Below are 55,519 nucleotides of genomic sequence, written 5' to 3'. Positions count from 1 at the left end.
GGAATCGGCAGCCGTTTCCGGTCTCGCCAGCCTCGGCAACCCGCCACCGGAATACCCGTCGCTGGCACTGCGGCGCAACTGGGAAGGCAGCGTGGTGCTGCGCATTCAGGTGCTGGCCAACGGTCGCGCAGGATCAGTGACGGTGACCAAATCCAGCGGCAAGCCGCAACTGGATGACGCCGCCGTCGCCGCCGTGAAGAACTGGAAGTTTATTCCGGCCAAACGCGGTGACACGCCGATCGACGGCTTCGCCACCCAGACCATCGATTTCAAATTGCCGCAATAACCGAACGCTCAATCAACGCACAACCGAATAACGCAAGCGAGGTGTCACCATGAACGATTTGTCTTCGATGATTGTCCCCGGCGTGCTCTGGGGTCTGGTGCTGTTTTCCGTGGTCAGCTGGGCGATCCTGCTGGTCAAGTCGGCGCAGTACCTGCGGCAGAAAGCGCAGAACAAACAATTCACCAAGGCCTTCTGGGGCGCGCCGGATCTGCTCACTGCCGCCGAGCACGCCAGCCAGTATCCAGGCTCACTGGCGCGTATCGCCAGCAGCGGTTTTGAAGCGCTGCTGGTGGAAGATTCGCCGCGCACCACGCAACAACTGGCGCACACCATCAACCGTTCGGATCGCCTGGAACGCAACCTGCGCCAGCAGATCCAGAAGGAACGTCGCTCGCTGGAAAACGGCCAGGCGATCCTCGCCAGTATCGGCAGCACCGCGCCGTTCATTGGTTTGTTCGGCACCGTGTGGGGAATCATGGAAGCGCTGAAAAGCATCGGCGAAACCGGCTCCGCCAGCCTGGAAGCGGTCGCCGGGCCCATCGGTCACGCGCTGATCGCCACTGGCGTCGGTATCGCCGTCGCGGTGCCGGCGGTGCTGATTTACAACTTCTTCCTGCGCCGCTTGAAACTCGCCTCGGCAGACATGGATGACTTCGCCCACGACTTCGACGCCCTCGCCTCGCGCAGTGCGTTTTCCATCAGCCGTCAGGCCATCGCCAGCAAAACCACTGCCGCCGTGCGGGAGGCCAGCTGATGTCGTTCTCCACTCAAGACAGCGATGAAGTGCTCAGCGAAATGAACGTCACGCCGCTGGTCGACGTGATGCTGGTGCTGCTGGTGGTGTTCATCGTCACCGCGCCGCTGATGACCAACGCGATCAAAGTGAACCTGCCGAAAACCGACGCCGTCGCCCCCGCCGAAAAGAAAGACCCGGTAGTGGTCAGCGTCGATCAGGACGGCAAGTTCTATCTGGCCAAGACCGAGCTGGCCCCGGAATCGCTGGAAGCCAGCCTCAAGGAGGTCAAGGCCAAGGACGCTGAAGTCCGCGTGCAGCTGCAGGCCGACTCCGCCGTCAATTACGGCCAGGTGGCCAAGGCCATGGCGTCGATCGAACGCTCGGGCATTACCAAAATATCGGTGATGACCACCCACTGAGTGCGGTGGCGAGCGCGCCTTGAGAGACGCGCCCGCTACCGCTCGCTGAATCCTGTCGCAATCGGCCGACCGAAAAAACGCCACGCGTCTTCGGAGGGGATCGGCTTGCTTGAAGAAAGTGGTTTTCCGCACGCGGTATCACCGATAGCGGAGCAATGAGGGGCTCACAAGGCCAATTCGATAACGTCTAAAAAGTCGGAAATAACCATGCTGATGAACACTCCACGCTTCACGCTCAAACCTTTGGTGGCCACGATTTCTCGCCACCGTTTTGTTCCGTTGTATCTGGTGGCCATGGGGATGGGCGCCGGGACTGTGCAGGCAGCCGAGGACGACAACGCTAGCGTCCCGGCGGCTGCGGCGGTGGTTGCGCCGACCACGCAACTGCAACGGGTGGAAGTGACCGGTTCGGCGATTCGCCGGGTCGATGCGGAAACGGCGGTGCCGATCACCATTCTCAAGGCCGATGAGCTGCGCAAACAGGGCGTGACCACCACCGCCGAATTGGTGCAGCGCATCACCGGCAGCCAGTCGATCAACAACAGCGCCGGCTCGGTCGGCGCGGCGACTGGCGGCGCCTCGTTCGCCGACATGCGCGGCATCGGCGCAAACAAGACGCTGGTGCTGCTCAACGGTCGACGCCTGGCCAACAACGCCTTGTCGGGGACCAACTCGGCTGGCGGCGCGGTGGATCTGAACATGATCCCGTTTGCCGCCATCGAACGCGTGGAAGTCCTGCGTGACGGCGCCTCGGCCCTGTACGGCACCGACGCCATCGGCGGCGTGATCAACTTCATCACCAAGAAATCCCTGACCGACGGCCAGTTGACCCTCGGCGGCGAAACCCCGACCCACAGCGGCGGCGGCCAGACCAAAGACATGAGCGCCAGTTGGGGCTACGGCGATCTGGACGAAGACCGCTTCAACGTCCTCGGCGTGTTCAACTACAACAAGCAACAGAACCTCGACGCCAACGACCGCTCGTTCGCCACCGACTATGCGCCCGGTCGCGGCCTGGATCAGACCTCCGGCACCGCGTTCCCCGGTAACTACAGCCAGAACGGCAACGCCACCAATCCGTTGGCCAACAGCAATTGCAACGGCCCCAACCTGATCGCCCGCGATGGCTTGTGCCGCTTCAGCACCCGTGAATACATCGATCTGGTGCCACAAACCGAAAAAACCTCGTTCTTCGGCAAGACCACCGGCAAGCTTGGCGACGATCACAACGTCAACCTCGAATACTTCTGGTCGCGCAACAACAACGCCACGGCGATCGGCCCTGCGCCACTGACCGGTCTGAGCCTCGACGGCTCATCGCCCTACTACCCCGGCAATGGCATCACCCCGGCGCCAACCGATTTCGCCCTCGACCCGACGCAACCGGTCGACGTCAACTGGCGTGAAACCGCGGCCGGCCCGCGTGAATCGAAAGACCAGAACACCAGCCAGCGCTTCCTGCCCAGTTTCGATGGTCTGGTCGCCGGCTGGGATTACAACGTCGGCGCCTCGTACAACCAGAACAAAATCGTCTCCAGCGTCACCAATGGTTTTGTCAGCGATCAGGCGATGATCAATGGTCTGGCCAGCGGTCTGCTCAACCCGTTCGGCCCGCAGTCCGCCGCCGGTCAGCAGTACATCGATAACGCGGCGTACCACGGCGCCTATTCCACTGCTGTGGGCCGTGTCGCCGGTTTCGATGGTCGTATCAGTCGTGAAATCGGCGACTGGTTCGGTGCCGGCCCTTCCGGCCTGGCCCTGGGTGGTGAATACCGCAAAGAGAAATTCCACCAGGATTTCGAGTCGTTCGCTGGCGACATTCAGAGCCTCGGTATCGACCCGGCCGGCAGCGTTGAGGGTGATCGCAGCGTGAAAGCCGCCTACGCGGAAATCAACGTGCCGGTGCTCGACAGCCTCGAACTGTCCGCGGCTGTGCGTCACGACAAATACAGCGACTTCGGCAGCACCACCAACCCGAAATACTCGTTCCGTTATCAGCCGTTGAAAGAGCTGGTGGTGCGTGGCGCCTATAGCGAAGGTTTCCGTGCGCCGTCGCTGTATGAGCTGTATTCGCCGCGCAGCATCACTTTCACCCAGGGCTACTACAACGACCCGGTACTGTGTACAGGCGGCGTGGTGCAACCGGGCGGCAATGGCGGCCGTGATTGCGGTCAGCAGTTCCTCAACCAGATTGGCGGCAACGAAGATCTGGCCCCGGAGAAGGCGCGCAACGTGACCCTCGGGTTTGTGTATCAGCCGATCACCAACCTCTCGGTAGGTCTGGATTTCTGGTGGATTCACATCTCCAACCAGATCCAGCCGTTCCCGGAATCCACCGTGTTTGATCAGGCCGGTTCCTACCCGGATCGCTTCGTGCGCAACGCCGACGGCACGCTCAATTACATCGTCACCGGCAACGCCAACCTCGGCATCGTCGAAACCAACGGTGTCGATGTGTCGCTCGACTATCGCTTCCCGAACACGCCGTACGGTCAGTTCGGTCTGGGCCTGCAAGGCACCTATGTGGACGAGTACGACTTCCAGAGCACCATCAAGGGCCCGTTCACCGACAAGGTCGGCGACTTTCAGGGTGACGGCGTGATCGCCCGCTGGAAACACAACCTTACCGGCAGCTGGACCTTCGGCGCGGCGCGGGCGGCACTGACCAACCGCTTCACCACGGGTTACAACGACTACGACCGCGACACCCACGCGCGCGTGGCGTCGTATTCGGTATGGGATCTGTCGGCCGGTTACACCTTCAACAAGGTGCTGGATGTCGATGCCGGGATGAAGAACGTGTTCGACCGCAATCCACCGTTCTCCAACCAGGCCTACAACTTCCAGAGCGGCTATGACCCGCGCTACACCGACCCGCTGGGCCGCACCTTGTTTGCGCGCATGACGTACCACTTCTAACCGGAAACAGAGCACATCTCCCCCTGTGGGAGCGACCCTGCTCGCGAAAGCGGTGGATCAGCAAGAGAGATGTCGGCTGACAAGACGCCTTCGCGAGCAGGCTCGCTCCCACATTGGGTCCGTGGACTTTCAGGGATTTTCAGGAGTGACTTCATGAGTTTTTTGCGCAACATGGCGGGCCTGCTGTTAAGCAGTGCGCTGCTGTGCAACGGCACCTCGGCGCTGGCCGCTGGCAGTTATGCGCTGACGGTGTACGGCGAGGCGCCGAAGTATCCGGCGAACTTCCAGCACTTCGATTTCGTCGATCCCAAGGCACCCAAGGGCGGTTCGCTCAGTCGCGCGTCGATGGAAATCGGCCAGTACAACTACATCAGCCCGTATGCCGATCAGGGCATTTCCGTGGTGCAGGTCAACGACTGGGTGTATTCGCCACTGGCGTTCCGCTCGCTCGACGAGCCATACACCGTTTACGCACTGGTCGCGCAGCAGATCGAGCGCGACCCCGATGGACTCTGGGTGCGTTTCACCCTCAATCCAAAGGCACGCTTCGCCGACGGTACGCCGATCACTGCCGAAGACGTGCGCTACACCTTCAACCTGCTGATGACCAAGGGCAGCCTGAGTTATCGCCAGCAGTACGCCGACGTGCAGGACGTGCTGATCGAAGGCCCGCGGCAGGTGCGCTTTACCTTCAAGAACAATCTCAACCGCACCCTAGCGCTGGATCTGGCGACCATGCGTGTGGTCCCCGAGCATTGGTGGAAAACCCGCGACTTCGCCAATGGCGGCGGTTTCGAGCCACCGCTGGGCAGCGGCCCGTACCGGGTGAGCAAGGTCGACGCCGGGCGCAGCATCAGTTTTCAACGCGATCCGGACTGGTGGGGCAAAGACCTGCCGGTCAGTCGCGGCATGTACAACTTCGACACCCTCACAGTGAATTTCTACGGCGACACCGACGTCGCCCGCCAACTGCTGCAGGCCGGCGCATTCGACTACAACCGCGAGTTCTCCTCGTCCGGTTACGTGGTCGGTTACGACAGCCCGGCGTTGCGCGACGGCCGCTTGCAACAGGCGATCCTCGCCCCGGACAAACCCACCGCCGCTCAGGGCTTCGTGTTCAACCTGCAGAACCCGTTCTTCAAGGATCGCCGCGTGCGTCAGGCGATCAGCCTGCTGTGGGATTTCGAGTGGACCAACAAACAGATGATGCGCGGCTTCTACGTGCGCCAGAACAGCTTCTGGCCGAAGAGCGAAATGGCCGCCACCGCCCTGCCCGACGCCGAAGAATTGAAGATCCTCGAACCGTTGCGCGGGCAGATTCCCGACGAGGTCTTCACCGAGGTTTATCAGGCGCCGAAAACCGATGGCAGTGGCTACATCCGCGACAAACAACTGCAAGCGCTGAAGCTGCTCGCCGAGGCTGGCTGGACACCGCAACACAATCGGCTGGTCAACGCTGCGGGCGAGCCGCTGGAGTTCACCTTTCTCGACGGTCAGGGCGGCTTCGACCGCATGCTGTTGCCGTTCAAACGCACCCTCGCGCAGATCGGCATCACCCTCAATTTGCGCCGGATCGATTCAGCGCAATACGTCAACCGCCTCAACGCCCGCGACTACGACATGATCGTCGTCGCTTTCCCGCGCAGCGGCGATCCGATCGTCTCTCCCGGCCGCGAGTTGTACAGCCTGTACGCCTCGCAAAGTGCCACGCAAGTTGGCAGTTCCAACTCGATGGTGCTGGCCAATCCGGCGGTCGATCAACTGATCGACGGGCTGGTCCAGGCCAACAGCCGCGAAGCCATGGTGCATTACGCCCGCGCCCTCGACCGGGTGCTGCAATGGGGTTACTACATGATTCCCAACTACTACTCCAAAGGCACGCCGACGGTGTATCAGAACCGCTTTGGCATGCCGCCGGTGCAACCGGCCTACGACGAAGGCATCAACACCTGGTGGGAGGTATCGGCCAAGGCGCTGACCACGCAACAGATGCACAGCCAGCTTGCGGGGGGCCAGTGACATGCTGCGTTATCTGAGTCGACGTTTGCTGCTGATCATCCCGACGCTGCTGTGCATTCTGGTGGTGAATTTTCTGATTGTGCAGGCCGCGCCAGGTGGGCCGGTGGAGCAAGCCATTGCCCGCCTGCAAGGCTTCGGCGGGCACAGCATGGGCGGCGGTGGCGAGGTTGCTGCGGTTGGCGGCGCGGGCCGCAGCAGCCGTGGCCTCGATCCGGCGCTGATCGAGGAAATCAAACACCATTACGGCTTCGACAAACCGCTGCACGAACGCCTGTGGCTGATGCTGAAAAACTACGCGCAGCTGGATCTGGGCAGCAGTTTCTTTCGCGGCGCCAAGGTCACCGATCTGATTGTGCAGAAGCTGCCGGTGTCGCTGTCGCTGGGTTTGTGGGCAACGCTGATCACCTACCTGATTTCGATCCCGCTGGGCATTCGCAAAGCGATCAGGAACGGCAGCGCCTTCGATGTCTGGAGCAGCACGGCGATCATCGTCGGTTATGCGATGCCGGCGTTTCTGTTCGCGATTCTGCTGATCGTGGTGTTCGCCGGTGGCAGCTACGTCAACTGGTTCCCGGTGCAGGGGTTGGTGTCGGATAATTTCGACAGCCTGAGCACGCTGGGCAAAGTCGGCGACTACCTCTGGCACTTGGTGTTGCCGGTGACGGCGCTGGTGATTGGCGGTTTCGCCACGCTAACGATCCTGACCAAGAACAGCTTCCTCAACGAGATCAGCCGCCAGTACGTGATCACCGCGCGGGCCAAGGGTCTGACTGAGCGTCGCGTGCTCTATGGCCATGTGTTTCGCAACGCCATGTTGTTGGTGGTGGCCGGTGTGCCGTCGGCACTGATCGAGGTGTTTTTCGCCGGCTCCCTGTTGATCGAAACCATCTTCAACCTCGACGGCCTCGGGCGCATGAGCTACGAGGCGGCGGTGTCGCGCGACTACCCGGTGGTGTTCGGCGCGTTGTTCCTGTTCACCCTGTTCGGCCTGTTGATCAAGCTGATCGGCGACCTTTGCTACACCCTGCTCGACCCGCGCATCGACTTCTCGGCGAGGACTGCCTGATGTTCACTCTTTCTCCCCTTGGTCAACGTCGCATTGCGCAGTTCAAGGCCAATCGGCGCGGACGCTGGTCGTTGTGGCTGTTTATCGGACTGTGTCTGATTTGTCTGGGCGGTGAACTGATCGCCAACGACAAGCCGCTGGTGATCCGTTACCACGACGCCTTTTACTTCCCGATCCTCAGCGATTACCTGGAAACCGATTTCGGTGGCGAACTGCCGTTTCAGCCGGATTACGCCAGCAGTTACGTACACAAACTGATCGAGGATCAGGGCGGCTGGATGTTGTTTCCGCCGATCCCGTTCAGCTACGACACAGTCAATTACGACCTCAGCGAACCGGCGCCGAGTCCGCCGTCCTCGAGCAACTGGCTGGGCACCGATGATCAGGCGCGCGACGTGTTGGCGCGGGTGATTTTCGGCACGCGGATTTCGATTCTGTTTGCGCTGATTCTTACCGGCATCAGTGCGTTGATCGGCATCGTTGCCGGGGCGTTGCAGGGCTATTACGGCGGTTGGGTCGACTTGCTCGGGCAACGGGTGCTGGAGATCTGGTCGGGGTTACCGGTGCTGTACCTGCTGATCATTCTGTCCGGGTTTGTCTCGCCGAGTTTCTGGTGGTTGTTGGGGATCATGGCGCTGTTTTCCTGGCTGGCGCTGGTCGATGTGGTGCGCGCCGAGTTCCTCCGTGGACGCAATCTGGAATACGTCAAAGCCGCGCGGGCGCTGGGCCTGACCGACAACGAGCTGATGTGCCGGCACATCCTGCCCAACGCGATGACCTCCACCCTCACCTACCTGCCGTTCATTCTGACTGGTGCGATTGCGACGCTAACTGCACTGGATTTTCTTGGCTTCGGCATGCCGGCGGGTACTGCATCGCTGGGCGAGTTGATCGGTCAGGCCAAGCGCAATCTGCAAGCGCCGTGGTTGGGGCTGACGGCGTTTTTTGCCCTGGCGCTGATTTTGTCTTTGTTGGTTTTCATCGGTGAAGCCTGCCGTGATGCGTTTGATCCCCGGAGCTGACATGAACGACAACCTGATTGAAATCCGCAACTTGCGCGTTGCCTTCGTCGGACAAGAAGTGGTGCACGGTTTGAACTTGGATATTCGGCGTGGCGAATGTCTGGCACTGGTCGGTGAATCCGGCTCAGGGAAGTCGGTGACCGCACATTCGATTCTGCGTTTGTTGCCGGGCAAAAACGTCAGCAGCAGCGGCGCAATCCGCTACAACGGCGTGGATTTATTGCACGCCAGCGAGCAGCAGATGCGCGGCTTGCGCGGCAACCGCATCGCAATGATTTTTCAGGAACCGATGACTTCGCTGAACCCGCTGCACACGGTGGAAAAGCAGGTCAGCGAAGTGCTGGAAACTCATAAAGGTTTGAAGGGCCGCGCTGCACGTGAGCGGACGTTGGAGTTGCTGGAACTGGTCGGCATTCGCCAGCCGTTGCAGCGTTTGAAAGCCTATCCGCATCAGCTCTCGGGCGGTCAGCGACAACGGGTGATGATCGCCATGGCGTTGGCCAACGAACCGGAGTTGTTGATTGCTGACGAGCCGACTACAGCGCTGGATGTCACGGTGCAGCAGAAGATTCTCGAATTGCTGATCGAGTTGCAGCAACGCCTTGGCATGTCGCTGTTGCTGATCAGCCATGACCTCAATCTGGTGCGGCGCATTGCGCAACGGGTGTGCGTGATGCGTCACGGTGAGATCGTTGAGCAGGCTGATTGCGAAGCATTGTTTCGGGCGCCGCAGCATCCTTACAGTCGCTTGTTGATCGAGGCTGAGCCGAGCGGTGCGCCAGTGCCGAGTGAGTACGATCACAACCTGCTCGAAGTCGATGATTTGAAGGTGTGGTTCCCGTTGCCCAAAGCATTGTTCAGTCGCCAGCAGGATTACATCAAAGCGGTGGATGGGGTCAGTTTCACCCTGCAACGGGGCAAGACTTTGGGGATTGTCGGTGAGTCGGGTTCGGGCAAGTCGACGCTGGGTCAGGCGATCCTGCGGCTGGTCGAATCCGAGGGCAATATCCGCTTCGGCAACAAGCAACTGAGCCTGCTCAATCAGCGCTTGATGCGGCCGTTGCGCCGGCAGATTCAAGTGGTGTTTCAGGATCCGTTCGGCAGCCTCAGCCCTCGGATGTCGGTGCAGCAGATCATTGCCGAAGGCTTGCTGACTCACGGTATCGGCACCGAGTCCGAGCGGGAAGCGGCGGTGATCCGGGTGCTGGAGGAAGTCGGCCTAGATCCGCAGAGCCGTCATCGTTATCCCCATGAATTTTCCGGTGGCCAGCGCCAGCGCATTTCCATCGCCCGCGCACTGGTGCTGGAACCGGCGCTGATTCTGCTCGATGAACCGACCTCGGCGCTGGATCGTACGGTGCAGAAGCAGGTGGTGGAGTTGTTGCGGCAATTGCAGATCAGGCATGGACTGACCTACCTGTTCATCAGCCATGATCTGGCGGTGGTGCATGCGTTAGCGCATGACTTGATGGTGATCAAGGATGGCAAGGTGGTTGAGCAGGGTTCGTCGCGGGAGATTTTTGCCGCGCCGCAACACCCCTACACCCAAGAGCTGCTGAAGGCCTCCGGCCTAAAATCCGACACAAAACCCTGTGGGAGCGAGCTTGCTCGCGAAAGCGGTGGGTCAGTCACCACCTCTATAAGCTGAAAGGCCGCCTTCGCGAGCAAGCTCGCTCCCACAGGGGAAATCGGTGGGGTTGGAAATTTATTTGTCGGGCACTGCATCCAGACACCTCCGTCACGGGTAGTCCTTGTAACAGCCCTCTTCGGCTGTCAGCGGCCTACCCTTTTTTGGAGATAACACTGATGAACATCACCCAGCTGATTGGCCTCACCGGTTTGCTCGCCCTGTCCTCGACAACCTTCGCCCAGACCAGTTATCCCGACGCAATCAAAGTCCCGGATGGCCACAAGATCGCGATGGAAACCACCGGCGTCGGCGAGATCACCTACGAATGCCGTGACAAAGCCAATACCCCCGGACAGACCGAGTGGACCTTCGTCGGCCCGAAAGCGGTGCTCAATGATCGCAGCGGCAAGCAGGTCGGTACCTACTTTGGCCCACCGGCCACCTGGCAGGCCAAGGACGGTTCGAAAGTCACCGGCACGCAATTGGCCGTGGCGCCGTCGACTCCGGGCAACCTGCCCTATCAGCTGGTCAAGGCCAATCCGGCCGAGGGCAAAGGCGCGATGAGCGGCGTGAGTTACATCCAGCGGGTCGCGCTCAAGGGTGGCGTGGCGCCGGGCAGCGAATGCACAGCGGCGAACAAGGGCAAGCAGGAAGTGGTGAAGTATCAGGCCGATTACATTTTCTGGGCGGCGAACTGACTTCTGGCACCACTGATAAACCCTGTGGGAGCGAGCTTGCTCGCGAAGGCTGAGAGTCAGTCAACACAGTCTTCTCTGACCGGCCGCCTTCGCGAGCAAGCTCGCTCCCACAGTGGACAATGGGTTCTGGATGTTTGCGGAATGTAAGCTAGATTGCACGACATGCCTTTAGCCGAATCCACATTCGATTACGAAGCCCGCCTCGCTGCCTGTGCCCGTGGCGAGCGCTCGGCCCTGCGCGATTTGTATGTGCAGGAAGGCCCGCGCCTGCTCGGCGTGGCCAAGCGTCTGGTGCGTGATACGGCGCTGGCGGAGGACATCGTTCATGAGGCTTTTATCAAGATCTGGAACGGCGCGGCGCGGTTTGACCCGGCGCGCGGTTCGGCGCGTGGCTGGATGTTCAGCGTGACCCGGCATCTGGCGCTGAACCTGTTGCGCGATCACGGCCGGGAAACGCCGTTCAGTGAAACCCACGACGTGGCTGCGGACGATGACGGCTTCGACGCCCACGCGCATTCGGCGCGCATCCACCGTTGCCTGGAACAACTGGAGCCACAACGCCGCCACTGCATTCTTCACGCCTACGTCGACGGCTACAGCCACGCGCAGATTGCCGCGCGCCTCGACACGCCGCTGGGCACGGTCAAAGCGTGGATCAAGCGCAGCCTCAACGCCTTGCGGGAGTGCATGGGATGACCAGCGAATCAGCGCAAGACCGCGATGAATTGGCCGGCGAATATGTGCTCGGCACGCTTTCTTTTGAACAGCGGATCGAGGTGCAACGACGTTTGCCGAATGATCCTCAATTGCGTGCAGCAGTAGATGCCTGGGAGCGGCGCCTGCTGGAACTGACCAAGCTGGCCCCCTCGCAACAACCGTCGGCGCTGTTGTGGCCGCGCATCGAACGCAGCCTCGACCGACTCACGACAAAAGCGCCGTCAACTTCATGGTGGAACCTGCTGCCACTCTGGCGCGGGTTGAGTGCTATCGGATTGGCCGCCACGTTGATTTTGGGTTCGATCCTGTTGACCCAGACCACGCCGAAACCAAGCTTTCTGGTGGTGCTGGTCGCGCCGCAGGACAAGGCTCCGGGCTGGGTGATTCAGGCAAGCGATTCGCGGGAGATTCAGTTGATTCCGTTGGGCGTGGTTGAGGTGCCCGCTGACAAGGCACTGGAATTCTGGACCAAGGCTGACGGCTGGCAGGGGCCGGTATCGCTAGGATTGGTCAAGCCTGGGCAGGCGTTGTCGGTGCCGCTGGACAAGCTGCCGCCGCTGCAACCCAATCAGCTGTTCGAGCTGACACTTGAGGGCGCCAATGGCTCGCCGATCGGCAAACCGACCGGGCCGATCCAGGCGATCGGGCGCGCTGTCAAAGTCTTGTAACATTCCCCTGTAGGAGGCTGCCGATGGCTGCGATCTTTTGACATTTTCAAAGATCAAGATCAAAAGATCGCAGCCTGCGGCAGCTCCTACACCAACCATCATTGCTATCGATGTTCACCATCACGGCAATGAAGTTCTCATAAAAAATCTCCGGCGTAACATCGGCTCCATACCAACCAACAACACCCCGGAGCACACCATCATGAAACGCCAAACCCTTCTCGGCATCGCTTTCTCGGTCTTCGCTATCAATGCTTTCGCCGCTACCCCGGCCCACACCATGATCGCCGAAGGCGGCTCGGACAAACTGATCGAAAGCCGTGTGGCTGAAGGTGGTTCGGATCGTCTGATCGAACGCCGCGTTGCCGAAGGTGGCTCGGATCGTCTGATCGAACGTCGCGTTGCCGAAGGCGGCTCGAATCGTCTGATCGAACGTCGCGTTGCCGAAGGTGGTTCGGATCGTCTGATCGAACGTCGTGTTGCCGAAGGTGGTTCGGATCGTCTGATCGAACGTCGCGTTGCCGAAGGTGGTTCGGATCGTCTGATCGAACGCCGCGTTGCCTGAATGCATGGCTTCAAGCGCAACAACCCAGAGAAACCCGGCTGCCCTGGCCGGGTTTTTTATGTCTGTCTGATTTACCCGGCCTTGGCCATGCAGCGCTTGTAGCGCTCGTCCACACGCTTGGCAAACCATGCCGTCGTCAGTTTGCGGGTGATCTTCGGGCTCTGCAGCACGATCCCCGGCAACACCGCACGCGGCAGCTTTTTCCCCTCCGCTTGCTCCGCCAGTTCGAACATCCGCTGATAGAGCTTGGTCTCCTCGAACTCCAGGGTTTTGCCCTTCTCCAGTTGATCGCGAATGGTTGGGTTGCGCATGCCCAATGACTTGCCGAGGGTGCGTACCGCCAGTTCCGTGCCACCGGGCATGATCGAGTCGTAGCGGATCAGGTCGCCATCGAGCGCCAGTGGAATGCCTGAAGCGCGGCTCACCGCATTCTGAAATGCCGCATTGCGGCTGGCGTACCAGCCTGCGTTGAAATCGGCAAACCGGTACAACGGCTCGCGATAACTCACCGGATAACCGAGCAAATGTGCGATGCCGAAATACATGCCACCACGGCGGCTGAACACTTCGCGGCGGATCGTACCGTCTACCGGATATGGATAGTCTTTGGCGTGCTGCTCGGCAAATTCGATGCTGACCTGCATCGGCCCGCCGGTGTGCACCGGGTTGAAGCCGCCGAACAACGTGCGGCCCATCGGCACCCGGCCGATGAAGTCGTCGAAAATGCCACTGAGTTCTTTCTCACTGCGCGCCGCATTCAGGCGTTCGCTGTAGGTCTTGCCGTTGGTTGAACGCACCTGCAGAGCGCCGCTGACCAACAGGCTGGGGATGTGCACTTTAGCGGCACGTCGATCGATTTCGTCGCGGGCGATCTTGCCCAGGCCGGGCACGGTGGGATCGGCCTGAAAGGTGGATTCCTGTTCGGCAACGGCCAGCACCGAGCAGAGGTTTTGCGTGGTCGGGCTGATGTTCTGCGCGGCAAATGCGGCGTAGATATCGGTGGCCCAGCCTTGGCGATCAGCGGTCTTGGCCGGCATCAACCGTACGATCTCGGCCTTCACTTCAGCGGGCGCACGCGGCACCGGTTCCTGACTGCGCTGCCCTGCGCAACCGGCGAGCACCAGCAGTGCGGCGAGGGTGATCGGTAATTGAAAGTTGTGCATGAAGCTTCATCCAGTCCGTTGTGCCGGGTTCACCATACGTTCATGGTGTGGCGCAGGCTAGGACTGCGGTGTTCTGGCCCTGTTCCCCTGTATCGCCAATTGCCCCGAAATAGAGCTTTCCAAGACTGATGACAAACTGATTGCAAAACGTTACTGAGAAAATCTATCATTTGCACCTGGAGTCGCATTTGCGCAAGGAGTTCCCGCGCCGCCCTTATTTTTTCCAAACGGCCGCGCGCCTCCAGGAACTGAAAATGCCCACTCCAACCCGAATCGGCGTCCCGTTTCGCCCGACGCTTCTCGCCCTGCTGTGCTCTCTGACGGTCACCGCTCATGCCGCCGAGGGCGATACCAATGCGCTGGTGCTGGACGACGTCAACGTCAATGCCCAGGCCCCGACGCCGAATGCCCTACCCCCGGTTTACTCGGGTGGCCAGGTCGCCCGCGGCGGTCAACTTGGCGTGCTGGGTAATCAGGACATGATGGACGTGCCGTTCAGCGCCGCCTCCTACACCGAACAATTGATTCAGGATCAGCAGGCCGAAGACGTCGCCGACGTTCTGCTCAACGATTCGTCAGTACGTCAGGCGTCCGGTTTCGGCAACCAAGCGCAGGTCTTCATGATTCGCGGTCTGCCGCTGAACGGTGACGACATTTCCTATAACGGCCTGTACGGCGTGCTGCCCCGGCAGATCATTTCCACCGACGCGCTGGAGCGCGTGGAAGTGTTCAAAGGCCCCAATGCCTTTATCAACGGCGTGACCCCGACCGGTTCCGGCATCGGCGGTGGCGTCAACCTGCAACCGAAACGCGCCGGCGACGTGCCGCTGCGGCGTTACACCACCGACATCAACAGTGAAGGTCGCATCGGTCATCACTTCGACATCGGCCAGCGCTTCGGCGAAGACAACCGCTTCGGCGCACGGATCAACCTGTCCCAGCGCGAAGGCGACACCGGTATCGATCACGAGAACCAGCGCTCGAAACTGTTTGCCATCGGCCTCGATTATCGCGGTGATGCATTGCGCATTTCCGGCGACTTCGCCTATCAGAAAGAGCGCGTCAACGGTGGCCGCAACTCGGTCAACCTCGGCACCGCCACACACATTCCGGATGCGCCATCGGCCGACACCAACTACGCGCCGAAGTGGGGTTTCACAGAGATCGAAGACACCTTCGGCATGCTCCGCGCCGAATATGACCTGAATGACAACTGGACCGCCTACGCGGCCGGCGGCGCCAAGCACACCCGTGAAGTCGGGAATTACAACTCGACTACCCTGGTCGGTAACAACGGCGCCTCGTTCACCACCGGCTCGTTCATTCCCCACGATGAAGACAACACCAGCGTGATGGCCGGCCTCAACGGTAAATTCAACACCGGCCCGGTCAGCCACAAGCTCAACTTCGGTCTGACCGGCATTTGGGCCGAACAGCGCAGTGCCTATGATTTTGACCTGACCAAATACGCCAACAACATCTACCATCCGGTGCAAACGCCGTCGCCGGTGGGCAACTTTGCCGGCGGCAACTTGAATGATCCGGGCATCACCGGCAGGACCTTCAACCGCAGCGTGGCGATTTCCGACACCCTCGGTTTCTTCGATGATCGCCTGCTGGTTACCGCTGGCCTGCGTCGCCAGCAACTGGTGGTGCAAGGCTACAACTACGCCAGTTGGGGCAGCGGCGATCGCAAGTCGAGCTACGACGAATCGATCACCACGCCGGTCTACGGCGTGGTGTTCAAGCCGTGGGAGCACGTGTCGTTCTACGCCAACCACATCGAAGGTCTGGCCCAGGGCCCGACCTCGCCGACCAGTTCCGGCGGATTCCGTGTGACCAACGGCAACGAAGTCTATGCACCGGCACGCTCCAAGCAGACCGAAGTCGGGGTGAAAGTCGACATGGGCACTTACGGCGCGAGCCTGGGTGTTTATCGCATCGAACAGCCGAGCGATGGTTACTGCGAAATAGACAGCGCCACCACCTGCACCTACGTACGTGAAGGCGAGCAGATCAACAAAGGCGTAGAAATGAACGTGTTCGGCGAGCCGATCCAGGGCCTGCGTCTGATCAGCGGTCTGACCCTGATGGACACCGAACTGAAGAACACCCTCAATGGCGCCAACGACGGCAACCGAGCGATTGGCGTGCCGACCTTCCAGTTCAACGCCGGCGCCGACTGGGATGTGCCGGGCCTGCAAGGTGTAGCGCTGAATGCGCGGATGCTGCGCACTGGTGGCCAGTACGCGGATGCGGCGAACAACCTGAGCCTGCCGACCTGGAACCGCTTCGATGCCGGTGCGCGTTATGCGTTCAAGGTCTCGGAGAAAGACGTGACCGTGCGTCTGGGCGTGGAGAATCTGGCGAACAAGAAGTACTGGGAATCGGCTCAGGGAGGTTATCTGACCCAGGGCGAGCCGCGGGTTGCCAAGTTGTCCGGCACCATTGATTTTTAAAGCTGAAAAGCCCCTCACCCTAGCCCTCTCCCAGAGGGAGAGGGGACTGACCGTGGTGTTCTTGCAAGTTACACCGACCTGAAATATCGAGTCGAACTCAGGTCTTAAAAAACACACAAATCGGCTCCCTCTCCCTCGGGAGAGGGCTGGGGTGAGGGGCCCGGATCTACGCAGCACAACAGCCCTCCCGCCGAACACCCTAAAAGGCCCCACAGCCTCACCGCTGCGGGGCCTTTTTCCGTTTGGCCGATCAACTGGCCACCCTCTCCTGCTGATCCATACTTGCTGCACAGCAAAAGGAGGACAGGCCCATGAACCGCAGCGACGTCCTGATTATCGGCGCCGGCCCGACCGGGCTGGTGCTGGCCCTGTGGCTGAGCAAACTCGGCGTGCGCGTGCGCATCATCGATAAAACCTCCGCGCCCGGCACCACTTCGCGAGCGCTGGCGGTGCAGGCGCGCACCCTCGAGTTGTACCGCCAACTGGATCTGGCCGACACCGTAGTGCGCAACGGCCATCGGGTGGCGGCGGCGAATTTCTGGGTCAACGGCAAACCGGTTGCACAGTTACCGCTGAACCGCATCGGCGAAGGCCTGACGCCCTATGCGTTCGTCGAAATCTTCCCGCAGGATGAACATGAACGGCTGCTGATCGAGCGTCTCGAAGACTATGGCATCACGGTCGAACGCGACACGACGCTGGAAAGTTTCGAGGAAACCGGCGACGGCCTCACCGCGCATTTGCGCCTGCCCGATGGCGAGCAGGAAATCTGCCAGGCCTGTTATCTGGCTGGTTGTGACGGCGCCCGCTCAATCGTGCGCAAAGCCCTCGACAGCGGTTTTCCCGGTGGCACCTATCAGCAGATTTTCTACGTGGCCGACGTCAAGGCCAGCGGCCCGGCAATGAACGGCGAGTTGCATCTGGATCTGGATGAAGCGGACTTTCTCGCCGTGTTTCCTCTCGCCGGAGAAGGCCGCGCAAGGCTGATCGGCACCGTGCGTGACGAACGTGCGGATCGCGCCGAAACCCTGGAATTTTCCGATGTCAGCAGTCGCGCCATCGAACATCTCAAGGTGCACATCGAAGACGTGCACTGGTTCTCTACCTACCGCGTGCATCACCGCGTGGCCGAGCATTTTCGCAGTGGCCGCGCGTTTCTGCTTGGCGACGCGGCGCATGTGCACAGCCCCGCCGGCGGTCAGGGCATGAACACCGGCATTGGCGATGCGATCAATCTGGCGTGGAAACTCGCCGCCGTGCTCAGCGGCGCTGCCGAACCACGCCTGCTCGACAGCTACGAAACCGAACGCAAGGCCTTCGCCCGTCGGCTGGTGTCGACCACTGACAAAGTCTTCAGTTTCGTCACCGCCGAGGGGCGTATGGCTGATCTGCTGCGCATGCGTGTGGCACCGTTTCTGATCCCGAAAATGGCTTCGTTCGAGGCCAGTCGCGAGTTCCTTTTTCGCACCGTGTCGCAAGTCACCCTCAACTATCGCGGCATGCCGCTGAGCCAGGGCGCGGCCGGCCACGTGCATGGCGGCGATCGCTTGCCGTGGGCGCATGATGGTGAGGGGGATAATTACGAACCGCTAAGGCAACCGTGCTGGCAGGTGCATGTGTACGGCGACACCAGCGACGAAATGATCGCCTGGTGCAATGAACACCATTTACCGCTGCATGTGTTCGACTGGCGTCCGGCATTTGAAACGGCGGGATTGGGGCGTAACGGCTTTTATCTGCTGCGCCCGGATACCTATGTGGCGATTGCCGAGAACAGCGCGGATCCGAAGGTGATTGAACGCTACTTCCGCGATCACGGAATCCGGCCCTACTTCAACTGCCCCTGACCCACCACAAATCAAATGTGGGAGCGAGCCTGCTCGCGAAAGCGTCGTGTCAGTCAACACTAATGTCAGCTGACAAACCGCTTTCGCGAGCAGGCTCGCTCCCACAGGGGTAACGCGTTGGTCGTCAGATCCCGGCCAATGCCAGATCCATCGCAAAGTAAGTGAAGATCAGATCCGCACCCGCCCGCTTGATTGCGCCCAGGCTCTCACGCACCACACGATCCTCATCAATCGCCCCGGCCTGCGCACCGAACTTGATCATCGCGTACTCGCCGCTGACCTGATACGCCGACAACGGCAAGTTCGAGGCCTCGCGGATGTCGCGGATGATGTCCAGATACGCACCGGCCGGTTTGACCATCAGCGCGTCTGCGCCTTCCTGCTCGTCGAGCAGCGATTCGCGCAGGGCTTCGCGGCGGTTCATCGGGTTCATCTGATAGCTTTTGCGATCGCCTTTCAGCGCACTGCCACCGGCCTCGCGGAACGGGCCGTAGAGTGCCGAAGCAAATTTGGTCGAGTAAGCCATGATCGGAATCTGGGTGAAGCCGGCCGCATCCAGCGCCTGACGAATCGCCCGCACCTGACCGTCCATTGCAGCCGACGGCGCGATCACATCAGCACCGGCACGCGCCGCTGCCACGGCTTGTTTGCCGAGGTTGATCAGGGTCTGGTCATTGTCGACTTCATGGTTGTGCATCACGCCGCAGTGGCCGTGATCGGTGTATTCGCAGAAGCAGGTGTCGGACATCACGATCATCTCCGGCACGGCGTCTTTGGCAATGCGCGACATGCGCGAGACCAGGCCTTCTTCGCGCCAGGTGTCACTGCCGTTGCTGTCCAGATGGTGGGACACGCCGAAGGTCATCACCGACTTGATGCCGGCGCGGGCATAGCGCTCGATTTCGCTGGCCAGTTTGCGCTCGGGAATGCGCATCACCCCGGGCATGCTTTTGATCGGCACGAAGTCGTCGATTTCTTCCTCGACGAAAATCGGCAGCACCAGATCATTCAGACTGAACTCGGTTTCCTGGAACAGGCTGCGCAGGCTCGCATTGCGGCGCAGACGGCGGGGACGTGCTTCGGGGAACTGACTGGACATGGGGCCTTTCCTGAAAACGGCGGATGAGACGAAAGTCGTAGGGGGCGAAGCTTATGCCTTGCAGGGGGCGCGGTACAAACCTGGATCAATCAAGAGTGCATTACCGGGGATGCAATAATCCCAGAGAGTACCCAAATCTCCTGTAGGAGCTGCCGAAGGCTGCGATCTTTTGATCTTGCTTTTAAAAATCAACATCAAAAGATCGCAGCCTTCGGCAGCTCCTACAGGGGGATGTGTGGTGTCAGGAGGGAATGGTCAGGCCGCGAACCACCGCTGGGCGGGCGAGGAATCGCTCAAGCACACGAGTGACATTGGGGAAGTTGCTGATGCCAACCAGATCACCGGCCTCATAAAACCCGATCAAGTTACGCACCCACGGAAACGTGGCGATATCGGCGATGGTGTAACGCTCGCCCATGATCCAGTCGCGGCCTTCAAGACGAGTATTCAACACATTCAACAGACGTTTGCTTTCCTCGACATAACGATCACGCGGACGTTTGTCTTCGTAGTCCTTGCCAGCGAATTTGTTGAAGAAACCGAGCTGGCCGAACATCGGGCCGATGCCGCCCATCTGGAACATCAGCCACTGAATCGTTTCGTAGCGCAGCGCACCTTCCTGCGCCAGCAACTGGCCGCTTTTGTCGGCCAGATAAATCAGGATCGCCCCCGACTCGAACAGCGGCAGTGGCTGGTCCCCGGGGCCGTGCGGGTCGAGGATCGCCGGGATCTTGTTATTCGGGTTCAGCGAGAGAAACTCGGCGGACAACTGATCCTGGGTATCGAAAGCAACCTTGTGCGGCTCGTACGGCAGGCCGATTTCTTCGAGCATGATCGAGACTTTGACGCCGTTGGGCGTCGGCAGGGAATAGAGCTGAATCCAGTCTGGGAACTGAGCCGGCCATTTCTGGGTGATCGGGAACGCGGACAGATCGGTCATTGGAAGCATCCAGTCACAAATTAAAGGCTGATCATAATGTAGAGCGCTCGACGGCTGCGATCTTTCCGCTTGCGCTCAGCTCACATCAATCATTGCCGGTAGTGGGGAGCCGCTCATGCCCTGTTGCACTTCGATATAACGCCTGCAGGCTTTTCGCAGCAAAAACAAGACTGTCAGCATTGTTCACCGCCATCTGCGCGCGCATTTGCGGATGGACATTGAACAGCTCGACTGCCGAATGAAGATCCAGATCGTCGCCAAGCCCAAGATAGTCACTGATATAGAACAGGAAGCTATCGTGATCGTCGCCGAAGGCCTTCAGGTATTCGACCGTCAACCCACCGTGCATGATCATTTCCGACACAACACGCTCCGAAACCTCGTAAGTTTCGGTCGAATCCGCGCCCAGCAAATCGCGCAGATGGTTTTTTACATAAAAAAAATCCCCCGCGTTGGGTCCTATGGACTTGAAGCGGTCGATCCGGTTGGTGTGCAACATTTCATGGCCCAGCGACATACACAAGAGCCCGGGCTGCATGAACTTTCGATTGAGGAACAGGCGGCCGTGAAAATCTCTTTTGTACATCCATGCCGCAGCATTGTCGTTGGAATTGACGCCGAGAAACTTGGCCTCCCCCCAAACACCCTGATACTCCCTCGAAAGCGCCAGGCCTCGCGAGACTGAATCAGCGAATTGCGCGGTGACCGCTCGGTGATCGCTGCCGAAGAAGCTTTCGAAAACCTGATCGGCTTTCTGCAGTTTCAAGTCTATGGCTTGGCCGGCGTCATAAAAAATATCTTCTACCTGGCGCAGTTCCGAGCGAATGAGCTTTGCCTGTTCTGCTGTGAACTCCTTCAAACCGCGCGCGAACAGGGTGCTGCCCAATGCAGTGCCACGCTCGAACGCGTCATCGCTACCGACATGGACTCGTTGCTTGTCGATCCTGTCATTTCTTGCATCACGAATGCGTTCATCGATTTCGATGCCAGTGACATTGTCGTCGTCCGCCGCAGACCGGGCCATTTCAAGCTTCCATATTCTGCTTTGCGCATCAAAGTACAGCGGAGGTCCCGATGGCACCAATTCGGACACGAGGGTTGCTCGATACTCTCCGGTTGTTGCAGTTTGCCGCACCTGCACGATTTCGCCGGGAGCAATATCGACGTAATGACGCCCCTTGATCAGCCTCAAGCCCTGGGTATCGGCCGCCGGCAAGCTGGCCGGCGATTTCAGACGATAGTGCTCAAGTGACTCGACAGCTGAACGAACAGGCATAACCTCGGTAGGCACTATTGAAGAAGCCGTAACAGTGGCAGGCGGCATTTCTGGTTGATGGGAAGCTGACTCCTGAACTTGCTGCTCACCGAGGCGAGTGTTCTTGTTCGCCGGGCTGTCGTCGCTCAGCACACCGCTGCCTCTTTTACGCGGAGAGTTTGCGACTGTCGGCCCAGGGCCGGACGATGAGTGAATGGCGGGTTTGCGCGCAATGCCCATAAAAATCCTTTTTTGAGAGAGTTGCCCAACGAAAAAACCGGGCAAACGTCGCGATGGTCGGCGCCATTGCAACCGATCGCGAACCGCTGGGTGCGGTACATATGTACTGCACATACGTCGGGGTTTTATGTATTGCGAGGAATCAAGATCAAAAGTTCGCTGCCGCTTCGAACCGTAACATCCTGTCGCTAACCTGTGCCCAAGCCGTTGAAGTTTGCCGCTAAAGTGCCGCGCACTCGCATGGATCGAACCAAATCGGCCTCAGGGGACTCTGAGCTATGCCTTTCTCGCAAAGGAAGCTGTTCACGACAGGGAAAACACCCGGTGCTGGGAGCCCGCGGTGTAAAGGTTTGTCAGCCTTAACTGAATTTGCTGAAGAACCTTTTATTTCATGACGAACCTTATGCGTTTCGCCAAACGCTTCAAACATCGCGCGTATGTGGCCCTGCCTTCCCTGCTGGCTGTCAGTGCGCTGTTCCTGTCGCTCGAGTCCAGCGAGAGCCGCGCGCAACCGGTGGACGGCACCCAGACGCTGGTGTTCCTGCGCCACGCAGAGAAACCCGAGGGCGGTCTTGGCCAGCTCAACTGTCAGGGCCTGAACCGCGCCATCGACCTGTCGACCCTGCTGCCGGAGAAGTTCGGCAAGGCCGATTACGTGTTTGCCGCCAATCCGACGCGCAATGTCGAAGAAGGTGAGCTGGACAACTCCTACAGCTACATCCGCCCGTTGATGACCATCAGCCCCGCCGCGATCAAGCTCGGCCTGCCGGTGAACATCGAATTTTCGGCCAACGACACCAGCGATCTGGCCCGCGAACTGCTGGAAGACAAGTATCACAACTCGACGATCTACACCGCCTGGTCGCACGGCTATCTGCCGGAGTTGATCAACAAGGTGGCGGGCAAAGCAGTCGGAGAGAAACAAAACATCACCGAGGACTGGGCGGGCAACGACTTTGACTCGCTGTATGTGCTGACGCTGACCTGGCACAACGGCAAAGCCAGTTTGCAGAGCCACAGCTACAAGCAGGGACTGGATAACGGCAAAGACACCTGCCCGACCTGATTGCTGTGTAGTCTGACCAGGCCCTTTCGCGAGCAGGCTCGCTCCCGCATTCAATCTGTGTTGAATACAAATCCCCTGTGGGAGCGAGCTTGCTCGCGAAAACGCCAGCCGCCACAACCTCAAACCTTCTGGCTGGCCCGCTCACGCAAATACTCGAGCACCGCCCCACGCTCCCCGGCAAACTCGATCCGCCCGCCCTTCTTCTCGCGCTGAAACACATACATCGGGTCGTAGTACTCACGCAGCAACCCTTCGATCCAGCCGCGATGCAAGTCCACCGCGCCGCTGCGACCCTGCTCCGCCAAGGCGTCCTCCATCAAAACCAGCATCCGTCGATGGCGCTCGCCGCCCAGCCGCTTCTGCACGTTGTTCAGACTTTCCAACAGGCGTTCAGAGAACAAAGTGAAGCCCTCTTCACCGTGCACCGCAGCAAATTCTGCCGACAGATCCACCACGTAATCACGCAAAATTCGCTCGACGCGATCGGCAAAACTGTCTTCCAGCCAGACCATCGGGTATTGCTGCATGCCCTGATACAACGGCAGCGGCAAGGCGCAACTGCCGACCACCCGGCTCTCGTCCTCCAGCACAAACTGCGTGATACCCGCGTCGCGTTTCTTGAGGATGTCTATGGCCAGGCGGTTTTCAAAATCGATGTTCGACGGCTGCCCGGTGGCACGCTTGCCAAAGCTGGAGCCGCGATGGTTGGCGTGCCCTTCAAGGTCCAGGCCGTTTTGCAGTTGCACCAGCACTTCGGTCTTGCCAGTGCCGGTCATGCCGCCGAGCAAAACGAAATCACACTGGGCGATGGCCTGTTCAAGGGTATCGATGAGGAAGTTGCGCATCGCCTTGTAACCGCCAGCCACACGCGGATAGTCGATACCCGCCTCGTCACGCAGCCATTGCTGGGTGATCTGCGAGCGCAAGCCGCCACGAAAACAATAGAGATAACCCTCAGGATGGGTGCGGGCAAAATCGGCCCATGCCTGGATGCGCTCGGCTTTCACCGTGCCCGAGACCAATTGATGGCCCAACTCGATGGCCGCCTGCTGACCGTGCTGTTTGTAGCAGGTGCCGATCTTCTGCCGCTCGACATCGTTCATCAGCGGCAGGTTGATCACGCCGGGAAACGCCCCCTTGTAAAACTCGATCGGCGCGCGGGCATCCATCAGCGGCCGGTCGTTGAGAAAAATGTCACGGTAGTCAGTGCAGTCGCGGAGCATCAATTCACCTCGACTGCGTTCGTCTGTCGCTCAACCAGTTCGCCGATTGGCGCAAGGTTCAGGCCCAGCTCGGCGGCGACGGCGAGGAACTCTTCATTGCCTTCAGGCGTGACGGCGATCAGCAGACCACCGCTGGTTTGCGGGTCGCAGAGCACGCGTTTGTGCAGTTCCTGCACGCGGCCAACCTTGCTCGCGTAGCTGTCGAAGTTGCGCAGCGTACCGCCGGGTACACAGCCCTGATCGAGGTAATACTCGACGCTGTCCAGACGCGGTACGCGGTCATAGGCGATGCGCGCGGTCAGCTGGCTGCCGTCCGCCATTTCCACCAGATGCCCGAGCAGGCCGAAACCGGTGACGTCAGTCATCGCTGTAACGCCGCTGAGTTTGCCGAAGCGGCTGCCGGGTTTGTTCAGGGTGCACATCCAGTCGCGGGCCACACCGACGTCGGCGGCGCGCAATTTGCCCTTCTTCTCGGCGGTGGTAAGGATGCCGATACCCAACGGTTTGGTCAGGTACAACAGGCAACCGGCGGTGGCGGTGTCGTTGCGCTTCATGTGGCGCTTTTCCACCAGACCGGTGACCGCGAGGCCGAAAATCGGTTCCGGCGCATCAATCGAATGCCCGCCGGCCAGCGCAATGCCCGCCGCGTCGCACACGGCACGGCCGCCGCGAATTACTTCACGCGCCACTTCCGGCGCCAGCACATTGACTGGCCAGCCGAGAATCGCGATGGCCATCAGCGGATCACCGCCCATTGCATAGATGTCACTGATCGCATTGGTCGCGGCGATGCGGCCGAAGTCGAACGGGTCGTCGACGATCGGCATGAAAAAGTCCGTGGTCGACACCACGCCGCGCTCGGCATCGATCTCGTACACCGCCGCGTCATCGCGTGAGGCATTGCCGACCCACAGTTTCGGATCAAGGTTCTGGGCACCGCTGCCGGCCAGAATCACTTCCAGCACCTGCGGGGAAATCTTGCAGCCGCAACCGGCGCCGTGGCTGTATTGGGTCAGACGAATCGGCTCGCTCATGGGGGAGTCTCAGGCTGTTGATGGGGGCGATTCTAGCAGAGCGCGAGGCAGCAGATTTTTGCACTGACTGAGCGGCCCCTTCGCGAGCAGGCTCGCTCCCACATTTGCCCCGCACTCCCCTGTGGGAGCGAGCCTGCTCGCGAAGGCAATCGAACAGTCAACACAAGCATCGGGTTGCCAAAGAATTTGCAGGCAAAAAAAACCGCCCTTACGGGCGGCTAAAAGTGCTTCGACCCTAAATCAGAAGCCAAGGCTGAAGCTGATGGTCATCGCATGGTCGTTGCTGTCGTTCGACAGTTGTCCGGAATAGCCGACCCCGAGTTTGCCGGTCGGGCTGATCTGGAAGTCGACTCCCGCTTCAACGATGGCGCTGTCCTTGGCGATCGGCACACCTTGGGTGCTGAACGAGGCGCCGCCGTCGATGAAGGTCAGATCAGCGTCAGGCTTGGTATCACCAAAGGCATGGCGCCAGCCGATGGCCGCGCGCGGGGTGAATTGCCCGCCGTTGGCCAGGGTGATGACTTTGCCGGCGCGCACGCCTAGGGTCGAGAAGGTGATGTCCTGATCGGCATCCGCTTCCAGGCGCCCTACTCCGCCTTTTTCCTTGGCTTTGTCGGTGTCGTAGTTGACGTAGGCCAGACCGGCGAACGGCTCAAGGGCAATGCCACCGGCTTCAATGGTGTAACCGACTTCACCGAACACCTGCGCGCTGCGCGCATCGTAATTGGCCTTCAGGCGGTCGTTGTAGCTGCCGACGCTGACATTGCGTTTGGTCTCGATGTCGTGCCAGCTGTAAGCAGCGCCGAGGCGCACCGCCAGTGCATCGAACTGCGAGTTGAGGTACGCCGCCAGGTGGTAGCTTTCGACGGTGGCATCCGAGCGACGGTCATGGGCATCGAGATCGCTGCGGGTGTAACCGGCAGCCATGCCCACGCGCCACTGGTCATCGAGTTGCTTGTCGGTGCCGAGCATGAAGCCGCTGAGGTTACGGTCGAGTTTCGCCGCGTTACTGTCGCCATCCGACTCGCCCCACGCGCCGAGTGCCCGCGCCCAGCCGACCATCTCGCCGTGGCAACCGTTACTGCTCAGTTGATTGCCACTTGGCGCCAAGGCACGGCGTGGATCGTCCGCCGCGCTGCACGACGGTTGGCGCATACGGTCGTTGACCGCGTCGCGTACGTAACGCGAATCCTCAAGGATGGCGCTGGCGGTGCTGGCGTGGATCTCACCGGACAGGCTGTCGAAGGCATTACGCGCACCGGCGACACTGAGGTTGACGATCTCGTTCTGCAACGCCGCACCGGCCGGGCCGTTGTTCGACAGCGCGGTGGCGGTTCTGAACTGGTTGCCGGTGGCGGCGACATCGGCAAAGGAATTGCCGTTGCGACTGACCACCAGGTTCACAGCGTTGGTGTCGTACACCAGTGCGGTATTGAGGAACGCGTATTGCGGCAGGTCTGCGGCGCTGAAGGTGCCGTTGATACCGCCGCCCGCGGTGATCAGCGAGTACGTGGTGTTGCCGGTGAACGGGGCCAGCGAGTTCACTTGCAAGCCGCCGCCCAGCGTTGCCGTGCCGCCGACTGCCAGTGGCGTGGCGGTTGGCGAACTGACCGTCAGCGCCAGCACACCGTCGCTAGCGTTGGTCAGGTTACCGGCCACGCTCAGGGTGCCCGCTTCGGAGCCCGAGGCGACAACGCCATGGTTGACCACCGAACCGACGCTGCCGTTACCGCTCAGGCCGGCTCCGTTAGCCACGGTGACTTGCCCGCCCAGCGAGGCGCGCGCCGCACGGCTGCCGACTTGCAGCACGCCTTGATCGACCGCGACCGTGCCGCTGAACGGATTATCACCGGTCAACAGCAAGGTGCCGGTACCGCGTTTAAGCATCGCGCCAAGCCCGCGCAACGATCCGTTGAACTGACCGTTGAAGTTCTGCAAGAAGAGCAGCGATGCGTTGTTGAGGATATTGCCCTGCAGGCTGGTGGTGTTACCGACCAGCGTACCGCCGCTGACCGTGGTGCCACCGCTGTAGGTGTTGGCGCCGCTCAATACCAGCGTGCCGGAATCAAGCTTCTCGATACCACCTGTGCCCACCAGCGGCGCGGAGATTTCCGCACTCGCGCCGGCGTTGACGCGCACCGGTGCAAGGCTGCCGTCCGCGCCGTTGACCGGGGTCAGCGTACCGCCAGCCCCCGGAACCAGGCTGTAGCCGCCGGAGAGGAATTGCAGGCCGGTGAAGTTCTGGTTGCCCTGCACAGTAACCGTACCCGCCTGACCGCCGAACACCGCGAACTGACCATTTGAAGCCAGGGCCTGAGTACCGCTCGGATCGGTCCAGTTGGTGCCTGGCCCCCATACACCACTGCCGCCACCGATGCTGCCGTCCGGATTGGTGGTGCCACCGTTCCAGAACTGCACCTCACCCGGGGTGCCTTGCACCAGCAGATTGATCTGATTGGCGATGGCGGTTTGCAGAGTCAGATTGGCTGCCGACACCGGCAGGCTGCCATACACCAGACCGTTGTCGGTCAGGCTGCCGCCATAGCTGAACAGTTGATAAACCCCGGTGCCGAAGCCGCCGGCATTGCTGATATTCAACGTACCGTCGAGGGTCAGGTTGCCGGCGACATTGACCACCGTGGTCGAACTGGTTGCCGAGCCGAGGCTGAAGTCCAGATTGGTTCCCGAGGACAACGCCAGTGAACCGACCGACAACGGCGTCGCGGTGCCGCCACCGGCCAGCGTCGCACCGTCGGCCAGTTGCACAGCGCCGCCGAGCTGGCCGCCACCACCGATGCTTGCGCCGCTGGCGACATTGACGTTGCCGCTGTTGAGCACACCGTTGACAATCAGATCACCGGCCTGCACCGAGGTGTTGCCGGTGAAGGTGTTGTTGCCGGTCAGGAGCAACTGGCCGCTGCCGGTTTTGTTCAGCGTACCGGCGCCGGTAAGGTTGCCGGTGTAGCTGCCATCGGCGTTCTGTTCGAAGGTCAGCGTCGCGTTGTTGACGATCGCACCTTGCAGGCTGCTGGTGTCACCGCGCGTAGTGCCGGCATTCAACGTGGTACCGCCGCTGTAGGTGTTAGCGCCGCTGAGCACGAGATCACCGGCACCGTTTTTCACCAGACTGCCGGTGCCGGTCAGAGCACCGATCAGCGTGGTGTTCTGATTGCCGGCCAGGGTCAGTTGCGCGCCAAGGTTGACGGCGTTGGCCAGTTGCAGCGCCGAGGTGCTGTCGAGGGTGCCGCTGCCGGTCACGTTGAGTGCGCCGCTGCTGAGTGCACTGTTGTTGCCGAGAATCAGCGTGCCGCCGGCGAGCTGAGTGCCGCCGCTGTAGGTGTTGCTGCCGTTGAGGGTCAGGCTCGATGCGCCGGCCTTGATCAGGCTGCCGCTGCCGCTGACCACGCCGCCGAGGGTCAAGGCGTTGGAACCGGCAACGGTCAAACCACCGTTGACGACCACGTCGTTGCTCAGACTGATGGCCGCGTTGCTGTCCAGCGCTGTGCCGTCAGCAGCAGTCAACACGCCAGTGCCGAGCGCCGCGTTGTTGCCGACCACAATCTTGCCGCCATTGAGCGCGGTACCGCCGGTGTAGCCGTTGGCCGCGTTGAGCACCAGCGTACCCGTGTCGTATTTGCCCAGCGTGCCGCTGCCGTTCAGCGCGACACCAACGGTTGCCGTGGCGTTCGGGTCAACTCGCACCGTGGCATTGCCCAGCGAACCGTTGACCAGGTTCAGGGAACCCGCCGTGCCATTCACCAGGCTATAGCCGTCAGTGACGAACTGCATGCCGGTGATGGTTTGTGCGCCATTGACAGTGACCGTGCCGGCCGCGCCCTGGAACACCGCAAAGCTGTTGGTCCAGGCCTGGTTGGTGGTGCCGTTGACGTCAGTCCAGTTGGTGGTGCCGGTGCCCCAGGTGCCGCTGCCGCCCTCAACCGAACCGTTGGCCACCAGTTGATTGCCGTCCCAGAACTGCACGGTGACGCCCGGTGCTGTCACCAACAGGTTGATCTGATTGGCCAGTGCGGTTTGCAGTGTCAGATCGCCCGGGCTGACGCTGCCCGGCAGGGTGCCGAAGAGCATGCCGTTGTCGGTCAGGCCGCCGGTGTAGTCGATCAGGCGATACACACCGCTGCCAAAACCACCGATGTCACTGACGTTGAGGGTGCCGTCGAGGGTCAGGTTGCCGCCGACATTAACCAGTGCATTGCCGCCACCGGACACCGGTGTACCGAGGCCGACGTCGAAGTTGGAGTTGCCGTTGAACAGCAGCGAACTGACGCTCAGCGTACTGCCGGTGACGCCCGCCAGATGACCGCCATCGGCCACCGTCACGGCACCGGTCAGGGTGCCGCTGCCGCCGAGGGTGCCGCCGTTGTTGACCAGCACATTGCCGCTGGCCAGCGAACCGTTGACCTGCAACGTGCCGGCGTTGACGCTGGTGTCGCCAGTCAGGTCGCTGATGCCGCTGAGGGTCAGCGTGCCGCTGCCGAGTTTGCTCAGGCTGCCGTCGCCGCTGAGGATGCCGGCGAAGGTGCTGCTGACATTGTTGCCGCCGAGGCTCAACGTATTGCCCGTGCCGATCAGTGCAGTACCGCTGCCAGTTAGGCTGGCAAGGCTGCCCGAAGCACCGAGATTCAACGCCGCACCGCCTGCGAGATTGACCGTGGCGTTATTGCCCAGCGCTGCGCCACTCAGCGCGGTCAGGCTGCCGGACGCCACATCGAACGTGCCGCTGAAGGTGTTGTTGCCGCTCAGTGTCACGTCGGCCAGACCGTTCTTGGTCACCGTGCCGGCGCCGGCGATCACGCCGCCGAGGGTCAGGTTGTTGTTACCGGCCAGGGCCAGATTGGCATTGACGTTCAGGTTGTTGGCCAGCACCAGTGGCGCGGAGTTGTCGAGGGTCGAAGCGCCGGCCACGGTCAGCGCGCCGCTGCCCAGAGCGCCGCCAGTGCCAAGGGTCAGCGTACCGGCATTCAGTGTGGTGCCGCCGGAGTAAGTATTGATGCCATTGAGCGTCAGGTTCGACGCGCCGTCCTTGATCAGCCCACCCGCGCCGCTGACGACGCCCGCGAGGGTCAGGTTGTTGCTACCGGTGTTGCTCAGATTGGCGTTGAGCACGACGTTGTTGCCCAGGCTCAGCGCGCTATTGCTGTCCAGCGCCGAGGCGCCGGCCACGGTCAGGTTGCCCAGGCCCAGCGCCGAGTTGCTGCCGGCGGTCAGGGTGCCGGCGTTGAGGGTGGTGCCGCCGAGGAAGTTGTTGTTGCCGCTGAGGGTCAGGTTGGCTGCGCCGTTTTTGCTCAGGCTGCCAGCGCCGTTGACCGTGCCGGCCAGGGTCAGATCCGCCGTGCCGCCGATGCCGAGATTGCCGGCCAGGTTGACCGCGTTGTTTACCGAAACCGCAGTGCTCGCATCCAGCGTGGTGCCGCCCGCCGCGTTCAACGTGCCGGAGCCCAGCGCCGAGTTCGACGCCAGAATCAGTCCGCCGGCATTCAGTGCCACCGGCCCGAGGAAGGCGTTGTTGCCGCCGAGGGTCAGGTTCGCCGTGCCGGTTTTGATCAGGCCGCCGGTGCCGCCAATCACGCCGTTGAGGGTCAGTGCATTGCTGCCGACCACGGTGAGGTTACCGTTGAGCGTCGCGGCGTTGGCCAGTGTCACCGCTGCGTTGCTGTCCAGTTGCGTACCGGCATTCGCCGTCAACGTGCCGGTGCCGAGCGCGGTGTTGCTGCCGACGATGATCTTGCCGCCATCCAGTTGCGTGCCGCCGGTATAAGTGTTGGCACCACCGAGCACCAAGGTGCCGGCGTCGAGTTTGTTGAGGATGCCGCTGCCATCGATATTGGCATTGATGGTCGCCGTCACACCCGGATCGACGCGCAACGAAGTGGTGCCGCCAGTGCCGTTGACCGCCGTGAGTTGCCCCGCTGCACCGTTGACCACGTTGTAGCCATCGGTGAGGAATTGCATGCCGGTGAATGCTTGCGTACCGTTCACCGTCACGGTGCCGGCGGTGCCTTGGAACACCGCAAAGTCGCCGGCCCACGGCTGGTTGACCAAACCGTTGGCGTCGGTCCAGTTGGTACCGACCGCGTTCCACGTGCCGCTGCCGCCATCGACCACGCCGTTGGCGATGGTCTGGCTGCCGTCCCAGTAACGGATGTTGACGTTCGGCGCCGACACTTGAATGTTGATCTGATTGGCCACGCCGGTCTGCACCAGCAGATCGCCGAGGCCATAACCGACCGGCACGCTGGCGACATCCAGGCCGAGGTTGGTCAGGGCACCGGTGTAGTTGAACAGGCGATACACGCCGACGCCGAAACCGCCGGCATCGCTGACATTAAGATTGCCGTCGAGGGTGAGGTTGCCACCGACATTCATCAGCGACGCGGTCGACGGTGTGCCCAGTGCCACATCAACGTTGCTGCCGGCGCCGAGAGTCAGAGCACTTGCCGACAAGGTGTTGCCCGACGACAACGCCAGATGCCCACCGTTGTTGATGTTGACCGCGCCGAGCGCCGAGCCGGTACCGGTCAGGGTGCCGCCGGTATTGACGTTGAGTTGAGCACTGCCCAGCGAACCACTGAGGTTCACGATACCGCCATCGATCGCGGTGTTGCCGGTAATGCCGTTGATGCCAGTGAGGTTCAAAGTGCCGGTGCCGACTTTGACCAGGCCGCCGCTGCCGCTGAGATCGCCGTCGAAGGTACTGGTGACGTTGCCGCTGCCGACGGTCAGGGTGTTGCTGCCGGTCAGTTGCACACTGCCGCTGCCGGTCAGTGCGCCGAGACTGGCATCGCTGCCCAGATTCAGCCCGGCGCCGGCGCTGATGTTGACGCCGGCGGTATTGCCCAGCGCGTTGCTGTTGAGGGTGGTGACGCTGCCCGAGACGATGTTCAGCGCACCGGTAAAGGTGTTGCTGCCAGCGAGGGTCAGATCCGACAGACCGTTTTTGGTCAGGCTGCCAGCGCCGTCGATGATGCCGTTCAAACTCAAATCGTTGTTGCCGGCAACGGTCAGGCCGGCGTTGAGCGTGATCGCATTACCGATGCCGAACGAGGCGCTGTTATCCAAAGTCGCCGCGCCACCGACGACCAACGCGCCGCTGCCCAGACCGTTGGCATTGCCCAGAGTCAGCGTACCGGCATTGAGCGTGGTGCCGCCGCTGAAAGTGTTGTTGCCGTTGAGAGTCAGGTTGGCAGCGCCGTCCTTGATCAACTGGCCGGTGCCGCTGGTGATGCCGCCGAGGGTGAGATTCTGCGTGCCACCCACGGTCAGCGCGGCATTCAATGCGACCGCGTTGTTGAGGCTGACCAGCGGCGAGTTGCTGTCCAGCGTTGCGGCGCCAGCGACGGTCAATGCCCCGGAACCCAGCGCCGAACTGTTGCCGACGGTCAGGGTGCCGGCGTTCAGCGTGGTGCCGCCGAGGTAGTTGTTGGCGGCGTTGAGAATCAGATTGGCCGCGCCGTCTTTCACCAGACTGCCAGCGCCGCTGACCAGACCGGTCAGGGTCATATTCGCCGTGCCGCCGATGTTCAAGGCACCGGCGAGTGCCACGGCATTGTTCAGGCTGACCGCCGTGTTGGCGTCCAGCGTGGTGTTGGCCGCTGCGTTCAACGTACCGGAGCCCAACGCGGTATTGCTGCCGACGGTCAGTTTGCCGGTGTTCAACGCGGTGTTGCCAAAATAAGTGTTGGCGCCATTGAGGGTCAGGTCGGCAGCGCCGTTCTTGGTCAGTCCACCGATACCGGCGACTACGCCGCCGAGGGTCAGCGCATTGCTGCCGCCCAAGGTCAGGGTGCCGGCGAGGTTGACGTTATTGGCCAGGGTGGCGGCGGTGCTGGCATCGAGGGTGGTGCCGTTCGAGGCGTTGAGTGTTCCGGTGCCGAGGGCGGTGCTGGAACCGACAATCAGCGAACCGGCATTCAGTGCGGTGGTGCCGGTGTAGGTGTTGTTGCCGTTGAGGGTCAGGCTCGATGCGCCGGTCTTGATCAAGCCGTTGCCGCCACTGATTACCCCGCCGAGGGTCAGCGCATTGGCGCCGCCTGCGGTGAGGTTGGCGTTGAGGATCACATTGTTGTTCAGCGTCACCGCCGTACTGCTGTTGAGCGTGCCCGCACCTTCCACCGACAAGGCGCCGGTGCCCAGTGCTGCGCCGTTGCCGACGGTCAGGCTGCCGGCATTCAGCGTGGTGCCGCCGCTGTAGGTGTTGCTGCCGTTGAGCGTGAGGTTGGCGGCGCCGTTTTTCACCAGTTGGCTGGCGCCGCTGATCACTCCGCCGAGGGTCAGCGCGTTGCTGCCGCCAATGCCCAGGCTGTTGTTGAGAATGACCGCGTTGTTGAGTGTCACCGCCGCATTGCTGTCGAGGCTGGCCACGCCGCCAACGGTGATATTGCCGCTGCCGAGCGCCGCGTTGGCACCCGCCGTGATCGTGCCAGCGTTCAACGCGACGGCACCGAGGAAGGTGTTGGCGCCGTTGAGAATCAGGTTGGCCGCGCCGTTTTTGGTCAGCCCGCCGCTGCCGCTGACAATCCCGCCGAGGGTCAGGTTAGCGCTGCCACCGACGGTGAGGTTGCCGCCGAGCGAAACCGCGTTGGTCAGCGCCACCGCCGTGCTGGCATCCAGCGTAGTGCCTGCCGCCGTGGTCAAGGCACCCGTGCCCAGCGCGGTGTTGGAACCGACAATCAGCGTACCGGCGTTAAGCGCAGTACCGCCAGAGAAGGTGTTGTTGCCACTGAGGCTGAGGTTCGCGGTGCCGTTTTTGATCAGATTGCCGGTGCCGCTGATGACGCCGCTCAGGCCCAATGCCTGCGTGCCGCCAAGGGTCAAATCGCCTGCCAACGCGACGGCGTTGGCCAGGGTCACCGCCGTGGTCGCATCCAGCGTGGTGCCCGCCGCCGCATTCAGCGCGCCAGTCCCCAGCGCGGTGTTGCTGCCAACGAACAGGCTGCCGGCATTGAGCAGCGTGTTGCCACTGTTGGTGTTGTTGCCGATCAACGTCAGGCTGGCACTGCCGGATTTGGTGATACCGCCGGTGCCGGACAACACGCCACCGAGGGTCAGGGCATTGCTGCCGAGCACGTTGAGCGCGCCGGTCATCGCGATGTTGTTGGCCAGAGTGACGTTGGCGGTGCTGTCGAGACTGGTGCCGGCGGCGGTGTTCAGTGCACCGCTGCCCAGCGAGTTGTTGTTGGTCACCAGCAGACTGCCGGCGCTGAGGGTGGTGGTGCCGGTGAAACCGCTGTTGGCACCGCTGACGGTCAGGCTGCCGCTGCCGGTTTTGGTCAAACCACTGCTGCCGCTGATCAAGCCGCCTAGGGTCAGCGCGCCGGTGCCGCCGGCGGTCAAGGTGCCGCCGAGGCTGATGGCGTTGGCCAGGCTGATCGTGCCCGGTGAGCTCAGCGTTGTCGCGCCGGTCACATTGAGCGTGCCGGTGCTGAACGCCTGATTGTTGCCCAACTGCACCGTGCCGCCATTGAGCGTGGTGTTGCCCAGATAGGTGTTGGCGGCGCTGAGATTAAGCTGGCCGGTACCGGCCTTGGTGAAACCGCCGCTGCCGGAAATCACCCCGCTCAGGGTGGTGGCGTTGCCGCCTTGTACCGTGACGCCGCCGGCACCGAGGGAAATCAGATTGCTGATGTTCAACCCGGCATTGCTGGCCTGCAGAGTCCCGCCGTTGGAGGTGATTACGCCGCTGCCGAAGGTGGCGTTGTTGTTGAAATTCGCGATACCGCCGTTGAGCGTGGTCGCGCCGCTGACCAATGGCCCCTGCAAGGTCCAGGTGCCGCTGTTGAGGGTCAGGTTGTTGAAGTTGATGTAGGTGGCGCTCGATGCCGTGCCAGTCCCGGTGATACCGCCGCCGACGCCAGCCGGGTTTTGCAGGATCAGGCTGTTGGTGCCGCCAGCACCGCCATCCACCGTACCGGTCGGGGCGAAGGTCAAGTTGATGCCGATCAAACCGCCGAGGCCGACGCTGATCTGTACACCGTCACCGACGTTGACGCTGGAGCCGGTCACCGCAGTGAAGGTGTTGGTGCTCGCCGCGCCCATCGACACACCGCCGGTAATCGCACCGGCGTTGGTGAAGGTGTTGCCCGCCGCCGAGGTTTCGAACGCGATCCGGCCGTTGATGACACCAGTGCTGCTGTTGGTCATGTTGACCTGCGAGCCACCGTAAACGCCGACTACCGGAGTGTCGGCCAAGGTGATGCCGCCGATCGAGAGTCCGGTCGAGGTGATGGTGCCGTTGTTGGTGATGCTGGTGGTGCCGGTTGCCGCGTTGTTAACCGAAAGGGCCAGGCCGTCGATGCTGGTCAGGTTGAGCCCGAGCAGCATGCCCGTACCACGGATGATCCCGCTGGCGTTATTGAGCACACTGACCGTGCTCGTTGCACCAGTGCCGATGAACGCGCCGCCGCTCAACACCGAGACCAGGCCAAGCAGCGCCGGGTCAATCGTGCCGGAGTTGTTCAGCGAGATATTCACCCCGGTCAGGTCCATTACGTGGCCGCCGAGGGTCGCGTTCATCTGCGCGCCGCTGTTGACGTTGACCGTCAAACCACTGGTGGCGCTGGAGAAATTGTTGAGAAACAGCGGCAGGCTCGGCACGCCGGTACAGGTCACCGTCGAACCCGCCGTGGAGCACGTGGCCAACGCAGGTGCGCTGACGCCGCCGAACAACAGCCCGGCGACACTCAGATGCACAGCAAGGGAAAGAGGGGAAAAGCGCGAAACGAGGGCGACACCAAACCTTGCTTCCACGGGCTACTCCTTGTCGTGGCCAATTTCTTCCTTGAAGGCGCGCAGAGCCGTGCTTATTCCACACGCGAATCAAGACTGCGACGGTCATCACAAAACCGCTGATTGGGAACAAAGCTAGTAGACGCCCGGCAATGGGGCACGGATTAAATGGTGTTAATACTTTAATACTAGAGGGGTCTGGAATCAGGGTTTCGGCCCGTATCCATTGACTGTGAAGAGGTTAAGAACTGTGGGAGCGAGCTTGCTCGCGAATGCGTTGTGTCAGCTTGCGGATACTTTTCTGATACCCCGCCTTTGCGAGCAAGCTCGCTCCCACAGGGAACTGTAGGGTCCGCAAACCCGCGCCTGACCGATCCATCAGGAAATACTGAAAAAGGACAGATTTTTCAGCCCATTGAAGGTTTTGGTACGCCTTGTGCAAACGTTTGCGTAACCTCAATCCCAACGTTTTCGTAACAAAACCGTACAAGCCCACGGAACACGGGCCTCGATCCGCAAAAAAAGGACTTTGAATGCCCATCGCATGCCCTTTTCGCGCACCGTTTGCGCGCACGCTCGCTGTTTCCCTGCTACTGACCGGCGTTACCGGAGTTCTCAGCCACAGCGTTCTGGCGCAACCGGCGCCAGCCGAAGAATCCGCCCAGGGCGAAGCCCTCAGCCCCGAAGCCAGTCCGCCGAAAAAAGGTGCCTATCTGTCGGACTGGTACAACCAGGACTTGATGCTGATCGGCAGCAAAGACATCAGCTTCGGCCCGCAACCGGCCGATGACATCTATCTGGAATACGAGTACTTCGGCCGCAAAGGTCCGTTCGAACTGTACGGCTACATCGACATCCCAAAGATCTTCAACATTGGCAACAGCCACGACAAAGGCGTATGGGATCACGGCTCACCGGTGTTCATGGAACACGAACCGCGTATCTCCATTGATTACCTCGCCGGCCGCAGCCTGGCCATCGGTCCGTTCAAGGAATGGTACGTGGCGTTCGACTGGATCTACGACCACGGCAGCCGCAAAGAGAACCGCGCCAACACGCTGTACAGCGGTTTCGGCACCGACATCGACACCCATTCGCGGGTCAATCTGTCGGCCAACCTTTACGGTCGCTATCAGTGGGAAAACTACGGTGCCAGCAACGAATACTCGTGGGACGGCTACCGCGCACAACTGAAGTACATCGTGCCGATCGACAAATTCAGCAACGGCGCGTCGCTGACTTACATCGGCTTCACCAACTTCGATTTCGGCTCGGACATCCATAAGGACAACCCGGCACGCACGGCCAATGCGACGGTGGCGACCAACGTCCTGCTCTACTCGTTCACGCACCTGCGCTTCACCCTGGTCGGCCGTTATTTCCACAACGGCGGCAACTGGGAAGATGGCAGCGAGCTGAATTTTGGCGACGGTAATTTCCGTGCGCGTTCCAATGGCTGGGGTTACTACGCCGGCGTCGGTTATCAGTTCTGAATCAAGGAGTTTTCCATGCAAGCAATGATGCGTTTGACCATGGCCGGTGCGGCCCTGCTCTCCTCCACCGCGTGGGCGGCCGAGGCGCCGATGCAACCCAAAGTCGTGTTGATCACCATGTTCGCCCCTGAGGCGCAGCACTGGATTGATCGTCTTGAACTGAAACAGGAAATCCGCGTGCCGGGCCTGTCCGCCGAGTACCCGAGCATTCGCTGCAACACACAGCAGGTGTGCCTGCTGACCACCGGCATGGGCCAGACCAACGCCGCCGCCTCGACTCTGGCATTGGCCTTGTCGCCGAAATTCGACCTGCGCAAAAGTTACTTCCTGATCGCTGGCATTGCCGGGATCAGCCCGAAACACGGAACCATCGGCACGGCTGCGTGGGCGCATTATCTGGTGGAATTCGGCACGCAATGGGAGATCGATTCACGTGATGCGCCGTCGACCTGGCCGACCGGCTACCTGGGCATCAATACCAAGGGTCCGAACGAAAAACCTCCGCTGGACTACAAGACCGAAGTCTTCGAACTCAACCCGAAACTGCAGGCCAAGGCCTTCGCCCTGAGCCACAAGGTCGAACTGAGCGAAAGCAAGGAGTCCGCCGCGTGGCGCCTGAAATACCCGGCAGCTCCGGCCAACCAGCCGCCGGTGGTGACGCGCTGCGACACACTGGCGGGCAACACCTGGTTTTCCGGCACGCGACTGAGCGAACGGGCCGAGGTCTGGACCAAATTACTGACCGACAACAAGGGCGAATACTGTACGACGCAGCAGGAAGACAACTCGACCTATGAGGCTCTGCTGCGCGCCAGTCGCGAAGGTCTGGTCGATGTGCAACGTCTGGCCGTAGTGCGCGCCGGCTCAGATTTCGACCGTCCTGAGCCGGGCGGCAGTGAAGTGGACAACTTGCTCAAGTACGCCGATCAGGGCGGTTTTGTGCCGGCGCTGGAGAATCTTTATCGCGCGGGTAATCCTCTGGTGCAGGACATCCTGAAAAACTGGTCGGCGTGGGAAAACGGCGTCCCGCAATCCTGAGCCCGACACAGTAAAAAATGTGGGAGCGAGCCTGCTCGCGAAGAGGCTGTGTCAGTCGATGTAGATATTGGCTGACAGACCGCTTTCGCGAGCAGGCTCGCTCCCACAGGTTTTTTGCGGTGGGTCAGGGAATGAGGATGACTTTGTCGCCGCTGCCCAGATTCACATCGCCATAACGCTGTAGGCCCTCAGCCAGCGACGCTTCGACCAACCCTTGCGGCAACGGCAACAAGCCTTCATCGAAGAACCGCCCGAACTGCTCGAGCATCGCCGCGCAAGCTTCAACGCCATACAGCAACGAATTGATCCCGACCACCGAGCCGCCCTTGCGATACAGCGCCAGGGCCGGCAATTGCACATGCCCATCGACCGGCGCCGCGATGATCGCGATCCGTCCGAACGTGGCCAATGCCGCTACCGACGCCGGTAACCAGAAACCGGTGGTGTCGAAGATCACATCGGCGCCGCCGCGATACACCGCGTTGACCTGTGCACCGAGGTCTTCCGGCTTATCCAGCTGAATCGTCTGATAGCCCTGCGCCTGCAACTCCGTAACCTGCTCCGGGCGACGAGCTGCTGCCAGCAACTGCGCGCCACGCACTTTTGCCAGAGCCAGTGCCGCGGTCGCTACCGCCCCGCCGCCGATCACCAGTAAACGCGTTTCGGCCGTCACCAGACTGCGTTCCAGCGCATCCCACGCCGTCGTGTACGGCACGCCGAGGCTGGCGGCCTGAGTGAAACTCAGGTGCGACGGTTTGTGCGCCACGCCATTGGCCGGCAGTTTGACGAATTGCGCGTGAGTGCCGTCGGCGAAAAAGCCCAGCTCACGGCCAGTGCCCCAGACTTCCTGACCGATCAACGCCTGCGGGCCTTCGACGACGACACCGGCGAAATCCCGACCAGGAATTCGCGGCAGCGTGGTGTACGGAAAACGGCCGAGGACGTTTTTCACATCGCTGGGGTTAAGGCCGGCTGCCTTGATCTGCACGAGTACTTCGTTCGCGCCAGGAACGGGGGTCGGCACCTCGACGCAGCGCAAGGAAGACAGGTCGCCGGTTTTATCGAATTGCAAAGCTTTCATGGACACATCCACCGAAGGAGAAAAAGGGAATTCAGGACAACCAGCCCGCGACCAGTTGCCGGCCCATCGGCCACAGCTGCTCACCGGCCAACATGCCGAGTAAACCGACCAACGCGATGGCCGGTGGCGCCGGAGAACGAAAATCCAGCGCGCCGTACAACAGGCCGACGCCCAGACCGATGGCCAGCGAAATCAGGTAGTTCATGGGGAGTAACTCCACCCGTTGAAAGGAATGGGCAAAGTTTAGGGAACCGGCGGGGATGGCATCGGCCAAGGACTTCTGAATTTCGGACAAGTATCGAGTGCACACCACAGCCCCCTGTGGGAGCGAGCTTGCTCGCGAAAGCGGTGTGTCAGTCCACTCCCCATTCACTGGTACACCGCATTCGCGAGCAAGCTCGCTCCCACAGGGGGTTTATGCAGCCTTGATTAATCGTGTTCCACAACAAATTGTGAGGGGGCGACACCCAATTCGCGGCGGAACATGTCGCTGAAGCTACTGGGTGAATAGCCGAGTTCCCGGGCAATCACACTCACCGCCACGCCCTGAATCAACGCCGCCACCGCCGTCGCCAGTTGCACCTGCCGCCGCCACTCGGCGAAGCCCATGCCGAGGCTGTCCTTGAACAACCGCGCCAGCGTGCGCACGCTGGCCCCGGCATTTTCTGCATGCTGCTCGAACGGAATCTCCAGCGACGGCGCCGCCATCACCGCCTGGCACAGGTTGATCAAACGTCGGTCGGAATCATCCGGCATCGGAATCTTCAATTGCGAACGCCTTGCGCGCTTCAGTTCCAGCAAGGCCAACCCGACCAGTGCCTCGTAGTACGCCGGATCACCGCTATCACCCTGCTCCACCAGCCCAACGATCAACTCGCGCAGCAAACCGCCGACCTCGATCACCTGCACCGTCTGATCCAGCGTCGCCGCCAACGCCGGGCGCAAGTAGATATTGCGCATCTGCAGATCCGACACCACCCGAATCCCGTGCGGCACGCCGGGCGGCAACCACACCGCCCGCTGTGGCGGCACCACCAACGCTTCGTTCGGCGTCTCGACCCACATCACCCCGCTCATCGCATACAGCAACTGGCCCCAGACATGCTCATGCGGCTCGATAAACAAGCCACGCGGATACGTCCGCGCCACACGTTGCACGGGCACATCGGTATCACTGAGATCGGGCGGTGCGGCAAGGGCCATGGCGAGCATTCATTGGGGTTGGCGGGAACGCCATGGTAACCAGTGCGCCACGGCGTCGCCAACGATAGAGACCGTCGGACAATCCGAATGAATTTTCCCGGTGCGCCGCGATCCCTCTATTACCACAGGGAGGAATACGGGCTTTATGAACAACGCAAAACTCTACGTCATCGAATACACCCTTCACGGCACGCCCAAGTCGTTCATTATCCGCTCGGACAAGATGGACAACGCCGAGGCGTGGCACTGGGCGAGCTGCGACGCCGGGGTCGGTCGCATCCCGCGTTTTGGCCGTGAAAAAGTACAGAAAACCAGCAAACCGATGGCGGAAAAATTCGGCGTCGAAAACGTGGTCTGGCGAACCACCAGCTAAGCTCTGCCCAGCGATCGGCATCATTCGGGGGGGAATGCAACATGAGCAACATCATCAGCCCGGCGCATCTGGACTACGGCCTCGATACGCTGTTCGGGCGTATTACCAAAAGCGTGGATTGCCGCGTCGGGCTGGAGGCGGTCGAAGGTGACCCGTTTCGCTTTGCCTTGCGAGTGCCGGCGCCGCTGCCTGAAGATCTGGACCAGGCGAAAACCGTCGTGGTCAGGGTTGAAGGGCGACGGCTGCAAGGTACCGTGAGGCATACAGAGCGGCTGGATGATGAAAGTATGAAACTGGAAGTGGAGCCTGATTAGGCTCCACTTTTTTATGCGTCGTTCGTCATCCGTGGGCGCATTTACAGCCCTTGGTTGAACATTCTTCGCCACTCTTGTGGTGGTGAGCACAGGCCTCACAGCAATAGTGTTTGCCGTGAACTGCGTAGGAATGATCGCCTTCCTTGATGGTGCATTTGCAGTTGGGACAATCGCATTTTCTATCGGGCATGGGACAGACTCCTAGGGTGGGGGTTGTCTGGGGCTTGATGGGCAAGCCTTGATAACCAGTGTAGGAGCTGCCGCAGGCTGCGATCTTTTGATTTTGTTTGGGATTGGGATTGGGGTTTTGGGTTTGGGTTTGGGGGCATATCCGTTGCTGCGGTAACGGCCGCTTAGGGTTCCGCCCTTACGGCGGGTCACTTTTTCCAGACGCCGAAAAAGTAACCAAAAAGGCTTGCCCCGGCGTACGGTACTTCGCTGAGGCTCAGTGTTCCCTCGCTACGTTGTCCATCCGGGGGCATCGCCTACGGTTTGCTTCGCTGCACCTCCTCTCGATGAATGCGGCTACGCCGCACGGCGCTGCGCGCCTACCCCCCGGATGAACACCTTCACTCGGCCTTCCGAAGGGGCAAAAAATCAAAAGCCAAAGCAAGATCAAAAGCCAGATCAAGAGCCCCTCACCCTAGCCCTCTCCCAGAGGGAGAGGGAACTGATTGCGGTGTTTGGGAGAGCTACGCCGATCTGAGATAGCGAGTCGAACTCAGATTCTGAATCAGATCAAGAGCCCCTCACCCTAGCCCTCTCCCAGAGGGAGAGGGAACTGATTGCGGTATTTGGGGGAGGTACGCCGACGTGCGATATCGAGTTGAACTCAGGCTTTGTAAAACACACAAACCGGCCCCCTCTCCCTCGGGAGAGGGCTGGGGTGAGGGGCAAATCCACCACAAATCCAAAGCCGAACACCCGCTCTTCACCACTCAATAGGCCGAGTGTCAGCTCGCCTGCTCTTGATCTTGATCCACGGGCGACGTCGGAAGGCTGAGTGGAGGGATTGATCCGGGCGTGGGAGCGCAGCGACCGTTTGGCGCAGCCAAACACAGCGAGAGGAGGTGCAGCGAAGCAAACCGTAGGCGCTGCGCCCGGATCGATCCCGCAGCGAAGGAACCCCGAGCCCCAGCGAGCGGGCCGCACGTAGGAGCAAGCCCTTTTGGTTACTTTTGGCTGGGCCGGCATTCCGGGCGTTTGCCAAAAGTGACCCGCCGTAAGGGCGGAACCCTAATCAGCAACACCCGCAGCAACGGATATGTACTCAACTCAATTCACCCAGCCTGACGCGAACTCCGATACATAAACACCAAAGCCACCCCCAAACACACCATCGCCAAAATCCGCGAACCAGACAGCTCAATCGCCGGATTCCCCAACCAGCCAAAATTATCAATCAACATCCCCATCCCCAACTGCCCGACAATCACCGCCACCGTCGCCACAGCCGTCCCCACCACCGGCACCGCCCCGACCATCACCATCATGTACACCACGCCAAACAACGCCCCGGTCAACTGCCACTTCGGCACATCCAAAAGACTCAGCGCATGCGCCGGCTCAAAAAACAAAATCAACAACCCGGTAGAAACCGCGCCCACAACGAATGTCAGCAAACTACTGCGCAACACACCAACGCTCTCGCCCAAACGCCCATTGATAGCCGCCTGCACACTCAACACCGCACCGGCCAACACCACCACCGCCAACAAAATAACCAGACTCATCACTCACCCCCGCGCAATCAAAACCAAAGCCACCACGATCAACCCCAACGCCAGCCACCGCTCAGCGTTGACCTTCTTGCGAGTCGCCCCGAACCAACCGAAATGGTCAATCAACACACTCTTGCCAACCTGCCCGGACAAGATCGCAATCATCGTCATGGCAATACCGATATGCGGCGTCGCCAAGGTCAACACCACCACATACATCGGCCCCAGAAACCCGCCGATCAACTGCCAGCGCGGCAGATCAGTCAGGGCCGGGCCTTTTTGCGGGCCGGCGAACAACAGCAGCAAAAACAGAATCGCCGAGCCAACCCCGAAGATGCTCAAGGTCGCCCACAGATGCCCGACCTGCACACCCAATGGCCCGAGCAACCCCGCCTCCACCGATAACCCCATGCCCGCGAGAATCACCAGCGGCAGTAACAACAGGCGCAACCCCGCCTTCTTCACCGGCGCCGCAACGGCGACCTCATCCAACGTCTGCATAAACAACCTTCCACCCAAGTAAACGATGGCGCGGATTATCGGCTGGCGAAGCTGTGCGATAAATGGGAGCATCCGGACAACACTTTTGCGTAACTCGCACAGCAGGACAAACAATGCACGGGCTCAACGAACTCGGATTCAAAGCGCTAAGGCTGTTTGTCGCGGTACTCGACCACGGCAGTTTCTCCGAAGTGGCCCGCCGTGAAGGCGTGGCGCCCTCCTCGATCTCCCGGCAGATCCAGTTGATGGAGCAGGCGCTGAACCAGCAATTGCTCTACCGCCACACCCGCGCCGTCACGCCGACCGAAGCCGGGCGCATGCTCGGTCATCATGCGCGGCTCGTGCTGGTGCAACTGGAGGAAGCCGAACAGGCGTTGCAGGAACAGCAAAGCGAACCCACGGGCCTTGTGCGCATCAACGCCCCGGTGGTGTTCGGCCAGCGGCACCTGACGCCGTGGCTGGGCAAGTTGTGTGCGCGTTATCCGAAACTGCAACTGGATATCCAGCAGACCGACCATTACGTCGACCCGTTACAGGAAGGCGCGGATTTGCTGTTCCGCATCGGCCCGCTGCACGACTCGAGCATGCAGGCGCGGATTCTGGCGCCGCATCGCTTTCAGGTCGCGGCCAGCCCGGCGTATCTCCAGCGCCACGGCACGCCGCAGAAACCTGAAGATCTCGCGCAACACCAGTGCCTGGCCTACAAAGGCGCGACCGGCCAGCAGCGCTGGTTTTTCCGCCGCGATGGCGAGGACTGGACGCCGTACTCGGTGAAAGGCCCGATCACTGGCAACCACGCTGACACCCTTACCCAAGCCGCCGAGCAGGGGTTGGGCCTGGTGATGTTTCCGTCATGGCTGATTGGCGAAGCGGTGCGCGACGGCACGCTGGTGCCGGTGCTGGGTGAGTATCAGGTGTCGAACAGTCTGGAACCGCAGCAGATTGCGGTGTTGTGGCCGGGGAGCCGCAGGTTGTCGGTGAAGGTGCGGACGGTGATTGATTTCTTCGTCGAATGCTTTGGTGAAGTGCCTTACTGGGATAGGCCTTGAGCGAAGATCAAAAGCCCCTCACCCTAGCCCTCTCCCGGAGGGAGAGGGGACTGACCGAGGTGTCTCGGTTCATCCATCGACCGGAAAGATTCAGTCGATTATGGATTCGGTAAAGCTGTTTCAGGTCGGCGTAGTTCCATAGCATCCCCCAATCAGTCCCCTCTCCCCCTGGGAGAGGGTTAGGGTGAGGGGCTTTTCAGGCGGTCAGATCCGGAACTGACCCACGAGTTTGCCCAGGCGCTGCCCCAGCTCCGCCAGACTGCGCGAAGTCTGCGCACCCAACTGCGTTTCATCAGCCACGCTATCCACCGCCACCGCAATCTGATGCACGCTGCGGTTGATCTCTTCGGCCACCGCCGTCTGCTCTTCCGCCGCACTGGCAATCTGCGCGTTCATCGAGTTGATCGTCGCGATCAGCTCGGCCATCGCATCCAGCGACGCCCCGGCCTGATTGGCTTGCTGTGAAGTGCCGTCACCCGCCTCACTGGAACGACGCATCGCCTCTACCGCTTGCTGCGTACCAGCCTGCAAGCGATCGATCATCCCCTGAATTTCCTGGGTGCTGATCTGCGTACGGCTGGCCAGCGCCCGCACCTCATCTGCCACCACCGCAAAACCACGCCCCGCCTCACCCGCCCGCGCCGCTTCAATCGCCGCGTTCAGCGCCAGCAGGTTGGTCTGCTCGGCGATCGAACGAATCACCCCGAGCACACCAACAATCGACGTCACGTCCTGCTGCAGGCTGTCGAGCGACACGCCGCTGCTGCGGATGTCATCGACCAAGGCATGAATCTGTTTGATGCTGCCCGCCACCACGCGCTTGGCACTCTGACCTTCTTCGTCGGTCTGCTGGGCGGCGACGGCTGCGTTCTGCGCGCTCTTCGCTACTTCTTGTGCGGCGGCGGACATCTCGTTGATCGCCGTGGCGACCTGATCGGTTTCGTGACGCTGACGCTCCATCGCCTGATCCGAGCGCTGGGCCTGATCCGAAACCTGCGTCACCAGCCCGGTCAGTTGCGTGGTCATCTCGGTGATCTGCCGCACCAGGCCATGGATCTTGTCGACGAAGCGATTGAACGAGCCGGCCAGTTCGCCGAGTTCGTCCTGGCTGGTGATGTTCAAGCGACGGGTCAGATCGCCCTCGCCCGCTGCAATGTCATCGAGGTTGGCTTTCATCAGGGTCAGTGGACGCAAAATGGTATTGGCCAGCAGCATCCCCGCCGCCGCGATCACCAACAGCACCACCACCGCCACGCCGACGATGCTCAGCACCACGCCTTGCATGCGTTCCTGCACCTGCGCTTCAACCAGCGCCACTTGCGCTTCGATGCCGTCGAGGTTGACCGACGTACCGACCGCCATGTCCCACTTGGCCAGGTATTCGGTGTAACCGAGTTTCGGTACCAACACCTTGGCATTACCCGGCAACGGCGAGCTGTACTGCAGATAGTGCGTGCCGTCCTTCGCCACTTTCACCAGGCCGAGATTGACGTAAACGCCATTCGGATCGCGGTTGTCCTTGAAGCTTTTGCCCACGCCTTCGGGGTCATTGGCCTTGAACAGGCGCACGGTCTCGGAGTCGTAACCGAAGAAGTAGCCGTCCTTGCCGTAGCGAATACCCGAAAGCAACTTGATCGCCTGCGCCCGTGCCTCGTTGTCACCCGGCGCGGCGGCGTCGTACAGCGGTTTGATCGTGGTCATGGCCACGGCGACGTAACTTTGCAGAGTGGCTTTGGCATCGCCGAGCAGGCGCTCTCGGGTCTGTTCGACCTCTTTGTGCGCCTGTTCCTGGAGGATGAACAGCGTGGTCAGGCTGATGACCAGCGCAAAGAGCAATACCGGTAGAACGGCAAGGGACAGGACTTTAGCCTTGAGGCTCAGGCGCATTGTGGGAGCTCACTCTTTTGGTTTTATTGGCGTGGTTAAAGGCTTTAACGGCACGTCATTACAAAAGTTGAGCAAAGGGATTACCCCATTCCCCTGTGGGAGCGAGCTTGCTCGCGAAGGCGTCGTATCAGTCAACCCTTAAGTCGCTGATACACCGCTTTCGCGAGCAAGCTCGCTCCCACAGGAGATCGGCGGGGTTCAGAGGACCATCGCTGCCACCCAGCCGAACGCCAGCAGCGGCAGGTTGTAGTGCAAGAAAGTTGGCACCACGGTGTCCCAGATGTGGTGATGCTGGCCGTCGATGTTCAGACCGGAGGTCGGGCCGAGGGTCGAATCCGAGGCCGGCGAACCGGCGTCGCCCAAAGCACCAGCGGTACCGACGATGCACACAATCGCGATCGGGCTGAAGCCCAGTTGCACGCACAGCGGCACGAAAATCACCGCCAGGATCGGTACGGTCGAGAAGGACGAACCGATGCCCATGGTCACCAGCAAACCCACCAGCAACATCATCAAGGCACCGATGCCCTTGCTGTGATCAATCCACGCCGCCGACGTTTGCACCAGCGTCTGCACTTCGCCGGTAGCCTTGATCACTTCGCCGAAACCGGAAGACGCGATCATGATGAAGCCAATCATCGCCATCATCTTCATGCCTTCGGTGAACAGATCGTCGGTCTCACGCCACTTGACGATGCCGGACGCCGAAAAGATCAGGAAGCCGGCCAGCGCCCCGATAATCATCGAGTCCAGCAACAACTGAATAATGAACGCGGCGGCAATCGCCACACCGGCAATCATCAGGCTGAGCGGGTTGTACTGCACCGCCACCTGTTCGACTTGCTCGATTTTCGCCAGGTCATAAACGCGCTTTTTGCGGTAGCTGATAAAGGCAATGCCCAGCCCCACCAACATGCCCAGCGCCGGAATGCCCATGGCGTGGGTGACATTGATGCCGCTGATGTCGACGCCGCTGCGCGCAACATTCGCCAACAAAATCTCATTGAGGAAAATGTTACCGAAACCTACCGGGAGGAACATGTACGGGGTGATCAGACCGAAGGTCATGACGCAGGCGATCAAGCGGCGGTCGAGTTGCAGCTTGGTCAGCACATATAAAAGCGGCGGCACCAGCAGCGGAATGAACGCGATGTGGATAGGCAGGATGTTCTGCGAAGCGATCGCCACCACCCACAACAGGCCGATCAACAGCCATTTGACGCTGCCACCGCCGGTCGCGTGCTGACGATCGACCATCGCCAGCGCTTTGTCAGCCAGCGCATGAGCCAAGCCGGACTTGGCAATCGCCACGGCGAAAGCACCAAGCAAGGCGTAGGACAACGCCACCGTGGCGCCGCCGCCCAGGCCGCTGTTGAACGCCTTGAGCGTGGCGTCGATGCCCAGACCACCGGTCAGGCCGCCGACCAGCGCGCCGACGATCAAGGCGATCACTACGTGCACGCGGGACAGGCTGAGTATCAGCATGACGCCGACTGCCGCTATGACTGCATTCATTTCACTTCCTCGAAAAACACTGCGGTGGAAAACCGACCGCCAGACAGAATGAGTCCGCCAGCGTTTGATTGGCGGATTTGCAAAGAGGGTCTTATTAGAAGGGCGCGCACTGTGCCGCAGCGAACTTCCCTTGTCAAAGCCGACACCGCCTCCAGTGATCGTTCCCACGCTCTGCGTGGTAACGCCTCAATGGACGCTCTGCGTCCGCTTTGGGACGCGGAGCGTCCCGGGCTGCATTCCTTTGCTGCGCGTGGGAACGATCAAGACGTTGAAAGGTGTAGATCACCGGATGCGGCAATTGGTCATATTGTGTTTCAAGGATAAAGAAAGCCGATTTGCGGCCGTTACAGTGCAAAGTCTCAGATATTTATCGAATAAGGACGTCTCCATGTCGCTCAGACAACTTTCCATCCAATGGAAAATCACCCTGCTCGCCGGCCTCTGCCTGGCCGGTATCGTGACCCTGTTGGTGGGTCTTTCGCTGTATCGCATGGAGCACAGTTCTGCACTGGTGAAAGCTTCGAGCATGGAAATGCTCACCGAGTCGGCGCAAGCGCGCATCGAGTCGCAAGGTGAAGTACAGGCCGCCGGCATTCGCCAGCAGTTCATGGACGCCTATCAGTACGGCCACGGCTTCTCGCGGCAGGTTTTGTTCCTGCGCGAGCAGGCCGAGAAGCGTTTTCTCGATGCCTTCGACCTGCGTGAAGACATGACCCGTCAGGTCAAATCGGCGCTGCAAGCCAACCCGGATCTGCTCGGCCTGTCGCTGGTGTTCGAAGCCAACGCACTGGACGGCAAGGATGAACTGTTCGCCGGCCAAGCTGAACTCGGCAGCAACGACAAGGGCCGTTTCGCCCTGTACTGGTCGCAACCAACGCCGGGCAACGTCACCTCGATGGCCCTGCCGGAAAGCGACATGACCGACACCAGCACCGGCCCCAGCGGTCAGGCGGCCAATGCCTGGTTCACTTGCCCGCGTGCCACGCTCAAGCCGTGTGTGATCGAACCGTACTTCTATGTGATCGACGGGCACAAAGTGCTGATGACCAGCATCGTCTTCCCGCTGCAGGTCAATGGCAAAGTCATCGCTTCGCTGTCGGTCGACATCAACCTCAACAGCCTGCAAGCCATCAGTCAGGGCGCAAGCAGGAAGCTCTATGACGGCCAGACCGCCGTGAGCATCGTCAGCCCCGCCGGCCTGCTCGCCGGTTACAGCCCGGATGCCGGCAAACTCAGCCAGCGTCTGGATGCCGTGGACACGATCAGCGGCGCCGAACTGCTGAGCAAACTCGCGTCAAGCAGCAGCGTCAGCAGCCTGCACAGCAACGGTCAGTTGAAAGTACTGTCGCCGTTCCAGCCGATCCCCGGTGGTCCGTCGTGGGGTGTGCTGCTGGATGTGCCGGAGAAAGTCCTGGTTAGCCGCGCCGAAGCGCTCAAGCAACAACTGGATGCCAGCAACACGTCCGGCACGCTGATCGAACTGAGCCTCGGCGTGCTGGCAGCGTTGATCGGTTTGCTGCTGGTGTGGCTGATGGCACGCAGCGTGACCAAACCGATCCTCGGCGTGGCGCACATGCTCGAAGACATCGCCAGCGGCGAAGGTGATCTGACCCGTCGCTTGGCCTACGACAAAAAGGACGAACTCGGTCAGTTGGCCGGCTGGTTCAACAAGTTCCTCGACAAGTTGCAGCCGATCATCGCCGAGGTGAAACGCTCGGTGCAGGACGCGCGCAACACCGCCGATCAGTCCTCAGCCATTGCCACCCAGACCAGCGCCGGTATGGAGCAGCAATACCGTCAGGTCGATCAGGTCGCCACCGCCTCCCACGAGATGAGCGCCACCGCGCAAGACGTCGCGCGCAGCGCCGCGCAGGCGGCCGAAGCGGCCAAGGATGCCGACCGCGCCACCCGTCAGGGCCTGACTGTGATCGACCGCACCACTGCAAGCATCGACACCCTCGCCGCCGACATGAGCGCGGCGATGGTGCAAGTCGAAGGTCTGGCCGCCAACAGCGAGAAGATCGGCGCGGTGCTGGAGACCATCCGCGCCATCGCCGAGCAGACTAACTTGCTGGCGCTCAACGCCGCTATCGAAGCGGCGCGTGCTGGTGAGGCCGGACGAGGTTTTGCGGTGGTCGCCGACGAAGTGCGCAACCTCGCGCGCCGCACGCAAGAGTCGGTGGAAGAAACCCGTCAGGTCATCGAGCAGTTGCAGAGCGGTACGCAGGATGTGGTCGGGTCGATGGGCAACAGCCATCGTCAGGCTCAGGGTAGCGTTGAACAGGTTGGCCAGGCGGTGACTGCGCTGCGCCAGATTGGCGATGCGGTGACGGTGATCAGCGACATGAACCTGCAGATTGCCAGCGCCGCTGAGGAGCAGAGTGCGGTGGCCGAGGAGATCAACAATAACGTGGCGACGATTCGCGATGTCACCGAGTCGCTGTCCGGGCAGGCGAATGAGTCGGCGCGGGTGAGTCAGTCGCTCAATAGTCTGGCGAATCAGCAGCAGAGTTTGATGGATCAGTTTCGCGTTTGATTCTGGATTGGGGGGGTGTCAGTTGGATTCCCCCCTCACCCCAGCCCTCTCCCCCCAAGGGGGGCGAGGGGGAAAGGGAGCCGATCTTCATGTCATTCAAAACCTGAGTTCGATTCGATATCTCCGGTCCCGGGAAGGCTTTCAAAACCTGAGTTCAGCTCGGTATCTCACGTCGGCGTACCTCGAACAAACACCTCGGTCAGTCCCCTCTCCCTCTGGGAGAGGGCTAGGGTGAGGGGCTTTTAGAGGCTCACCGCCGAGGCAACTCAATCACCACTTTCAACCCGCCCCACTCACTCTCGCCCAACACCAGCAAACCGCCCCAGGTGTCGACGATATCGCGGACAATCCCCAGCCCCAACCCATGCCCGTCAGTCTGCTCATCCAGCCGCGTGCCACGACTGAATACCTGAGCGCGCTGCTCTTCGGGAATCCCCGGACCGTCATCTTCCACGCTCAGGGCAAAGCCGTCCGTACGTTCGATCACGCTCAAGCGCACTTCGGCATCAGCCCATTTGCAGGCGTTGTCCAAAAGATTGCCGAGCAACTCGAGCAAATCCTCACGATCCCACGGCAACTGCAACCCCGCCGGGGCGACATAGCTCAGCGCCAGATGCTCGCCATGAATCATGTTCAACGTCGCCAGAAGTCCGGGCAGTTCCGCATCGCAATCAAACAGCGCACCCGGCAGTGCATCACCGGACAGCCGTGCGCGGTTCAATTCACGATTGAGCCGCTGCTGCACCTGCTCCAGCTGTTCCTTGAGCACTTTGCGCAGCTCAGGATGAGCATCGAGTTTTTCACTGGACGCCAGGCTCAACAGCACCGCCAGCGGCGTTTTCAAGGCGTGCCCGAGATTGCCCAAGGCATTGCGCGAGCGCTTGAGGCTGTCTTCGGTGTGCGCGAGCAAATGGTTGATTTGCGCCACCAACGGCTCCAGCTCCACCGGCACCTGATCATCCAGTTGCGAGCGCTGGCCCTGCTGCAATTGCGCAATTTGTTCGCGGGCCCTTTCCAGCGGTTTCAACGCGCGGCGCACGGTCAATCGCTGCAAGAACAGAATCAACAACAATGCCGCCAAACCGAGGCCGAGGCCGATCTGACGCATGCGCTGAAAGCTCTCGCGCACCGGCGTGTAATCCTGCGCGACGCTGATCGAAATCGACTGGCCCAAGCGTCGATAATCCGAGCGCAGCACCAGCAACTGCTGACCGTCCGGGCCCAGTTGCAGATTGCTGTGCAGCCCGGGATGGTCGAGCAACGGCAGATCCTGATCCCACAACGAACGCGAGCGCCAATGGCTGTCGGCGAAATCGATACGAAAGTAATGCCCGGAAAACGGTCGCTGATAGGCCGGCGACAGATGCCGCTCATCCAGTTGCAAGCCTTGCGGCCCGCGCACCAATGCCACCAGCAGACTTTCGCTGTCGTTGCGCAGACCCGCTTCGAGATAGCGCTGCAAACCCACCTCGAACAACCACAGACTGGTTTGCGCCAGTACCACGCCGACGATCACCATGACGCTGATCAACCCCAGGCTCAAGCGGCGCTGGATCGACCTCACGAAGCTTGCCCGCCGAACAGGTAACCCTGGCCGCGACGGGTTTCGATCACGCTTTTGCCGAGCTTGCGCCGCAGGTGATTGACGTGCACTTCGAGGACGTTGGAATCGCGCTCGGTTTCACCGTCGTAAAGGTGTTCGGCGAGGTGGCTTTTGGAGAGGATCTGTTCCGGGTGCAGCATGAAATAGCGCAACAGGCGAAATTCGGCGGCGGTCAGTTGAATGTCAGCGCCGTCGCGAACCACGCATTGCCGACCCTCGTCCAGATGCAGCCCCGCAGCCTGTAATGTCGGCTGATTGGACTGGCCCTTGGAGCGGCGCAACAGCGATTGAATGCGCAACTGCAATTCTTCGGGGTGAAACGGTTTGGTCAGGTAGTCATCGGCACCGGCCTTCAGGCCTTCGATGCGCTCGGCCCAGGAATCACGCGCCGTGAGGATCAGCACCGGAATCGCCAGGCCGCCGGCACGCCACTGCGCCAACACCTCAAGCCCCGGCACACCGGGCAGGCCGAGGTCGAGAATGATCAGGTCATAGGGCTCGCTGCTGCCCTGATACAGCGCGTCACGACCGTCCGCCAGCCAATCCACCGCGTAACCCTGGCGTTGCAGGCCGGCGAGCAGTTCGTCGGCCAGCGGTACGTGGTCTTCCACCAATAGCAAACGCATCGATCAATCTTCCTTGTCTTTCACAAGTTCACCGGTATCGGCCTTCAAGTGCAGCTCACGGGCGACACCTTCGACGGTCAGCAACTCGACTTCATAAATGTAGACGTCGTGTTTTTCTTCCAGCTCGACTTCCAGCAACTTTGCGCCGGGATAGCGATCCATCGCCTGCTGCAGTACTTGCTCCAGCGGCAGGATCACGCCCTTCTCCCGCAGACTCAGAGCCTCGTCCTGATCGAGGTCGCGGGCCATTGCTGCCGAGCAGAAAATCACCAGCGCCAATGCCGTACGGCTGGTGGCGCGAACATTAACCTTCATTACTTATCCTGATGATCCTTGAGAACCTGCCCAGTCACCGCGTCTAATTCCAGATCCCAATCGACGCCCTGCGCATCGCGCATTTCGATCTGGTAGATGTACTTGCCGTACTCTTCTTCCAGCTCGGTCTCAGTGATCGTCGAACCCGGATGTTTGGCCAACGCGGTGGCGTTGAGCTTCTCGAAGGAGACGATAGTACCAGCGTCACGCAGACGCAGGGCTTCGTCAGGGCCGAGGTCGCGGGCATGGGCGAGGCTGGCAGTGAAGCCGATGATCGAGGCAATGGACAGGGCAGTCAGGGTTTTCATGGAGTCTCCGTATTTTTATGTGTTGCTTTACGGTGGGCACCTTAGCGGGATGAACTTAACTGAAACTGAATTGCCATCATTGCCCCAGCTCAACACATGACCCCCGTGTAGGAGCTGCCGAAGGCTGCGATCTTTTGATTTTGTTTTGAAAAGACAAGATCAAAGGATCGCAGCCTTCGGCAGCTCCTACAGAATTTTGTAACATGTGCTTATAATTGTTCGCTTGCTAACGATCGAGACCGGTATGACCGCCATCCACATCAAATTCCCCGCCCTCACCCTCAAGGCCGGCCCGCGGGCCATGGCGCGTATTCGTGCGCAAGGCCTGAACGCTGCCGACGTCAGCACTTTGCCCGGCGCCGCCGGTGGGCCGAAGGCGTTGGGGATTCAGGGGCTGGATCTGGCGTTGTTCGGCGAATGGCTGCCGAGCGCACCGCGTGAACGCTCGCTGATCGGCGCCTCGGTCGGTTCCTGGCGCTTCGCCAGTGCCTGCCTGCCGGACGCCGCCGAAGGCATCCGCCGCCTCGGTCATCTGTACGCCGAGCAGAACTTCAACAAAGGCGTGACCATGGCCGAGATCAGTCAGAGCTCGCAACGCATGCTCAATGATCTGCTCGACGGCCGCGATGCGAGCATCCTCGACAACGCGCATTACCGCTTGAACATCATGGTGGTGAAAAGTCAGGGGCGTCTGGCCGATGATCATCGCGGTCGCCTCGGTCTGGCACTGGGCTCGGTGATCGCCGACAACCTGCGCGGCCGCGCGCGGCTGTCGCGGCACTTCGAACGGCTGATCATCCACGACCCGCGCCTCGCGCCTCCGGTGAATGCACTGAACGACTTCCCGTCGCGTTTCGTCGCGCTGAATGCCGGTAATCTGCGCCAAGCGCTGCTGGCTTCGGGTTCGATCCCGATGGTCATGGAAGGCGTGCGCGACTTGCCGGGTGCTGGCGCCGGCACTTTCCGCGACGGTGGTCTGCTCGACTATCACCTCGACCTGCCCTACAGCGGCGACGGCATCGTGCTCTACCCACACTTCACCGACCGGGTGATTCCGGGCTGGTTCGACAAGACCCTGCCATGGCGCAAGGCCTCAGTGGAACGCTTGCAGGACGTGCTGTTGCTCGCGCCATCCAAGGAATATCTGGCGCGCCTGCCCTACGGCAAACTGCCCGACCGCAACGACTTCAAGCGCTTTATGGGCGATGCAGCGAGCCGGCAGAAATACTGGCACGCAGCGATGGACGAGAGCCGTCGCCTCGGCGATGAGTTCCTTGAACTGACTGCCAATGGTCGCCTCGCCGAGCGCTTGCTGACCCTTTAGTCAGCACGGCCAAACGCAAGCTGGTAAACTCGCCGCCTGCCCGAATCGCTGCGGCGAACGCCATCTGAACAGAGCTGAAAATACTGTGGAAATCTTCAAGGAATTTACTTTCGAATCCGCCCACCGCCTGCCGCACGTCCCGGACGGCCACAAGTGCGGGCGTCTGCACGGTCACTCGTTCAAAGTGGCGCTTCACCTCAGCGGCGACCTCGATCCGCACACCGGCTGGATCCGCGATTTCTCTGAAATCAAAGCGATCTTCAAGCCGCTGTACGAGCGTCTCGATCACAACTACCTGAACGACATTCCCGGTCTGGAAAACCCGACCAGCGAAGTGCTGGCCAAATTCATCTGGAATGAAATGAAGCCGTTGCTGCCGGAACTGAGCGCGATCCGTATTCACGAGACGTGCACCAGCGGTTGTATCTATCGCGGTGAGTAACCTGGGAGAGATCTCCCTTGTAGGAGCTGCCGAAGGCTGCGATCTTTTGATCTTGATCTTAAAAACAAAGATCAACAGATCGCAGCCTTCGGCAGCTCCTACAGAGGGATTGGTGTTTTGTCCGGGAAATAGAGAACAGCCTTCACGGCTGTTTTTTTACGCCTATGCTTTTTGGCTCCCACCCGCCAAGAGGACAGGCCCATGACAGACTGGCTGCTGGATCAGGTCTTTGACTTCAACGGCCACCCGGTTCGTTACGCCATACGCGGCGACGGCCCGCCGCTGGTGTTCGTGCATGGCACGCCGTTTTCGTCGTACGTGTGGCACCGGATCGCTCCGCACTTTTTTGCCACACACCGCGTGCATTATTTCGACC

42 protein-coding genes and 3 pseudogenes (1 of these 45 only partly in view) are annotated in these 55,519 nt (G+C 60.9%); 25 read left to right on the top strand and 20 right to left on the bottom strand.

The genetic code is table 11. The annotated features are described in order from the left end of the window. From F8N44_RS20795 to F8N44_RS20740, 12 genes are all read left to right on the top strand, one after another. Window positions 1-286 (top strand): energy transducer TonB (locus F8N44_RS20795; protein ID WP_150651621.1); only part of this gene is annotated, 286 nt, incomplete at its 5' end. Between the two features lie 67 nt (window positions 287-353). Next, entirely contained in the window at window positions 354-1,040 is a 687-nt protein-coding gene (locus tag F8N44_RS20790; protein ID WP_371857975.1) for a MotA/TolQ/ExbB proton channel family protein, read from the top strand. Further along, complete coding sequence (locus F8N44_RS20785; protein ID WP_007918272.1) at window positions 1,040-1,441, top strand: ExbD/TolR family protein; 402 nt, start codon at window positions 1,040-1,042, stop codon at window positions 1,439-1,441. Before F8N44_RS20790 ends, F8N44_RS20785 begins: the two co-directional genes overlap by 1 nt. Window positions 1,442-1,648: 207 nt before the next feature. Beyond that, window positions 1,649-4,360, top strand: a complete 2,712-nt coding sequence (locus F8N44_RS20780; protein WP_191630930.1) for a TonB-dependent receptor — start codon at window positions 1,649-1,651, stop codon at window positions 4,358-4,360. A 153-nt stretch (window positions 4,361-4,513) separates the two neighbouring features. Further along, window positions 4,514-6,379, top strand: coding sequence for an extracellular solute-binding protein (locus tag F8N44_RS20775; protein ID WP_150651620.1), 1,866 nt, complete (start codon window positions 4,514-4,516; stop codon window positions 6,377-6,379). A gap of 1 nt (window position 6,380) precedes the next feature. Then, complete coding sequence (locus F8N44_RS20770; RefSeq protein WP_150651619.1) at window positions 6,381-7,445, top strand: microcin C ABC transporter permease YejB; 1,065 nt, start codon at window positions 6,381-6,383, stop codon at window positions 7,443-7,445. Continuing rightward, complete coding sequence (locus tag F8N44_RS20765; RefSeq protein ID WP_150651618.1) at window positions 7,445-8,467, top strand: ABC transporter permease; 1,023 nt, start codon at window positions 7,445-7,447, stop codon at window positions 8,465-8,467. The genes F8N44_RS20770 and F8N44_RS20765 overlap by 1 nt, the downstream gene beginning before the upstream one ends. A 1-nt stretch (window position 8,468) precedes the next feature. After that, complete coding sequence (locus tag F8N44_RS20760; protein ID WP_150651617.1) at window positions 8,469-10,115, top strand: ABC transporter ATP-binding protein; 1,647 nt, start codon at window positions 8,469-8,471, stop codon at window positions 10,113-10,115. Between the two features lie 158 nt (window positions 10,116-10,273). After that, window positions 10,274-10,795, top strand: coding sequence for a DUF3455 domain-containing protein (locus tag F8N44_RS20755; protein ID WP_038363473.1), 522 nt, complete (start codon window positions 10,274-10,276; stop codon window positions 10,793-10,795). Between the two features lie 162 nt (window positions 10,796-10,957). Further along, window positions 10,958-11,491, top strand: coding sequence for a sigma-70 family RNA polymerase sigma factor (locus tag F8N44_RS20750; RefSeq protein WP_150651616.1), 534 nt, complete (start codon window positions 10,958-10,960; stop codon window positions 11,489-11,491). Beyond that, on the top strand, window positions 11,488-12,180 hold the full coding sequence (locus tag F8N44_RS20745) for an anti-sigma factor domain-containing protein (protein ID WP_150651615.1): 693 nt from the start codon (window positions 11,488-11,490) through the stop codon (window positions 12,178-12,180). The genes F8N44_RS20750 and F8N44_RS20745 overlap by 4 nt, the downstream gene beginning before the upstream one ends. Window positions 12,181-12,382: 202 nt before the next feature. Next, a complete protein-coding gene (locus F8N44_RS20740; RefSeq protein ID WP_150651614.1) occupies window positions 12,383-12,745 on the top strand; it encodes a hypothetical protein in 363 nt (120 codons plus the stop codon). Between the two features lie 71 nt (window positions 12,746-12,816). Here F8N44_RS20740 and F8N44_RS20735 read toward each other — a convergent pair whose 3' ends face one another. Further along, complete coding sequence (locus F8N44_RS20735; protein WP_150651613.1) at window positions 12,817-13,908, bottom strand: DUF1615 domain-containing protein; 1,092 nt, start codon at window positions 13,906-13,908, stop codon at window positions 12,817-12,819. Window positions 13,909-14,162: 254 nt separating this feature from the next. Here F8N44_RS20735 and F8N44_RS20730 point away from each other — a divergent pair, with 254 nt between their 5' ends. Together F8N44_RS20730 and F8N44_RS20725 are read left to right on the top strand one after the other, a co-directional pair. Then, the gene (locus F8N44_RS20730) at window positions 14,163-16,367 is read left to right on the top strand and encodes a TonB-dependent receptor (RefSeq protein WP_150651612.1); all 2,205 of its coding nucleotides are present in this window, start codon (window positions 14,163-14,165) and stop codon (window positions 16,365-16,367) included. 311 nt (window positions 16,368-16,678) lie between these two features. Continuing rightward, window positions 16,679-18,214: an FAD-dependent oxidoreductase gene (locus tag F8N44_RS20725; protein ID WP_150651611.1), complete on the top strand. Its 1,536-nt coding sequence runs from the start codon at window positions 16,679-16,681 to the stop codon at window positions 18,212-18,214. A 124-nt stretch (window positions 18,215-18,338) separates the two neighbouring features. Here the strand turns inward: F8N44_RS20725 and hemB are convergent, their stop codons facing one another. The 3 genes from hemB to F8N44_RS20705 all read right to left on the bottom strand — a co-directional run bounded on the left by hemB (window position 18,339) and on the right by F8N44_RS20705 (window position 21,661). Then, window positions 18,339-19,313: a porphobilinogen synthase gene (gene hemB, locus F8N44_RS20720; RefSeq protein WP_127929055.1), complete on the bottom strand. Its 975-nt coding sequence runs from the start codon at window positions 19,311-19,313 to the stop codon at window positions 18,339-18,341. Window positions 19,314-19,554: 241 nt separating this feature from the next. Beyond that, window positions 19,555-20,253, bottom strand: a complete 699-nt coding sequence (locus F8N44_RS20710; RefSeq protein ID WP_150651610.1) for a glutathione binding-like protein — start codon at window positions 20,251-20,253, stop codon at window positions 19,555-19,557. A gap of 85 nt (window positions 20,254-20,338) precedes the next feature. Then, a complete protein-coding gene (locus F8N44_RS20705; RefSeq protein WP_224794801.1) occupies window positions 20,339-21,661 on the bottom strand; it encodes a hypothetical protein in 1,323 nt (440 codons plus the stop codon). Window positions 21,662-22,139: 478 nt separating this feature from the next. Between F8N44_RS20705 and F8N44_RS20700 the strand changes: the two genes are divergently transcribed. Beyond that, window positions 22,140-22,814, top strand: coding sequence for a histidine phosphatase family protein (locus tag F8N44_RS20700; RefSeq protein WP_150651608.1), 675 nt, complete (start codon window positions 22,140-22,142; stop codon window positions 22,812-22,814). Window positions 22,815-22,933: 119 nt separating this feature from the next. On the opposite strand, the gene mnmH is transcribed toward F8N44_RS20700, so the two are convergent. From mnmH to F8N44_RS20685, 3 genes are all read right to left on the bottom strand, one after another. Continuing rightward, window positions 22,934-24,037, bottom strand: coding sequence for a tRNA 2-selenouridine(34) synthase MnmH (mnmH, locus tag F8N44_RS20695; RefSeq protein WP_150651607.1), 1,104 nt, complete (start codon window positions 24,035-24,037; stop codon window positions 22,934-22,936). After that, window positions 24,037-25,071, bottom strand: a complete 1,035-nt coding sequence (gene selD, locus F8N44_RS20690) for a selenide, water dikinase SelD (protein ID WP_150651606.1) — start codon at window positions 25,069-25,071, stop codon at window positions 24,037-24,039. The genes mnmH and selD overlap by 1 nt, the downstream gene beginning before the upstream one ends. A 240-nt stretch (window positions 25,072-25,311) precedes the next feature. After that, a complete protein-coding gene (locus F8N44_RS20685; RefSeq protein ID WP_150651605.1) occupies window positions 25,312-35,835 on the bottom strand; it encodes an autotransporter-associated beta strand repeat-containing protein in 10,524 nt (3,507 codons plus the stop codon). 512 nt (window positions 35,836-36,347) lie between these two features. Here F8N44_RS20685 and F8N44_RS20680 point away from each other — a divergent pair. Next, window positions 36,348-37,307 carry a nucleoside-specific channel-forming protein Tsx gene (locus F8N44_RS20680; protein WP_150651604.1) on the top strand — a complete coding sequence of 320 codons (960 nt, stop codon included), beginning with the start codon at window positions 36,348-36,350 and terminating at the stop codon, window positions 37,305-37,307. 15 nt (window positions 37,308-37,322) lie between these two features. Continuing rightward, complete coding sequence (locus F8N44_RS20675; protein ID WP_150651603.1) at window positions 37,323-38,345, top strand: purine-nucleoside phosphorylase; 1,023 nt, start codon at window positions 37,323-37,325, stop codon at window positions 38,343-38,345. Between the two features lie 124 nt (window positions 38,346-38,469). Here the strand turns inward: F8N44_RS20675 and F8N44_RS20665 are convergent, their stop codons facing one another. From F8N44_RS20665 to F8N44_RS20655, 3 genes are all read right to left on the bottom strand, one after another. Beyond that, window positions 38,470-39,426, bottom strand: a complete 957-nt coding sequence (locus tag F8N44_RS20665; RefSeq protein WP_150651601.1) for a quinone oxidoreductase family protein — start codon at window positions 39,424-39,426, stop codon at window positions 38,470-38,472. Window positions 39,427-39,457: 31 nt separating this feature from the next. Next, window positions 39,458-39,631, bottom strand: coding sequence for a DUF1427 family protein (locus tag F8N44_RS20660; protein ID WP_007969534.1), 174 nt, complete (start codon window positions 39,629-39,631; stop codon window positions 39,458-39,460). Window positions 39,632-39,855: 224 nt separating this feature from the next. Further along, on the bottom strand, window positions 39,856-40,638 hold the full coding sequence (locus F8N44_RS20655; protein WP_150651600.1) for an AraC family transcriptional regulator: 783 nt from the start codon (window positions 40,636-40,638) through the stop codon (window positions 39,856-39,858). A 136-nt stretch (window positions 40,639-40,774) separates the two neighbouring features. Between F8N44_RS20655 and F8N44_RS20650 the strand changes: the two genes are divergently transcribed. Further along, a complete protein-coding gene (locus tag F8N44_RS20650) occupies window positions 40,775-41,002 on the top strand; it encodes a DUF6555 family protein (RefSeq protein ID WP_127929067.1) in 228 nt (75 codons plus the stop codon). A 41-nt stretch (window positions 41,003-41,043) separates the two neighbouring features. Next, entirely contained in the window at window positions 41,044-41,316 is a 273-nt protein-coding gene (locus F8N44_RS20645) for a hypothetical protein (protein ID WP_150651599.1), read from the top strand. A 25-nt stretch (window positions 41,317-41,341) separates the two neighbouring features. Here the strand turns inward: F8N44_RS20645 and F8N44_RS20640 are convergent, their stop codons facing one another. The 3 genes from F8N44_RS20640 to F8N44_RS20630 all read right to left on the bottom strand — a co-directional run bounded on the left by F8N44_RS20640 (window position 41,342) and on the right by F8N44_RS20630 (window position 43,538). Then, window positions 41,342-41,506 (bottom strand): metallothionein, encoded by a 165-nt coding sequence (locus F8N44_RS20640; RefSeq protein ID WP_122608629.1) that lies wholly within the window; start codon window positions 41,504-41,506, stop codon window positions 41,342-41,344. Window positions 41,507-42,596: 1,090 nt separating this feature from the next. Further along, the gene (locus F8N44_RS20635) at window positions 42,597-43,049 is read right to left on the bottom strand and encodes a DMT family transporter (RefSeq protein ID WP_150651598.1); all 453 of its coding nucleotides are present in this window, start codon (window positions 43,047-43,049) and stop codon (window positions 42,597-42,599) included. Window positions 43,050-43,052: 3 nt separating this feature from the next. Next, the gene (locus F8N44_RS20630) at window positions 43,053-43,538 is read right to left on the bottom strand and encodes a DMT family transporter (protein ID WP_150651597.1); all 486 of its coding nucleotides are present in this window, start codon (window positions 43,536-43,538) and stop codon (window positions 43,053-43,055) included. A 113-nt stretch (window positions 43,539-43,651) separates the two neighbouring features. On the opposite strand from F8N44_RS20630, the gene F8N44_RS20625 reads away from it, so the two are divergent. Then, window positions 43,652-44,587, top strand: a complete 936-nt coding sequence (locus F8N44_RS20625) for a LysR family transcriptional regulator (protein WP_150651596.1) — start codon at window positions 43,652-43,654, stop codon at window positions 44,585-44,587. A gap of 204 nt (window positions 44,588-44,791) precedes the next feature. Here F8N44_RS20625 and F8N44_RS32255 read toward each other — a convergent pair. From F8N44_RS32255 to F8N44_RS20615, 3 genes and pseudogenes are all read right to left on the bottom strand, one after another. Continuing rightward, window positions 44,792-45,385, bottom strand: a pseudogene (locus tag F8N44_RS32255) (methyl-accepting chemotaxis protein); the annotation flags it as partial. Window positions 45,386-45,697: 312 nt separating this feature from the next. Further along, a pseudogene (locus tag F8N44_RS32250) lies at window positions 45,698-46,474 on the bottom strand (cache domain-containing protein); the annotation flags it as partial. Window positions 46,475-46,672: 198 nt separating this feature from the next. Further along, window positions 46,673-47,989, bottom strand: coding sequence for a Na+/H+ antiporter family protein (locus tag F8N44_RS20615; protein ID WP_095121127.1), 1,317 nt, complete (start codon window positions 47,987-47,989; stop codon window positions 46,673-46,675). Window positions 47,990-48,278: 289 nt separating this feature from the next. On the opposite strand from F8N44_RS20615, the pseudogene F8N44_RS32245 reads away from it, so the two are divergent. Continuing rightward, window positions 48,279-49,667 (top strand): annotated as a pseudogene (locus tag F8N44_RS32245) (HAMP domain-containing protein); the annotation flags it as partial. 102 nt (window positions 49,668-49,769) lie between these two features. After that, window positions 49,770-50,525: a methyl-accepting chemotaxis protein gene (locus F8N44_RS32240; RefSeq protein ID WP_371044236.1), complete on the top strand. Its 756-nt coding sequence runs from the start codon at window positions 49,770-49,772 to the stop codon at window positions 50,523-50,525. 250 nt (window positions 50,526-50,775) lie between these two features. On the opposite strand, the gene F8N44_RS20605 is transcribed toward F8N44_RS32240, so the two are convergent. From F8N44_RS20605 to F8N44_RS20590, 4 genes are read right to left on the bottom strand one after another with little or no spacing between them, the layout of a single operon-like run. Beyond that, window positions 50,776-52,089 carry a sensor histidine kinase gene (locus tag F8N44_RS20605; RefSeq protein WP_150651593.1) on the bottom strand — a complete coding sequence of 438 codons (1,314 nt, stop codon included), beginning with the start codon at window positions 52,087-52,089 and terminating at the stop codon, window positions 50,776-50,778. After that, complete coding sequence (locus F8N44_RS20600; RefSeq protein ID WP_016986295.1) at window positions 52,086-52,754, bottom strand: response regulator transcription factor; 669 nt, start codon at window positions 52,752-52,754, stop codon at window positions 52,086-52,088. Before F8N44_RS20600 ends, F8N44_RS20605 begins: the two co-directional genes overlap by 4 nt. A 3-nt stretch (window positions 52,755-52,757) precedes the next feature. Continuing rightward, window positions 52,758-53,069, bottom strand: coding sequence for a PepSY domain-containing protein (locus F8N44_RS20595; RefSeq protein WP_038362521.1), 312 nt, complete (start codon window positions 53,067-53,069; stop codon window positions 52,758-52,760). After that, complete coding sequence (locus F8N44_RS20590) at window positions 53,069-53,377, bottom strand: PepSY domain-containing protein (protein WP_150651592.1); 309 nt, start codon at window positions 53,375-53,377, stop codon at window positions 53,069-53,071. Before F8N44_RS20590 ends, F8N44_RS20595 begins: the two co-directional genes overlap by 1 nt. Before the next feature lie 244 nt (window positions 53,378-53,621). On the opposite strand from F8N44_RS20590, the gene F8N44_RS20580 reads away from it, so the two are divergent. From F8N44_RS20580 to F8N44_RS20565, 3 genes are all read left to right on the top strand, one after another. Beyond that, window positions 53,622-54,701 (top strand): patatin-like phospholipase family protein, encoded by a 1,080-nt coding sequence (locus F8N44_RS20580; protein WP_150651591.1) that lies wholly within the window; start codon window positions 53,622-53,624, stop codon window positions 54,699-54,701. Between the two features lie 85 nt (window positions 54,702-54,786). Further along, window positions 54,787-55,143: a 6-carboxytetrahydropterin synthase QueD gene (gene queD, locus F8N44_RS20575; RefSeq protein ID WP_007915588.1), complete on the top strand. Its 357-nt coding sequence runs from the start codon at window positions 54,787-54,789 to the stop codon at window positions 55,141-55,143. 201 nt (window positions 55,144-55,344) lie between these two features. Beyond that, window positions 55,345-55,519: the start of an alpha/beta fold hydrolase gene (locus F8N44_RS20565; RefSeq protein WP_150651590.1), read on the top strand. 638 nt of this gene lie beyond the right edge of the window; 175 of the gene's 813 nt are visible here — the first part of the coding sequence; the start codon lies at window positions 55,345-55,347; its stop codon lies beyond the right edge, outside the window.

Origin of the sequence: Pseudomonas fluorescens (assembly GCF_902497745.1) — a bacterium.
GTDB lineage: Bacteria > Pseudomonadota > Gammaproteobacteria > Pseudomonadales > Pseudomonadaceae > Aquipseudomonas > Aquipseudomonas fluorescens_BM.
This window is presented reverse-complemented; position numbering and strand designations above follow the sequence as displayed.

Excerpts from the sequence above, each read along its gene's own strand:
- F8N44_RS20640 (WP_122608629.1), bottom strand. The coding sequence starts at position 41,506 with ATGCCCGATAGAAAATGCGATTGTCCCAACTGCAAATGCACCATCAAG.
- F8N44_RS20680 (WP_150651604.1), top strand. The coding sequence starts at position 36,348 with ATGCCCATCGCATGCCCTTTTCGCGCACCGTTTGCGCGCACGCTCGCT.
- F8N44_RS20580 (WP_150651591.1), top strand. The coding sequence starts at position 53,622 with ATGACCGCCATCCACATCAAATTCCCCGCCCTCACCCTCAAGGCCGGC.
- F8N44_RS20615 (WP_095121127.1), bottom strand. The coding sequence starts at position 47,989 with ATGAATGCAGTCATAGCGGCAGTCGGCGTCATGCTGATACTCAGCCTG.
- F8N44_RS20745 (WP_150651615.1), top strand. The coding sequence starts at position 11,488 with ATGACCAGCGAATCAGCGCAAGACCGCGATGAATTGGCCGGCGAATAT.
- F8N44_RS20760 (WP_150651617.1), top strand. The coding sequence starts at position 8,469 with ATGAACGACAACCTGATTGAAATCCGCAACTTGCGCGTTGCCTTCGTC.
- F8N44_RS20645 (WP_150651599.1), top strand. The coding sequence starts at position 41,044 with ATGAGCAACATCATCAGCCCGGCGCATCTGGACTACGGCCTCGATACG.
- hemB (WP_127929055.1), bottom strand. The coding sequence starts at position 19,313 with ATGTCCAGTCAGTTCCCCGAAGCACGTCCCCGCCGTCTGCGCCGCAAT.
- F8N44_RS20655 (WP_150651600.1), bottom strand. The coding sequence starts at position 40,638 with ATGCTCGCCATGGCCCTTGCCGCACCGCCCGATCTCAGTGATACCGAT.
- F8N44_RS20660 (WP_007969534.1), bottom strand. The coding sequence starts at position 39,631 with ATGAACTACCTGATTTCGCTGGCCATCGGTCTGGGCGTCGGCCTGTTG.
- F8N44_RS20790 (WP_371857975.1), top strand. The coding sequence starts at position 354 with ATGATTGTCCCCGGCGTGCTCTGGGGTCTGGTGCTGTTTTCCGTGGTC.
- F8N44_RS20765 (WP_150651618.1), top strand. The coding sequence starts at position 7,445 with ATGTTCACTCTTTCTCCCCTTGGTCAACGTCGCATTGCGCAGTTCAAG.
- F8N44_RS20785 (WP_007918272.1), top strand. The coding sequence starts at position 1,040 with ATGTCGTTCTCCACTCAAGACAGCGATGAAGTGCTCAGCGAAATGAAC.
- F8N44_RS20635 (WP_150651598.1), bottom strand. The coding sequence starts at position 43,049 with ATGAGTCTGGTTATTTTGTTGGCGGTGGTGGTGTTGGCCGGTGCGGTG.
- F8N44_RS20700 (WP_150651608.1), top strand. The coding sequence starts at position 22,140 with ATGACGAACCTTATGCGTTTCGCCAAACGCTTCAAACATCGCGCGTAT.
- F8N44_RS20625 (WP_150651596.1), top strand. The coding sequence starts at position 43,652 with ATGCACGGGCTCAACGAACTCGGATTCAAAGCGCTAAGGCTGTTTGTC.
- F8N44_RS20630 (WP_150651597.1), bottom strand. The coding sequence starts at position 43,538 with ATGCAGACGTTGGATGAGGTCGCCGTTGCGGCGCCGGTGAAGAAGGCG.
- F8N44_RS20750 (WP_150651616.1), top strand. The coding sequence starts at position 10,958 with ATGCCTTTAGCCGAATCCACATTCGATTACGAAGCCCGCCTCGCTGCC.
- F8N44_RS20775 (WP_150651620.1), top strand. The coding sequence starts at position 4,514 with ATGAGTTTTTTGCGCAACATGGCGGGCCTGCTGTTAAGCAGTGCGCTG.
- F8N44_RS20710 (WP_150651610.1), bottom strand. The coding sequence starts at position 20,253 with ATGACCGATCTGTCCGCGTTCCCGATCACCCAGAAATGGCCGGCTCAG.
- F8N44_RS20595 (WP_038362521.1), bottom strand. The coding sequence starts at position 53,069 with ATGAAGGTTAATGTTCGCGCCACCAGCCGTACGGCATTGGCGCTGGTG.
- F8N44_RS20665 (WP_150651601.1), bottom strand. The coding sequence starts at position 39,426 with ATGAAAGCTTTGCAATTCGATAAAACCGGCGACCTGTCTTCCTTGCGC.
- F8N44_RS20755 (WP_038363473.1), top strand. The coding sequence starts at position 10,274 with ATGAACATCACCCAGCTGATTGGCCTCACCGGTTTGCTCGCCCTGTCC.
- F8N44_RS20740 (WP_150651614.1), top strand. The coding sequence starts at position 12,383 with ATGAAACGCCAAACCCTTCTCGGCATCGCTTTCTCGGTCTTCGCTATC.
- F8N44_RS20725 (WP_150651611.1), top strand. The coding sequence starts at position 16,679 with ATGAACCGCAGCGACGTCCTGATTATCGGCGCCGGCCCGACCGGGCTG.
- F8N44_RS32240 (WP_371044236.1), top strand. The coding sequence starts at position 49,770 with ATGGAGCAGCAATACCGTCAGGTCGATCAGGTCGCCACCGCCTCCCAC.
- F8N44_RS20770 (WP_150651619.1), top strand. The coding sequence starts at position 6,381 with ATGCTGCGTTATCTGAGTCGACGTTTGCTGCTGATCATCCCGACGCTG.
- F8N44_RS20730 (WP_150651612.1), top strand. The coding sequence starts at position 14,163 with ATGCCCACTCCAACCCGAATCGGCGTCCCGTTTCGCCCGACGCTTCTC.
- F8N44_RS20590 (WP_150651592.1), bottom strand. The coding sequence starts at position 53,377 with ATGAAAACCCTGACTGCCCTGTCCATTGCCTCGATCATCGGCTTCACT.
- F8N44_RS20735 (WP_150651613.1), bottom strand. The coding sequence starts at position 13,908 with ATGCACAACTTTCAATTACCGATCACCCTCGCCGCACTGCTGGTGCTC.
- selD (WP_150651606.1), bottom strand. The coding sequence starts at position 25,071 with ATGAGCGAGCCGATTCGTCTGACCCAATACAGCCACGGCGCCGGTTGC.
- F8N44_RS20675 (WP_150651603.1), top strand. The coding sequence starts at position 37,323 with ATGCAAGCAATGATGCGTTTGACCATGGCCGGTGCGGCCCTGCTCTCC.
- F8N44_RS20650 (WP_127929067.1), top strand. The coding sequence starts at position 40,775 with ATGAACAACGCAAAACTCTACGTCATCGAATACACCCTTCACGGCACG.
- F8N44_RS20600 (WP_016986295.1), bottom strand. The coding sequence starts at position 52,754 with ATGCGTTTGCTATTGGTGGAAGACCACGTACCGCTGGCCGACGAACTG.
- mnmH (WP_150651607.1), bottom strand. The coding sequence starts at position 24,037 with ATGCTCCGCGACTGCACTGACTACCGTGACATTTTTCTCAACGACCGG.
- F8N44_RS20780 (WP_191630930.1), top strand. The coding sequence starts at position 1,649 with ATGCTGATGAACACTCCACGCTTCACGCTCAAACCTTTGGTGGCCACG.